Source organism: Roseovarius sp. MBR-6 (assembly GCF_040547525.1).
In the GTDB taxonomy this organism is placed as follows: Bacteria; Pseudomonadota; Alphaproteobacteria; order Rhodobacterales; family Rhodobacteraceae; genus Roseovarius.
This window is the reverse complement of record NZ_JBEPPW010000006.1, coordinates 108,792-165,583: the sequence shown is the minus strand read 5'-3', so window position 1 is coordinate 165,583 and position 56,792 is coordinate 108,792. Positions and strand designations below refer to the sequence as shown.

Genomic DNA, 56,792 nt, shown 5'->3' with positions numbered 1-56,792 from the left:
GCTCAATACCCGCTTTCAGAGGTCAGCACGAAATGCCCCGGCCCGACCTCTTCATAGACCGACGGCCCCGGCGCGTAGCCCACCGGATGAATCGGCGAAGGGATCGGCTTGAAATTCAGATCCTTCTCGGATTTGCGCTGGCGCGGATCGGCGATCGGCACGGCCTTCATCAGCGCCTGTGTATAGGGGTGGCGCGGGTCCTCGAAGACGGCGGCGCGCGGCCCGCGCTCGACGATGCGACCCAGATACATGACGCCGACATCGTGGCTCACGCGTTCGACCACGGCCATGTCATGACTGATGAACACGTAGCTGAGGCCAAGATCGGCCTGCAATTCCATCATCAGGTTCACGACCTGCGCCTGCACGCTCACGTCAAGCGCGCTTACCGCTTCGTCCGAGACAATGAGCTTGGGGTTCAAGGCCAGCGCGCGCGCGATGGCGACGCGCTGCCGCTGCCCGCCGCTGAGTTCGTGCGGAAAGCGGCGCAGGAACGAGCGCGGCAGTTCCACCCGGTCAAACAGCATCGCCACGCGATCCTCCATTTCCGACCGGCTGACAAGGCCGTAATTCTTCATCGGCTCGGCCACCTGCGCGGCCAGCTTCATCTGCGGATTGAGGCTGGCGAACGGGTCCTGAAAGATCATCTGCATGTCGGCGCGCGCACGGCGCAGCCCGCCCGCGTCGAGCGCCATGATGTCGGTGCCGTCCAGCACCACCGCGCCTGCCATCGGCTCGATCAGCCGCAGGATCGAGCGCCCGGCGGTGGATTTGCCGCAGCCCGATTCCCCCACAAGGCTGAGGGTGCGGCCCTTTTGCAGGTCAAAGGACACATCCTCGACCGCGTGGACATTGGCCAGCGTCCGGCGAAAGAACCCGCCCTTGACGGCAAAGCGCGTGGTCAGCCCCTTGACGGTCAGCAGCGTCTCGTCACTGCCCACGATGGGACGAATCTCGTGGCCGTCCGATCCCAGAAGGCGCATCGGCTCGGGGTATGCCTTGCCGCGCATCTCGCCCAGCTTGGGCACGGCGGCCAGAAGCGCCTTGGTATAGTCGTGCGTGGGGGCCTCGAAGATCTGTTCGACCGTGCCCTCCTCGACCTTGTTGCCGCGGAACATGACCACCACCCGGTCCGCCATTTGCGCCACCACGGCCATATCGTGCGTGATGAAGATCACCGCCGTGCCATGCTCGCGCTTGAGCCGGTCGATAAGGGCAAGGATCTCGGCCTGAATGGTCACGTCGAGCGCGGTCGTCGGCTCGTCGGCGATCAGAAGGCGCGGCTCGCAGGCCAGCGCCATGGCGATGACCACGCGCTGCCGCATCCCGCCCGAAAGCTCGTGCGGGTATTGATCAAGGCGGCGCTCGGGCTCGGGGATGCGCACCTCTTTCAGAAGCTCCAGCGCGCGGGCACGGGCCTGCGCCCTGTCCATCCCGCGATGGACGCGCAAACCTTCGGAAAGTTGCCGCCCCACCGTAAAGACCGGGTTGAGCGCGGTCATCGGCTCCTGAAAGATCATGCCGATCTCGTTGCCGCGGATCGTGCGCATCAGGCTCTGATCGGTTTTCGCAAGGTCGATCTCGCCGCCTTCCTTGCGGTCGAACAGCATCCGCCCGCCCGCGATCTCGCCGCCGCCATAGTCGATCAGCCGCATCAGCGAGAGCGAGGAGACCGATTTGCCCGACCCGCTCTCGCCGACGATGCAGACGGTTTCGCCGGGGTTGACCTCGAACGAGACATCCTCGACGCCCACGACCGGGCCGTCGCGGGTCTGGAACTCGACGCGCAGATTCTCGATACGGGCCAGCGGTCTGTCGAGCATGGGAGTCTCCCTGTCATATCGCTGAAACGCTAGGCAGAAGGTGCGCCGCTGTCAAACGCCGCGCGTCATTGGAAGATCGTTTTCGTTCCCTTGACGAGGACAGGCTTGCTTTTTGCCGCGATCCGGTCTGAGATGACCGGGCCGTCGGGGATGCGGCAGGGCCTGCTGCGGCCCGCCCGCCCCCCGTCAAAGCGCAAACGAGATGGCGCAAAGAGCCGTCCAACAGTGGAGAAAAACACGAGATGACCCTGAAACCATTGCTGCTGGGTGCCACCGCCCTTGCCGGTCTCGCCAGCATGGCGCAGGCCGAGCGCGGCGCGGACGGCCATGTGAACCTGATTTACTGGCAGGCCCCCTCGATCATGAACCCTTACCTGTCGGGGGGCACCAAGGAGGTTGAGGCCGCGAGCCTCGTGATCGAGCCGCTGGGCCGTTACAACACCAAGGGCGAGATGGTCCCCTATCTGGCCGAGGAAATCCCCACCGTCGAAAATGGCGGCGTGGCCGAGGATCTCACCTCGATCACCTGGAAGATCAAACCGGGGATCACCTGGTCGGACGGCACGCCCTTCACCGCAACGGACGTGAAATTCACCGCCGAATACTGCATGCACCCCGAGGGTGGTTGCGCGCAGCTTGGCAAATACGAAGGCGTGGAATCGGTCGAAGTGATCGACGATCTGACGGTCAAGGTGAATTTCTCGCAGCCCACGCCGGTGCCCTATGGCCCGTTCATGGGCGGACAGGCCCCGATCATCCAGGCGGCGCAATTCGCCGAGTGCCTGGGCGCGCGGGCGCAGGAATGCACCGATGCCAACTTCGCCCCCATCGGCACCGTCCCCTTCAAGGTGGACGAGTTCCGCCCCAATGACGTGATCTCGCTTTCGGCCAACCCCAATTACCGCGACCCGGCCAAGCCGCGTTTCGCCACCATGACCTTCAAGGGCGGCGGCGATGCCACGGCGGCAGGCCGCGCGGTGCTGGAAACCGGCGAATTCGACTATGCGTGGAACCTGCAACTTGCCCCCGACGTGATCGCCAACATGGAAGCGGCAGGCAAGGGCGTGGCCATGTCGGCCTTTGGCACACTGGTCGAGCGGATCGAGATGAACCTCACCGATCCCTCGCCCGACCTGCCCGAGGGCGAGCGCGCGACCGCCAAGCATCCGCACCCGTTCCTGACCGACATGCGCGTGCGCAAGGCGCTGTCGATGGCCATTGACCGCGAATTGCTCACGGAAATCGGCTATGGCAAGGCGGGCCGCCCGACCTGCAATCTCGTGCCTGCGCCGGAAATCTTTGCCTCGGACAATACCGAGTGTCTGACGCAGGACATCGAGGGTGCCAAGGCGCTTCTGGAAGAGGCGGGCTGGACCGTCGGTGCCGGTGGCATCCGCGAAAAGGATGGCAAGAAACTGTCGATCCTTTACCAGACCTCTACCAATGCCGTGCGCCAGGACTTTCAGGCGCTGATCAAGCAGTGGTGGCAGGAAATCGGCATCGAGACCGAGTTGCGCAACATCTCGGCTTCCGTGTTCTTCGGTAGCGATCCGGGCAGCCCGGACACCTTCCCCAAGTTCTATGCCGACGTGGAGATGTATGCCAACAACTTCGACGGCACCGATCCGCAAAGCTATCTGGCGGGCTATACCTGCAACAAGGCCCCGCGCCCCGAAACGCAGTGGCAGGGCGAGAATATCAACCGCTTCTGCGATCCGGCCTATGACGCGCTGGTCAAGGAACTGGGCCGCACCGCAGCCCTCGAAGAGCGGGCGGAGATTGCCAAGAAGCTCAACGACATGCTGACCAAGGACAGCTACACCATCGTGCCGCTGGTGGATCGTGGCCGGGTCTCGGCGCGCTCCAACACGCTGGGTGGGGTCGAGCTCAACACCTGGGACACCGAGTTGTGGAATGCGGCCGACTGGTATCGCATCAAGTAAGCCGCGACGAACAGGCCGGGGCCGGGCAAATGCCCGGCCCTTTCCGCCCTCTTTAGGACAGGCCGCCCATGCTCACCTATACCATCCGTCGGCTCGTGCTTGCGATCCCGACGCTCCTGTTCATCAGCCTCGTGATCTTTCTGCTGCTGGAACTGGCACCCGGCGATCCCATGGCGCAGGTGCCGCTGACCGTGCCGCCCGAGGTCAAGGAAAAGATGCGCCTCGCGCTTGGCCTCGGCGAGCCGACCCATATCCGCTTCGTGAAATGGATGTGGCAGTTCTTCGTGGTCGAGCCGATGATGCTCATCGACTGGCTCTTTGGCACCGCGCTGGCCGAGGGCCAACAGCGCGTGCTGAGCTGGCAATTCCGCTCGCCCGTCATGGACGTGATCGTGCAGCGGATGCCGCAGACGCTCTGGGTGGTGGCGATGTCCTATGTGGTGGGGATCCTGATTGCCCTGCCCATCGGAATCTATTCCGCCTACAGGCAATATTCGGTCTTTGACCAGACCGGCACATTCATCACCATGGTCGGCTATTCGGTGCCGCCGTTCTTCTCCGGCGTGCTGGTGATCGTGATCTTTTCGGTGCAACTGGGCTGGCTGCCCTCGATCTATGACACCACGCTGGTGGTGGTCGACTGGGCCACGTTCAAGAAGCAGTTGATGCAGATGGTCATGCCGGTGATGGTGCTGGCCTTGCAGACCACAGCGCAGATCAGCCGTTTCATGCGCGCCTCGATGCTCGACAACCTCAATCAGGACTATGTGCGCACCGCGCGCGCCAAGGGGCTGTCGGAATGGTCGGTGGTCATGGTCCATGTGCTGCGCAACTCGATGATCCCGGTGATCACCGTGATCGCGCTTGGCGTGCCGTCGATCTTTGGCGGGGCCATCATCACCGAGCAGATCTTCAAGGTGAACGGGCTGGGCCAGCTTCTGATCACAGCCATCGAGGCCAATGACCTGCCGATGGTGCAGACCGTCACCTTCATGATCGCTGTGCTGATCGTGCTCTTCAACATCGTGGCAGACGTGCTTTACGGCGTGTTCGACCCGAGGATCCGCTATGACTGATGCCCCCAAACCGATTGCCGCCCTCACCGATACCGGCCCCACCGCGCCGCCGCGCAGCCAGTGGCGCGACGTCTGGGACCAGTTCCGCAGCCATCGCGGCGCGCTCATCGGCAGTATCGTGCTTTTCACGATCATCGCAGGGGTGTTCCTCGGGCCGCTGGTCTGGCCCTATGACGCCACCTTCATCGACATTCGCGCGCGCAATCAGGGGCCAAGCTGGACGCATCCCTTCGGCACAGACCAGTTGGGCCGCGATACGCTGGCGCGGATGATGGCGGGCGGGCAGACCTCGATTGCGGTGGGGCTGACGGCCATGCTGCTGGCGCTGGTGCTCGGCTCGCTCGTGGGGGTGCTGGCGGGGTTTTTCAAACGCCTTGACGGGGTGCTGATGCGGCTCACGGACCTCTTTTTGTCGCTGCCACTCCTGCCGCTCTTGCTGGTGATGGTGCTCTTGTTCCGCGAGAGCCTCAACGGCGTGTTCGGGCCGGAGCGGGGGATTTTCATCCTGATCGTGGTGGCCATCGGCGTCACAAGCTGGATGCCCACGGCGCGGATCGTGCGCGGCGATGTTCTGGCGCTGAAAGAGCGCGAATTCATCCTTGCCGCGCGCTCCATCGGCACCACCAATTTCAACCTCATCACCCGGCATATCCTGCCCAATGTCATGTCGCCGATCATGGTCTCGGCCACATTGGGCATCGCCAACGCGATCATCACCGAGAGTGCGCTCAGCTTCCTCGGCCTTGGCTTTCCGCCCGATTTCCCGACATGGGGGCGGCTGCTCAACGATGCGGTGCAATACTTGCAGGATTACCCCGAGCGGGTATTCTGGCCCGGCCTTGGCATCTCGCTTACGGTGCTGTCGATCAACTACATGGGCGACGGGCTGCGCGATGCGCTCGACCCGAGAATACGGGGGCGGTGAAAGAGGTTGTCATCGGGCGGTTTGCGCGCATCATCGCTTCATCGGCTTGTTACGCGCGGGCGATACCCGGGCACCGCGAACCACAAACCAAGGGAGAGAGACATGAAAATCGCAATGACAGTCACCGCTCTCGCGGCACTTGCCGTGGCAGCACCGGTTCATGCCGAGTTCACGCTGAGCGACCGCTTTACCGACTATGACGGGGATCTGATCGCCGATATTCCCGAGGATCAGTCGCAATGGCTTGATCCCGCCACGCTCATCTTCGCCTATACGCCCGTCGAGGATCCGGCGGTCTATGCCGAGGTGTGGCAGGAATTTCTCGATCACATGGCCGAGGTGACCGGCAAGACCGTGCAATTCTTCCCGGTGCAGTCGAACGCGGCCCAGATCGAGGCGATGCGCGCGGGTCGGCTGCATGTGGCGGGGTTCAACACCGGCTCGAACCCGCTTGCCGTGGCCTGTGCGGGCTTTCGCCCGTTCACGATCATGGCCGCCGCCGATGGCTCTTTCGGCTACGAGATGGAGATCATCACCTATCCCGGTTCGGGCGTGACCAAGATCGAGGAGTTGAAGGGCAAACAGATGGCCTTTACCTCCGAGACATCGAATTCGGGCTTCAAGGCACCCTCTGCCCTTCTGCGGGCAGAATTCGGGCTGGAGGCCGGCCGCGATTTCGAGGCGGTTTTCTCGGGCAAGCACGACAATTCGATCCTCGGCGTCGCCAACAAGGATTACACCGCCGCCGCCATCGCCAATTCGGTCAAGGCGCGGATGATCCAGCGCGAGGTCGTCACCGAAGACCAGCTTGCGGTTCTCTATACCTCCGAGACCTTCCCCACCACCGGCTATGGCGTGGTCTACAACCTGCACCCCGACCTTCAGGAGAAGATCAAGGAGGCGTTCTTCGGCTTCGATTGGGAGGGCACCAAGCTTCAGGCCGAGTTCGAGAAATCCGGCGAGGCGCAGTTCATCCCGATCACCTTCAAGGACAACTGGTCAGTGATCCGCCAGATCGACGAGGCCAACGGCGTCGAATACAACTGCAACTGAGCCTTGCGGGCTGACGCGGGCGGCGATTGCCGCCCGTGATCTTTATCGAAAGGCTGTGCCATGCTGCATCTCAAGGGTCTGAGCAAGACCTACAAGACCGGCGACACCGCGCTGAGCGACGTGACGCTCGACGTGCCCAAGGGGCAGATCATGGGGCTGATCGGGCCTTCGGGCGCGGGCAAATCCACCCTGATCCGCTGCATCAACCGGCTGGTTGAGCCGACGGCGGGCGCGGTGATGCTGGGCGATGTGGACCTGGCAAAGCTTGGCAAGCGCGAGTTGCGCCGTCAGCGCCGCCGCATCGGCATGATCTTTCAGGAATATGCGTTGGTCGAGCGGCTGACGGTGATGGAGAACGTGCTGTCTGGCCGTTTGGGCTATGTGCCGTTCTGGCGCAGCTTCCTGCGGCGTTACCCGCCCGTCGACATCCAGAACGCCTATCGCCTGCTGGACCGGGTCGGGCTGATGGAACACGCCGACAAGCGCGCCGATGCGCTCTCGGGCGGGCAGCGGCAGCGGGTCGGCATCGCCCGCGCGCTGGCGCAGGAGCCCGAATTGCTGCTGGTGGACGAACCCACCGCGAGCCTTGATCCGAAAACCAGCCGCCAGATCATGCGCCTTTTGACCGAGATTTGCGCCGAGAGCGACCTGCCTGCCATCGTCAATATCCATGACGTGCCGCTGGCGCAGCAATTCATGCAGCGCATCGTCGGGCTACGCGCGGGCCGCGTGGTGTTTGACGGCCCGCCCGAGGCGCTGACCGAAGGCGCGCTGACCGAGATTTACGGGGCCGAGGACTGGAACGCCATGCGCGCGGGAGACCGCGAACAGGCCGAAGCCGAGGCCGAGGCGCTGGCCCGGATGGAGGCCATCGTCTGATGGCCACCTACCCGACACGCTGGCACCGCCCGCCGCAGATCGTCACCGACCGGCGCTGGCGCATCGCGCTGCAACTGGGCATCCTCGCCTATCTCGTGCTGGCCGTTGGCTCTGTCGATGTGGACTGGGCACGTGTGGCCGCAGGCATGGAGCGCGGGCAGCGCTTCATCCTCGGCTTTCTGCAACCGGATTTCACCAGCCGCTGGAAGGATATCGCCCAAGGGCTGGAGGAAAGCCTCACCATGACGCTGACCTCCACTGTGGTCGGTGTCGCCATCTCCGTTCCCATCGGCATCGGGGCGGCGCGCAACCTCGCGCCACGCTGGATCTACTATATCTGCCGCAGCATCATCGCCGTCAGCCGCGCGTTGCAGGAAATCATCATCGCCATTTTCCTTGTCGCCATGTTCGGTTTCGGCCCCTTCGCGGGGTTTCTCACGCTCAGCTTCGCCACGATCGGCTTTATCGCCAAGCTTCTGGCCGATGATATCGAGGAAATCGACGAGGCGCAGGCCGAAGCGATCCGCGCCACCGGGGCAAGCTGGGGGCAACTGGTCAACTACGCCGTGCAACCGCAGGTCATGCCGCGCCTCATCGGCCTGTCGCTCTACCGGCTCGACATCAATTTCCGCGAGTCGGCGGTCATCGGCATCGTCGGCGCGGGCGGCATCGGGGCCACGCTCAACACCGCCATCGACCGTTATGAGTATGACAGCGCCGGGGCGATCCTGCTGATCATCATCGGCATCGTGATGGTGGCGGAATACGGCTCCAGCTATCTGCGAAAGTTCCTGCAATGAGCGAGATCGGCCATTATTCCAAGGTCTGGGCGCATCGCACCCCGCGCGCGCGACTGCTGCGGTGGATGGGCTGGCTCGCGCTCGTCGCGCTGTTTGTGTGGTGCTGGCAGGTGATGACGGAAAACACCATCTGGGCCTTCGTGTCGGACGCGCCCAAGCAGGCCGCCGATATCGGCAACCGCATGTGGCCGCCGCGTCTGAGCTATCTGCCCGAACTGATGGTCCCCTTGTGGGACACGATCAACATCGCCACGCTCGGCACCTTGGGCGGCGTGATCATGGCGGTTCCGGTGGCCTTCATGGCGGCGCGCAATACCACGCCGTCACCGCATATCCTGCGGCCCATCGCGCTTTTCATCATCGTCGCCTCGCGCTCGATCAACTCGCTCATCTGGGCGCTTCTGCTGGTGGCGATCATCGGCCCCGGTCTGCTGGCCGGGATCGTGGCCATTGCGCTGCGCTCGATCGGCTTCATCGGCAAGCTGCTTTACGAGGCCATCGAGGAGACCGACGCGCGCCAGATCGAGGCGGTCACGGCCACCGGTGCCAGTGCGGCGCAGGTGGTGAATTACGGCATCGTGCCGCAGATCATGCCCGCCTTCTGGGGGATCACGGTGTTCCGCTGGGATATCAACATCCGCGAAAGCACCATCCTCGGGCTGGTGGGCGCGGGTGGCATCGGGCTGAAATTGCAGGCCTCGCTCAACGTGCTGGCCTGGCCGCAGGTGACGGTGATCCTGCTGCTCATTCTCGCCACGGTGGTGTTGAGCGAATGGGTCTCGGCGCGGATGCGCCACGCCATCATTTGAGGCGCACGCCGTGCCCCGGTGACGAATTTCACCCGTTCCCGATCTTACGGGGAAAGCCGCCTTGTTTGTCGCGCGGGCGCACTCTACATCGGGTCACATGAGACATCTTGTCCCCTTCCTCAAACAGCCACCGCGCGTGGCCGTGATCCGGCTCGCGGGCGTGATCGGAGCGGGGCCGCGCGCGGCCCTCAGCGACGAGGCGCTTGCCCCCGTGATCGAAAAGGCGTTTCGCCGCGGCAAGCCCAAGGCGGTGGCGCTGGTGATCAATTCGCCGGGCGGCTCGCCGGTGCAATCCTCGCTCATTGCCGCGCGCATCCGGCGGCTGGCGGAGGAAAAGAAGATCCCCGTGCATGCCTTTGTCGAGGATGTGGCGGCCTCTGGTGGCTATTGGCTCGCCGTGGCCGCAGACGATATCCGCGTCGATCCGTCCTCGATCCTCGGCTCCATAGGCGTGATCTCGGCGGGGTTCGGGGCCGATGTGTTCCTCAAGCGGCAGGGGCTGGAGCGGCGGGTCTACACCGCCGGCAAATCCAAGAGCACGCTTGATCCCTTTCTGCCGGAAAAACCCGAGGATGTGGCCCGCCTCAAGGCGCTGCTGGAGGATATTCACAGCGCCTTCATCGCCCATGTCAAGGACCGGCGCGGGCCGAAGCTCTCGGATGACCCGGCGCTTTTCACCGGCGAATTCTGGCTCGGCGGGCGCGCCATCGAACTGGGCCTTGCCGACGGATTCGGCCATCTGGAGCCGCGCATGAAGGAGGTCTATGGCGACAAGGTCCGCCTTGTGCGCTATGGCCGCAGGCGCGGTTTCCTGTCGCGTTTCGGCGCGCGGATCGTCGGCGAGGCGCTCGGCACGCTGGAAGAACGTGCGCATTACGCGCGCTTCGGCCTCTGACATGCTGGTCAAGATCGTTGCCCTGTTTCTTGTCGGAATGGCCGTGCTGGCCATGTTCGGGCGCTTGCGCTTTCCGGGACAAAAGCGGCTGGCAGAGGCCAAATGCAAACGCTGCGGGCGCTACCGGATCGGCAAGGGGCCCTGCAACTGCGAGAAAGGTCCCCGGACATGATGCCATGGCTGATGGTCGCGCTCGGCCTCGTGATCCTGCTTCTGGCGGGCGATGCGCTTGTGAAGGGCGCGGTCAATCTTGCCCTCCGGATCGGAATTCCCGCTCTGATCGTCAGCCTGACCATCGTCGCTTTCGGCACCTCCGCGCCTGAACTTCTCATCTCGGTCAATGCCGTGCTGGTGGACAAGCCGGGGCTGGCGCTTGGCAATGTGGTCGGCTCCAACACCGCGAATGTGCTTCTGGTGCTCGGAATACCGGCGATCCTTGCGGTGATGCACACAAGCCGCTGCCATTGTCGCCATTCCTATCTTCAGATGCTGGCGGCGACTGTGCTGTTCATCGCGCTGGCGCATCGCGGCGTGCTCGACTGGATCGCGGGGCTGATCCTGCTGGGCGGCCTGGCGCTGATGCTTGGCGATGCCGTCTACCGGTCGATGGTCCATCGACGTCAGGTCGCTGCCGCGAAACTTCTCGATGACGAGGAAGAGGTCGAAGGGGCCGACCCCGACATGCCCTGGTGGCAGATCGGTGTCTTTCTTGTGCTGGGGCTGATCGGCCTGCCGCTCGGGGCGGATATTCTGGTGGACAATGCCTCTATCCTCGCCCTGCGCTACGGGGTGAGCGAGGCGGTGATCGGGCTGACGCTGGTCGCGGTCGGCACCTCGCTGCCGGAACTGGCGACGACGGTGATGGCGGCGCTGCGCAAACAGGCCGATGTGGCGCTTGGCAATGTGATCGGGTCGAACATGTTCAACCTGCTGGCGATCATCGGGATCGCCGCCCTGGTCGGCGATATCCCGGTCGATGCCGAATTCCTGCGCTTCGATCTCTGGGTGATGCTGGCGGCTTCGCTTCTCCTGATCCCCTTCGTGTTCCTGCGTCAGGATATCGGGCGGCTCTGGGGCATTGCCTTGACGGCCAGCTATGCAACCTATGTCCTCATCGTGGTGACATGATCGGAGGCCGGGCGTGACACGGGCATTGGTGACAGGGGCGGGCAAGCGGCTGGGCCGCGCGATGGCGCTGGAACTGGCGCGACAGGGGCATGACGTGGCGGTGCATTACGCCACCTCCGCGGCAGATGCCGAGAGTGTCGCCGCCGAGATACGCGCCATGGGGCGTCAGGCGGTGACGCTCTGCGCCGATCTTCTGGAAGAAGGGCAAGTGATGCCGCTGGTCTCCCGCGCGGCGCAGGCGCTTGGCGGCCCCATCCTGACGCTGGTCAACAACGCCTCGATTTTCGAGTATGACAACATCACCACCGCCACCCGCCAAAGCTGGGACCGGCATATGGAAAGCAACCTGCGCGCGCCCTTCGTGCTGATGCAGGAAATGGCCCGCCTCGTGCCCGAGCCCGTGACCGATCTCAATGGCGAGCCGCGCGCGCGCGGCCTTGTCGTCAACATGATCGACCAGCGCGTGCGCAAGCTCACGCCCGAGTTCATGACCTACACCATCGCCAAGATGGGCCTTTGGGCGCTCACGCGCACCGGCGCGCAGGCGCTCGCCCCGCGCATCCGCGTCAACGCCATCGGCCCCGGCCCCACGATTCAGGGCCACCGCCAGAGCGCGGCGCACTTCGCCGGGCAGCGCCGCGCCACCATTCTGGGGCGCGGCAGCGACGCGGATGAGGTCTGCACGGCCCTCACTTACCTGCTCGACGCCCCCGGCGTGACCGGTCAGTTGCTTTGCGTGGACGGCGGTCAGCACCTTGGCTGGCAAACGCCGGATGTCCTCGGGGTCGAGTGAAAAGATGACCTGCGCCAAGAAGTTTTGCACCCTTCACCGTTCCGCCACGTAAGCGTTACAAAATCGCTAATGTTTTCAATCAACTGCGCTCTCTCTAAAAAGTTATCCTTTAATATCAATGCTTTGATTATTTGCCCAAAATATAGGCAGGTCAAGGAACCCAGCCGGTTTGAACGGAAATTTCCGGCTGACCCGAAACTGTCTCCAGACTTATCCACAGGAATCGTGGACAGCTTCCCCCTTGCCCTTTGCGGCGCGCCGTTGCAGCACGGGACAGGAATCACACCCGTTCGCATATGACAGACACCGATCCGCCCCCCGCCCGCACCGGGCATGAGGTAATCCGCGATTACCTGCGCACGCTCGACGGCTCGCCGGGCGTTTACCGGATGCTCGATGCGCAGTCGCGCGTGCTCTACGTGGGCAAGGCGCGCAACCTGCGCGCACGGGTCTCGAGCTACGCGCGGCCCACCGGGCATACCGGGCGCATCTCCCGGATGATCCGGGAAACCGCCTCGATGATGTTCCTGACCACATCGACCGAGACCGAGGCGCTGCTACTGGAGCAGAACCTCATCAAGCAGTTGAAGCCGCGCTACAACGTGCTGTTGCGCGACGACAAGAGCTTTCCCAACATCCTTGTCACCGCGCATGATTTCCCGATGATCAAGAAGCATCGCGGGGGAAAACGCGAGAAGGGCAGCTATTACGGCCCCTTCGCCAGCGCGGGCGCGGTCAACCGCACGCTGGCGCAGTTGTTGCGCGTGTTCCAGCTTCGCAATTGCACCGACGCGGTGTTCGAGAGCCGCACGCGCCCCTGTCTGCAATACCAGATCAAGCGCTGCACCGCGCCCTGCGTGGGCAAGATTTCCAAGGCCGATTATGCCGTTCAGGTGCGCGATGCCGAGCGGTATCTGTCGGGGCGCTCCACCGAGATTCAGGAGAAACTGGCCATCGAGATGGCGCAGGCAGCGCAGGCGATGGAATATGAGCGCGCCGCCGCCCTGCGCGACCGGATCAAGGCGCTGACACAGGTGCAGACCGCGCAGGGCATCAACCCGCGCAGCGTGGCCGAGGCCGATATCGTGGCGCTCCATCTCGATCAGGGGCAGGCCTGCGTTCAGGTATTTTTCATCCGCGCGGGGCAGAACTGGGGCAACCGCGATTTCTATCCGCGTGTTGGGGCGGATGTGGATGAGGCCGAGGCTTTGGAGGCATTTCTGGGCCAGTTCTACGACAGCAAGGAGCCGCCGCGCGCCGTGATCCTGTCGCACGCGATCGAGAATCCCGACCTGATGGAGGCGGCGCTGTCGCAGAAACTCGGGCGCAAGGTCACGCTAAGTGTGCCGCAGCGGGGCGAAAAGGCCGAGCTTGTCGAGGCGGCGCTGCGCAACGCCCGCGAGAGCCTTGCGCGCAAGATGGCCGAGAGCGCCACGCAGGGCAAACTGCTGCGCGGGCTGGCCGAGGCGTTCGATCTGCCGGGGCCGCCGGGCCGGATCGAGGTTTACGACAACAGCCATATTCAGGGCGCTTTTGCTGTCGGCGCGATGATCGTGGCGGGGCCGGAGGGCTTTCAGAAGAACAGTTACCGCAAGTTCAACATCCGGGGCGAGGATCTGACCCCCGGCGATGATTTCGGCATGATGAAAGAGGTGCTCACCCGCCGTTTCAAGCGCCTGCTGAAAGAAGACCCCGACCGCCGCGAAGGGCACTGGCCCGACCTGCTGCTGATCGACGGCGGCGCGGGACAGGTGAGCGCGGTGGCGGGCATCATGCGCGAGATGGGCGTCGCGGATATCCCCATGGTCGGCGTCGCCAAGGGCGTGGACCGGGACCATGGCAAGGAGGAATTCCACCGCGTGGGCAAGCACCCGATGGCGCTGCGCCACAATGACCCGGTGCTCTATTTCATCCAGCGCCTGCGCGACGAGGCGCACCGCTTTGCCATCGGTACGCATCGCGCCAAGCGCGCCAAATCCATCTCTGCCACCCCGCTTGACGAGGTGCCCGGCGTCGGTGCCGCCCGCAAGCGCGCGCTGCTCGCGCATTTCGGCAGCGCCAAGGCGGTGAGCCGCGCGAACCTCGCCGATCTGAAGGCGGTCGAGGGGGTATCGGACGCACTGGCCCAGAAGCTCTACGATTTCTTCCACGAAAAGGACTGAGGCGCGCGCTTAGTAGAGCGCGGCGGTCCAGCCGATCACCAGCGCCACGCTCAGCACCGCCAGCAGGGTCGAGATCAGGATCGCCGATGACACGCGACGCGGGGCCACGCCATAGCTTTGCGCGATGATGAACACATTGCCCGCCACCGGCAACGCCGCCGCCGCGATCACCACCGCCGCCGTGTAGGGCGGAACATCAAAAAGCCACAGCACCGAAATGGCCACCGCCGCCGGGTGCAGCACCAGCTTGCACAGCGACAGCCACCCGGCCACATAGGGCCGCTCGGCGGATTTGGCCGCGAGCGATGCGCCGATGGCAAACAGTGCGCCGGGCGTCGCCGCACCGCCCAGAATGGCCAGAAAGGCGTTCATCGTCTCGGGGATCGGCAGGCGCAGCGCCGACCACGCGAACCCCGCCGCAATCGCCACGATCATCGGGTTGCGCACAAGGCCCAACCCGATACTGCCAAGGATGCGCACCGACATGCGCCCGTCGCGCGCCCCGGTGATGAGGATCACCACCAGCGAGCCAAAGACCAGAAGATCGACCGCCAGCACCAGCACGACCGGGCCGATAGCCGCCTCGCCCATCAGCATGGCCAGCATCGGGATCCCGAGAAAGCCCACATTGCCGATCACCGCGCATTGCGCCTCGATCGCCGCCTCCTCGAGCGGCACCCGCCGCAGCCAGGCGACGAGCGTGGCCAGCAGATACACCACCGTCGTCGCCGCGAGATAGCCAAGCACCACCTGCCAGTCGAGCACATCGCCAAGCGAGAGATTGGCCGAGAATCGGAACAGCATCGCCGAAAGCGCGAAGTAGAACACGAATTTCGTCAGCCAGGCCGTGCCCTCCTGCGGGAAGAACCCGCTGCGCCCGGCCCCGTATCCGAGGCCGATGATCAGAAAGAACGGCAGGGTTTGCAGGAACACGCTGAGCATGGCGCTAGGTATCAGCTTGCCCGCCCGCGTCAATCGCCAGCGACCTGTTTGACAGCGGCGCGGATTTTGGCGAACACGGGCAAAAGACGTTTTCAGGAGCACGCATTGACCGCCACCGCCCCCGGATCACGCCTCGTGGCGGTGGTGGTCACCCATGACCGGCTGACGCAGTTGCGCGCAACGCTGACGCGCCTGCTCGCCTCCCCGCCCCGTGATCTCGCCGCGCTCGTCGTGGTGGATAATGCCTCGACCGACGGCACGGCGGGCTATCTCGCGGGGCTGATCGATCCCCGGCTCGACGTTCTGCGGCTCGACACCAATACCGGCGGCGCGGGTGGCTTTGCCGCCGGGATCGCGCGGGCGCGCGACCGCCACGATCCCGACTGGACGCTGGTGATGGATGACGATGCGCGCCCCGAGCCCGACGCGCTGGCCAGGTTTCACGCCATCGAGCACGGCGATTGGGACGCGCTCGCCGCCGCCGTGTTCCTCCCCGATGGCCGCATCGCACCGATGAACATCCCCTCGTGCAACCCGTTCGCGGATCGCCGCATGTTCTGGCGCACGCTGCTGCGCGGGCGGCGCGGCTTTCACCTGCCGCCGGACGCCTTTGCGCCGAACGCGCCCGCCAGCCGGATCGACGGGGCCTCCTTCGTGGGGCTCTTTCTCTCGCGCCGCGCCGTGGCGCTTGCGGGGCTGCCCGATCCGGGCCTGTTTCTCTATGGCGACGACACGCTCTATACGCTGACACTCTCGGCGCGGGGCGGGCGCATCGGCTTCGTGCCCGCGCTTCGGTTCGAGCATGATTGCCACAGTCTCGGCGGCGGGGGGCATATCCGCCCGCTCTGGCGGCTCTATTACTATCACCGCAATCTGCTTTTGGTCTATCGCGCGGCGGCGGGAGCGTTCTTCTGGCCTGCGCTTTTGCTGATCGTGCCGAAATGGCTCTGGTCTGCGGCGCGCCACCCGGAGGGCGGCAGGCGCGCTTTGCGGCTGATGGCGCGCGCGCTGCGCGATGGCCTTCTGCGGCGCACGGGTATGACGCATGCCACCGTGCGGCACTGGGCCAGCCCTACCCGTTCTGAAGAATGTCGCGGTGATAGCGCCCCATGAGCACCACCCCGAAGAACAGTGTCAGAAGCCCAGTCAGCGCCACGAAAAGGACGCTGGCATAGCTCGCCTGATAGCTGACATAGAACCCCTCGCGCATGATGCCGACGATGTGGATAAGCGGGTTCCACCACAGGATCGCCTGCGCCGTGGCCGGCATGTCCTCATAGAGGAAGAACACGCCCGAAACGAGAAAGAGCGGGCGCGTGGCAATCGACCAGACCTGCATCCACACCGGGAAAAGACCAAAGAGCGCGCAGTTGAGCACGCCGACACCGCCCCCCAGAAGGATCGCCAGCGCCATCGCCCGCAGGACCGGGACCACGTCGAAGCTCATCCGCGTCTCGGTGAAGAGCGACACCAGCCCCAGAACGATCGCCGCCACCAGAATGCCCGTCAGCGTGTTGAGCACGAAGCGCGCGGCCAGCGCGTCCACCCATGTCACCACCGGATAGTAGAGCAGCGCGCGCGAGAAATTCACCGATCGCGCCACATGGTTGGAAAGGTCCTGGTAAAGAATGAATGGCATGAAGCCCGTGGCGTAGAAGAGAAGAAAGCTGTTGCCGAGTGACGGCGACCGAATGATCAGCGAGAAACCGATCGCCAGAATGGCGATTGCGCCGAGCGGCTCCAGCAAGGCCCAGACATAGCCCCCCGGCGAACGGCCATAGCGCGTGGCCATCTCGCGCAGCATCAGCGCAGCTATCGCGCGCAGGCTGCGAAAGCTGCGGCGCGCGGCGGCGGGGCGCTGGATCGCGGGGGCGGTTCGCTCTGGCATGATTCTCGTGCTGGCCCTTTCGGGGCCCAGTATGTAGACAGGAAAGGGAAATGGAAACGGAACCGATGACGGCAGGATGAACACCCAGGCCCAGCAACCCAAGGAGCTTGTGGCGGTGCGCCCGCCCGCCGGTCCCGCGCGGCTGCGCCGCAGGCATCGCGGGCTTTTGTGGTCCTTCGTGCTTCTGGTGCTGCTGCCCTCGACGGCGATTTCCATCTACCTATGGATCGTGGCCGAGGATCGGTATGGCTCGGTCACCGGCTTTACCGTCCGGCAGGAAGAGACCGGCGGCGCCACCGAAATCCTCGGCGGGCTGACCGCGCTTACCGGCTCCAGCCTGTCTTCGGATGGCGATATCCTTTATGAATTCATCCTCAGCCAGACCATGGTGCGCGAGGTCGAGACACGGCTGGGGCTGCGCGCGCATTTCGCCGCCCAATGGCGGCGCGATCCGCTCTTCGCGCTCTGGCCCTCGGCCAGCATCGAGGATCTCGAATGGTTCTGGCGGCGCATCCTGCGGATTTCCTACGATCAGCGGTCCGGCCTTATCGAGGTGCAGGTGGTGGCCTACAGCGCCGACATGGCACAGGCCATCGCGCGCGAAATCCTGCGCCAGAGCCAGGAGATGATCAACCGCCTCAACGAACGCGCCCGCGCTGACGCCATGCGCTACGCCGAAACCGATCTGGAAGAGGCGGTGGCGCGGCTCAAGACCGCGCGCGAGGCGCTCACCAGTTTTCGTACCCGCACCCAGATCGTCGATCCCGCCGCCGATATCCAGGGCCGCATGGGGGTGATCAACAACCTTCAGCAGCAGCTTGCCCAGGCGCTGATTTCGTATGACATCCTCGACCAGAACACGACGGCGAACGACCCGCGCAAGCTCCAGACCGCGCGCGAGATCGAGGTCATCCGCGAGCGTATCGCGCGCGAGCGCGAGGGCTTCGCCACCGAAACCGCCGGGGTCAGCGGTGAGGATTACCCGCGCCTCATCGCCGAATACGAGGCGCTACAGGTGGATCGGGAGTTTGCCGAGGAAACCTATCGCGCAGCACTCGCAGCGCTCGACGTGGCCCGCGCCAAGGCCTCTCGCCAGAGCCGCTATCTGGCCACCTATATCGCGCCGACCCTCGCCGAGACGAGCGCATATCCCAACCGCCTCCTGATCGAGCTTCTGTCGGGGCTCTTTCTGGTGCTCTCATGGGCGGTGATGGTGCTGGTCTATTACGCGATCCGCGACCGCGACTGAGGGGGCCGCGCGTGATCCGGTTCGAGCGCCTCACCAAAAGTTTCCGGGTGCGCGACACCCGCAAGGTGGTGCTCGACAACCAGACGCTGCGCCTTCCCGAGGGGGTGTCGGTCGCGCTTCTGGGGCGCAACGGGGCCGGAAAATCGACGCTGCTGCAACTGGTGGCAGGCAGCCTGCGCCCGGATGCGGGGCGGGTGATCCGGGACGGTCTGGTGTCCTGGCCCGTGGGCTTTGGCGGCTCTTTCCACCGCGACCTGACGGGCGCGGAAAACACCCGCTTCATCGCCCGCATTTACGGCGTCGACGCCGAGGAACTGGTGGATTTCGTCGCCGATTTCGCCGATCTGGGCAAGCATTTCCACATGCCGGTGCGCAGCTATTCGGCCGGGATGCGCGCGCGGCTCACGTTCGGCGCCTCCATGGGCATCCGCTTTGACACCTATCTGGTGGACGAGGTCACCTCCGTGGGCGACGCCGCCTTTCGCGCCAAGAGCCGCCGGGTCTTTGTCGACCGGATGCGCCACGCGGGGGCCATCCTTGTCAGCCACGAAATGGGACAGGTCCGCGATTTCTGCACCGCCGGTCTGGTGCTCGAAGGCGGACAACTGCGCTATTTCGACGATCTGGAAGAGGCGATAGACGTCCATGGTGCGGTGATGAGATCAGGGTGAGTGAACAGACTTGTTTCACAACTTCGCCCCATGCTAATCGGAGTTTCAAGAATAGCTCTTAGTTAAAAGGACCAAGCTGGCGTGGGTGATATCGACACCGATTTGGCAGAACTTCGCGAGGCCGAAGCCAAATATCCGATACCCGCTTGGGATATCGAACGCCGAACAGCGCGTTTGTGGGGTCTGCGTCTGCTCGCACCCGGCGGCGTCGGGCTGGAACCCAAACCCGGACAGCCTGCATAAGGGAGTGTATCGCGCTGTGAATGACTTCGTTAAGCGCGGTGAATGGGAGATCGCAGGGGCCGGGCCCGGCATGCAATGGGCGATACGGCGCAGCACGTGAGCGCGCGCATCCAAATCGAGGGTTTTTTATGTCAAGCTCGTCCACGCCACCGAAATCCGACGAAGCGATCTGGCGCGAGCGTGCCGACGACGAGGTTGTTTTCTGGCGCAAGTGGATCCGTTCGGGGGGAATGCGCTGGAAAGAAGGGTTCCAGCGCAAGACAGACCCAAACGCGCCCTTGGCTCCTCTTGTCGCCGACTTGCTTCCGACACTCGACCTGAAAACCGGTCAAACGCTTGAAATTCTCGATATCGGCTCAGGCCCCCTGAGTTGGATTGGAACCTCACATCCCGATTTCACGGTCAACGTGACGGCAGTCGACCCGCTTGCCGATGAGTATAATGCCGCGCTCGACAGCAAGGGCGTGACAGGCGTGGGACGACCGATCAAGGGATATTTCGAAACCGCGCTATGGCAGCTTGGCGCGGGGCGTTTTGACGTGGTTTGGTGTGCCAACTCGCTCGATCACTCGATTGATCCGATCATTGGTCTTTATAACATCATCAACCTCTGCCGCACGGGTGGCGGGGTCATTCTCATGTTTCATCCCGATGAAGCGGAGCGAGAAGAGTATGTTGGCCTGCACCAGTGGAACCTCAATATTAACAACGAGCGTCTGACCCTAACCCGTAAGGGCCGTCAATTCGACCTGATGACGATGCTCGCGGGACAGCAGGATATCCGCCTGAGAACGCTAGGCAAGGTTGGGCAGGACAAATCACGCGTCGTGGTCACATTCCGAAAACATGCGGATTGCAACCTGTCGGAATTGTTGATCGCGTGACACATTCAATCCTGTTCGCGTGTCTTGCAACCCGTGGAGCGGACAAATAAAAAGTCAGGCAACGATGCGAAAGCGCCGCTTTCTCATCATCGGCCTGCCGCGCAGCGGCACAACCTATCTGATGACGCGGCTCAACGCCCATCCCGCGATCCATCGCAGCGGCGAGCAGTTCAACCACGATGGGACAGGTCCGCGATTTCTGCACCTCGGGCCACGTGCTTGACGGCAGGCCGCTCCAGTATTTCGCCGATCTGGAAGAGGCGATAGAGGCGCACCGCGCGATCATGGCGCGCGCCTGAGCAGACGCGGCTCAGGCGGGGCCGCGCACCTGCTCGAACCGCAGGCCGGACGCATCGTAACCTGTCATGAGCTCAAGCTGCGCGGGCGTTGCGCGCCAGTCGCCAAAGGCGATGTAATCCTCTGCGGACACGCGCGTCAGCGCGCCGATGCCGGGGATCGCATCATAGGGCTGCAATGCGTCGGCGGGCCCGAAGTAATGCACCGAGTCGATGCTGTCTGCCAAAAGACAGATGCCCACGCCAAACGTGCCAAAGCCAAAGACCAGATGCCGCGCGCCAAGGAGCGTCTGCACGTCCTCACCAAAACTGCCGCTCTGAAAGCGAAAGCCGATGCCAAGCGCCGCAAGCCGCGCCTCCAGCGCCGCGATGGCGGGGTTCTTGCGATCCTCGGCCACAAGAATGGCGCGTTCGATGCGCCCCTCGGCCACAAGGCGCTCAAGGACGGCGATGTAATAGGCGGCAGGCGGCTGGACATAAAACGAATGCGGCCGGGGCCGGAACACATCGCCCGAGCGAAAGTGAAACACCACCGTGCGGTCATCGAGCCGCGCGGCCTCGGGCAGCGGAAAAAGATCGAGCCGTCGGCGGATATGATCGCGAACGATCTGCGCGCGGGCCGCATCCGCCGCGTGCGCGAGCGCCTTGTCGAAGGCGGACAAACGAAAGAAATCCCCGACCAGAATCCGCGTTTCGGGCCGTGCCTGCCCCTTGGGCAAAAGGGTGATGCCGTCGATCACGATCGGGTCGGTGCCCGTGAGATTGGCAAAGTCGGGCAGGTAGACGCGGCGCACCCCGATCCGCCGCGCGAAGGCGACCGCGTTCGTGACCTGCAACAGGATATTGGCAAAGCGCCCGAATTCGCGGACCTGCACGGCGCTCACCGCGCCTTCGCCGGTGAACCAGTAGCGCGGCTTGTGGAAATCCGGCCTTGACCCGAAATAGAGCTCCTGCGGCCCAAGCCCCCGCGCGCGCAGCCAGTCGCGGAGCGCCGTCTCCATCGTGCTGGTGTAAACCTCGACCTCGGCAAGATGCAGGGGCCTGTGGTCGTCAAGCGACAGGCGCACATGGCGCGCCAGCACCTGCCCCCCCAGTTCCAGAACGAAGGGCCGCCCCTCGGGTCCGGTGCCGAAATAGCTCAGCCCCTGATGCAGCAGAAACCACGACTTGCCGTTCGCCGAGGCCTCGATCCGCAAGCTTCGGCTGCGGAACTGCCATGCCGCCGCGCGCCGGTTATGCACGATGATGGCCTGCAACGGATAGCGCATTCCCAAATCGATCCGCCACCAGGGCCGCGCCTCGTTATCCGTGTGAAAGGCATAATCGCGGGCGATATGGCCATTCGCCCCGGCATGGGCCTCATGCGGGCGGCTGTAGTCGCTCAGTGACGATTGCTCGCACCTCTTGCCGACGGCGATATTGACCCAATCGCGCGGCAGACCTGCCCGCGCCTCCGGCTTGCCGGCCTGGGGCCTCAACCGTCCAAGCCAGCCACGCGCCCTGTTCAAGAATTGCGGCATCCTGCCCCTGCCCCGGCCGTTCGGCACTCTGGCGGGCACCTTGGCCCAAGCATGGCCCAGGCGCAAGCGGGTGACGCACCTGCGCCCTTGGCTTGCAACAGGCCGGTAATTGCGCGACAACGCGGGCGCATCCGAAACCTTGTGGACAGCCCCTTGCCCGAAGCCCCTCAGAGGACAGCCCCCCCCGGCCCCGCCCCGCGCCGCTTTCTCATCATCGGGCTGCCGCGCAGCGGCACCACATATCTGATGACGCTGCTGAACGCCCATCCCGCGATCCATTGCAGCGGCGAGCAGTTCAACCCCTATGCCATCGTCGGCGTCAGGGACCGCGACGACGCCCCCGAGCATCTGCTTGAGCGAGACCGTTCTCCGCTTGTGTTCATGCAGCGGTTTTTCGAGACGGCCGCGCCACCGGGCGTCGAGCGGGTGGGGTTCAAATACATGCTTGGCCACAACGTGCGCATCCTCAAGCGGCTGGCCGAATACCCCGAGATTGACCTCATCCATGTCTGGCGCGACAACCGGCTGGCGCAGGTCTCCTCGCTCATCAAGGCCGAGCAATCGCTGATCTGGGCCCAGTCCCGACCCGATGCCCATATCCACGAAAAGATCAACGTCGGCCCGCGCAGGATCTGCCAGCGCTGGCATGAAATGGCGAGCATGGACACGCTTTTCGCGCACTGGCTCGACAGCCTGCCCAACCGTCGCCTGACGCTGGAATACCGCCAGCTTTTCGCGCCGGATTTCATCGAGCGGATTACCGGGTTTCTGGGCACAACACCCGATCCGGGGATGAAAAGCCCGCTGGTCAAGCAAAGCCCCGACGACATACTCGCCCGATTCAAGTATCCCGACCCGATCGCCCGCTACTTTCGCCAAATCGGCTTCGGCCACTGGCTCGACCCGGAGATCTGAACAATGCGCCGCGTGCTTTATGTCAACTGGGTGGATTACCTCGACCCCGAACGGCGCGGCGGCGGTGTCTCGGTCTATCAGCGCAACCTGATGGCCGAACTGGCCAAGGCACCGGAGACCGAAGCGGTCTTTCTGTCCTCGGGCATCTCCTACGATCTGCGCCCCGGCCCGCCCCGCTGGGAGCAGGTCCGCCACGGCCCGGACACGGACCGCGCGCGCCGCTTCGAGATCGTCAATTCCGGCGTCATGGCCCCCGCCCATCACAGTTACGGCGACCCCGCCCAGATCAGCCACCCCGCGACCGAGGCCACCTTCTTCGATTTCCTGCGCGTCACCGGCCCCTATGACGCGGTGCATTTCAACAATCTCGAAGGGCTGCCCGCACCGGTGCTGCGCCTCAAGGAGACGGCACCGGACACCCGCGTCCTCTTCATGCTGCACAACTACTACCCGATCTGCCCGCAGGTGAACCTGTGGTATCAGGAGCGCCGCAGTTGCGCCGATTTCGACGGTGGGCGGGCGTGTGTGCATTGCCTGCCGCACCGGCCCGACAGGCGCGTGATCCGGCTTGCCAATGCCGTGGCCTACCGGCTCAAATGCCTTGGCATCGCGCCGGGAGGACGGGGGTTTGATCCGCTGTTTCGCTGGGGAATGCGGCTTTTCCGGCGGACGGGCTGGCTTCGGCGCAGTCTGGCCGGGCCTGCCCTGCCGCCCGCCCCCGATGAGGCGGTGATCTTCTCGACGCGGCGGCGCGCGATGATCGACACGCTCAACCGGCACTGCGACGCCGTTCTGTGCGTCTCCGATGCGGTGCGAAAAATAGCCTTGTCCTATGGGATCAAACCCGAGCGCGCCCATGTCTGCCCCATCGGCACGCTCGAGTCAGAGGCCTTCACCCGCACCGCGCCACGCGGCTCCCTGCCCGGTGCCGATGGCACGCTGACGCTGGCCTATCTGGGCTACATGCGCCGCGACAAGGGGTTCTATTTCCTGCTTGATGCGCTCGAGGCATTGCCCGAACCGCTCGCCCGCCGCCTGCGCCTTGTCGTCGCCGCCCGCCGTGGTGAGGCGGAGGCGATGATCCGGCTGGCCGCGCTCGGCGACCGGCTCGCGGGGCTTACCCATCTGGACGGCTATTCCCATGACGGGCTTGATGCGCTGCTTGCAGGCGTGGATGTGGGGGTGGTGCCGGTGCTCTGGCACGACAACCTGCCGCAGGTCGCCATAGAAATGCACGCCCGCCACATCCCGCTGCTGACCTCGGACATGGGCGGCGCGCAGGAATTGGGCAATTGCCCCGAGATGGTCTTTGCCGCAGGTGACACAAGCGATTTTCATGCCCGGATAGCGGCGCTGCTTGCGGGGCGCGTCGACATGAATCGCTATTGGGAAAACGCCCGGCCGCCCGTCACCATGGCCGAGCATATGGCCGCGCTTGGCGGCCATTACGGCTGGCACTGACCGTCAGCCAAGCCGCGCCGCCACGAACGGCACCGCGTGCCAGGGCAGCGATACCCCCGGATCATGGATCACGCGGCGGCCCTCGCTGACAAGCGCGAGATAGCGGCGGTATTCCTCGGCATTGCCCCAGTGCTGGCCGCGCGCGACCTCTGCCTCGGCCTTGCGGCGGAACTCGGCGTTATACTTGAAATGCCCCAGGATCAGCTCGCGCCGCGCCAGCCGCACGTCGCCCACGAAATGCAGCCCGGCCGAGAGCCGCATGAACGGGTGATACCGCAGCAGCGCGATTTTCTGCGCCACGAACATCTCGGGTCGCGCATCGGGAATGAGCCGATGGCGCAGCGCCGAGGTCCAGGTCGGCTGATCCGAAAACGGCCCGCGCATCGGGGTCGAGCGCAGGAACGGCATGCGCTCGGCAAATCCCGCCTCCGCGAAGGGATCGCCCGAGGCGAAACCGGCGCCCTCCAGCGGCCCGTCGGGATACATGTCGAGCATGAAGAGCCGCGCCGCATCGGCCCCCTCGAACGCGGGCGTGGCCAGCAGGTCTTGCAGGCTTTGACGCCGTTCGGTCTGCCACACCAGAAGCTCGTCGGCATCGGCCACGAGCGACCATTTGCCTTGCCGGAACTCGGCCAGCATGGCCTGTTGCCAGGCCACGCCCCAGGCCGCGCGCCGGTAATCGGTATCGACCGAAAAGAGCGTCACGTCGCGCTGTTCGGCCAGATAGTCCAACGTGCCGTCATCCGATCCGTTATCGGCGATCACGAACCGCTCGACGCCCAGACCGCGATAATGCCGCAGGAAATGCGGCAAGAGAAACATCTCGTTGCGCATCACCGAGACCACCGCGACCTGGGCCTCGCGCGCCGCCTCTGCGCTCGCCTCCGAGGTGATGAGATCGAGCGCATTGCTCTGCGCCCCGAGACGCGCCGCATGGAAGCCAGGCCAGATCTTCTTCGGCCAGAGCGCCGGGCTTGCCAACCGCGCAAGTGCCGGGGCCTGATCCTCGGCACTGTCGAGATGCACCATCTGCACCGGCATGGCGCGGCTGGCCAGGAACCCGTTATGCCAGGACGACACCGGTTTCGCCCCGGCATGGCTGCGACGACGGACCGCCGTATAATACCCGTCCTCCGCCACCGCGATGCCGCTCAACGCCAGAAGATCGCCGATCAGCTTGTCCTCCATGAAGGACAGCCGTTCAAGCAACCGGCCTTCGGTGCTGTTCATCGCGGCAAGCACCTCTGCCATGGCGCGGCGGCTGAGCGCATAGCCCGAGCCGCCATCGGCATAGCTTGAGGGTTCGGGCGACTTGTCAAGCGCGCGCCGCGCCCGATGCGACGTGGATTTGCCCTGATGCCAGCGCCGGTCCATCTGACCGGGAATGAGCGAGAGCTTGCGCCCGTAATAATCGAACCGGCGATAGTTGAGCGCGCGAAAGAATTCCGGCGCGTTCAGAAAGCAATCGTCGTCGATCTTGAGCATGTGGCCGAAATCGGTCTGGTCGTGCACCCAGCGGATCGCGGCGAGGGTCTTTTGCGGCAGGCCCTCGTAATCGTCCGGCGCATCGAGTCGCAGCACATCGCCCTCCAGCCGGCCATCGCCGCCGCCGGTGACAAAGACATGGGCGATCCCCATCTCCCCGAGCAGGCGCAGCCACCCCGCGCGCAGCGCCGGGGCGCGGGTTTCAAGATAGGGCGCGCAGGTAAAGATCACCACGAGCGTATCATAGAGCGGATGCGCAGGCCCGAGCGCCGCGCAACCGGGCGGCAAGGGCGCGCCCGGTCCGAGCGCGTCCAGCAGCGGCTCCGAACCGGGTATCCGCGCCGCGCGCAACCGCGCCGCCCCCTGCCGCACCGACGGTGCCGCCGCCAGCGCCGCGCGCCTGGCCTCGGGCAGATCGTCCAGCCGCACCGCGAGCCAGTCCAGACCCTCGGCGCGCAAGGCACTGTCGCCCAGCCCAGCCACCAGAGACAGGCCCAGCCCCAGGCCCAGATACTGCGCCTGCGCCCCGGCAATCAGGTCGAGCCGCTCAAAGAGCGGACCCGCCTCACCTGTGTCGGGCGCGGCCAGCGCCGCCTCGATCATCTCCGCACAGGCGCGCTGCAATGCGGTGTGGCGGGGGGGCGCTGTCTCGGGATAAAGCTTGGGCAGCGCCGCGCGCAGGTCCGCCATCTCGGCCTCGGGAACAGCGCCCGCGCCCGGGCGGGCCCATGCGCGCACCTGCTCGCCCGGCACCGCACAGCCCATCTCGCGCGCCACGCGCGCCGCATCAGGGTTGCCCGCCGCCGCGAACAGCCGCAGCGCCGCGTCCAGCCCGCCGCGCCCCTGCTCCACCTGGCGGAACGCCGCCCGCGCCTCTGCCAGACGTGGCGGCAGATCGGCCACGCCCTGCGCCTCCACCGCCTCCCAGAACAGCCGCGACAGCCCGTAGGCGCGCAGGCAGAACGCCTCGAAATCCGCGGCCAGGTAACGGCTCATCAGCGCCCGCTGGCCCAGCAGGGCGACGGCGGCGCGGGTGAGCTCGCGGCAATGCGCCCGGCCCCAGGAATCGGCAAGGCGGCGCGTGACGAAATCGATATACCCGTAAATCAGCGCCTCGCGGCGGTCCGGGTCCACCCGCCGCGCGCGCAGCGCGTGACGCGCCACATGCGCAATGCAGGTGGTCGGCAGCCACGCCTCCCCGGACGGCACCAGCGACCAGAGCGCGTCATGGACCGCATCGCCCCGCCCCTCGGCCAACAGGACAGGCAGGAGTGCCGCGCGGCTCCACGGATCGGTCGGCAGCGGCCCTTCGGCCAGCCCTGCCGCGCGCGCCATGGCCATCGCGCCGTCGAAATCCGCGCCATCATGCGCCTCGGCGGCCAGCGCCGCCACCAGCCCGAGACACAGCGCGCGCCGCTCTTTGGCGGGCACCGCCAGACCGGGCAGCACGTCGCGCGCATCCGGGGCGGGGGTGGCGCTCATGGCCCCGGCGAAACGGGCAAGCGCGCGCGCCACCTCGCGCCCGGTCTCGGGTGTCGGCTCCGGGACGGGCGCAAGCCCGAGCGCTCCTGCCATCCCGAACCGGACGGCCAAGGCCCGCGCGCGCGCCTGCCCCTCGGACGACAGCAGCGGCGCAAACCCGCCATGGACAAGATGCTCCAGCACCAGAAGGCTGCGCGGCATGTCCTCCGGCTCAAGCCGGTGCGCCAGCGCCGCATCGAGCCGCGCCACCATCTGCGCGCGCGGTATCCGCAAGGCCCCGCGCGCCGGATCATCCGCGACGATATCGAGCGTCGCGCCCTCCGGCACATCTGCCCAGAGCCACCCCGGCAGCGGCACCAGCCCCCCCGGCACGCCCGCCGACGCGATCACGCGCAGCGGTGCCTCATCCGGTCCCGCCCGCAGACACCCAATTCCCGCCGGCACACGCAAGAGCCAGCCCTCGTCAAGCACCAGCCCCTTGCCCGACCAGCCCGAAACCACATCGAGCAGCGTGATTGACCCCTGCGATTCCACGAACGCGATCCGGTCGAGACCGCCGAACCGCTCCCCGGCCTCGACCCGCACGAGCGGCACACCGTCCAGCGAGAGCGCCGCATCCGTCGCCGTCAGCCGGATCACCACCTCTACCATGCGCGGCCCGAGCGGCGCGTCATGGGCGATCTCCGCGCGCCAGTGCCCGACTGCATCGCGATCATTCAACACGGCCCGCCGTTGATCGCGGCGCAACGACACGTGAAACGGGATCGAAACGCGGTCCACGCCGTAAAACGACAGGTTGGCGAACGGGTCTGCCGCCAGATCGACCCGGAATCGCAGCCAGCCCGTGCCATCAAGCGCAAAGGGCCGGAGCGCCTCGGGCACCACGGGGGGCGGTGCCGCAGGCGGGGGGGGCTCGTCGAGCGGCGCAAGCAGGGCGCGCGGGGCCGTGCGGGGATCGAGCAGCGACACCAGCCGCGCAGGCAAATCGGCATCGACACCGGCAGGCGCCGCGCCGCGCCGCCCATAGCCGCGCCGTATCCCGCCGATCAGCGCCGCGACCATCGCGCGCCGCCGCTCGGGTTGCCAGTGTCGCCAGAGCGCGCGCAGAAACAGCCGCCGCTCCCAACCCTCGGGCAGCCGCGCGCGCGCGGCGGCGGGCAGGGCCGCGATGCAGGCGTCGTGATCGGCAAGGAAATCCGCCGCCTGTCCGTCCGCCGTCTCCGCCTCGAAAATCGCACCGGGCAGGCTGACCACCCGCACCGCCATCAGGCTGGCTCCGAGGCAAAGTGCCATGCCCCCGGCATCGGCAAGGCGCAGATCGTGCGACCGGATCAACGCCGCCCGGATCATGTGCGCCGCCAGCGGTGCGCGCCGCGCCAGCGCCGCATCGGGGACAAAGCGCCCGCCCTCCGGGGCCGTCTCGCCGATCACGCCCAGATCACCGCCCGCCTCCAGAAGCGCGCGCGCCTGCGCGTTCAGGACATGCGGATCGGGCCGCGCGCCCGCGTCGAGAACGATCACCAGTGCGCCACGAGCGGCCCCGGGCCCCTCCGCCGCCGGAACCGCCCGGATATGCGGTGCCGCGTCCAGCGCGACAAGCGCGGCGGCATCCTCCGGGCGCGGGCACAGGATCACCCCCTCCTGACCCAGCACCGCCCCCCCGGCCAGCGCGGCAAGCGTGTCCGAGAGCGGCCCCACCGCAGCCCCATCCCAGCGGATCACGACCGAAAGCGGGGGGCGGCCCGCCATTTCCTCGCGCCAGGAGACACAGGCCCCGTCCCGCGCGATCCCTGCCCGGTCGAGAAACGCCGCCGCCGCGCGCGCAAACCGTGCGCGCCGCTCGGGCGAGGCAAGCACACGCGCGCGCTCGGCGATCAGACGGTGGGAAAGCGTGGCCAGCGCCTCCTCTGCGCCGTCGTGCGGACCCTTTGCCATGATCGCGCCCGCGCGCTCCAGCACGGGAAACTGCTCGAACACCCGCTCGTCATCGCGGCCCGTGATCTGCCCCGCCCGCCCCTGCGTTTGCAGATAGAGCGGTTCGGGCAGGTGGATCAGGTGATCGGTGCGCGCGGCGGCCCGCAGGAAAAACCCGTGATCCTCGAACCACGTCCCCTCGTCGTATCGCAGCCCGTCGATGAGCGAGCGGCGATAGAGCTTGTTCCACGCCGAGGGGAAATGCGCGACCACATCCGGCCAGCCCGCAAAGTCATGACGCCGCAGCCCGACATGCGCGCCGAGGTCCGGTGCGCTGTGAATCCCCGAATGGGCCGCGCCGGTGCCGTCGGCAAAGACGTAGCGCAAGGCGCAGGCCACCCAGTCGCCCCCCGTCTCCTCCAGCGCCCCGAGCATCCGCCCGAGAAAATCCGGCATCACCCGGTCATCGCCATCGACGAAGGCGATGAACTCTCCGCGCGCCTCGGCGAGACCCGCGTTGCGTGCCACCGACAGCCCGGCATGGGACTGGCCCAGCAGGCGAAACCGCGCATCGCCCGCCATCGCCTCACGCGCCCGCGCAGCACTCGCGTCGCCGGAGCCGTCATCGACCACGATCACCTCGAAATCGTCAAAGGTCTGGGACCTGAGGCTCCTGAGGCAGGCACCGATATGGGCCGCCACGTCGTGAACCGGCACGATTACCGAAATCTGGGGGGCGCGGGCCATGGGAGCCTTTGTCTGAACGGTCTGCACTTGACGCTTGTCCCGCAGCAATGCCGACAAGTAAACCCCCGCGCCATGTTGCGATCTGGTATCGGTTCGGGCGTTACGCTATCGACGAGGCAGGAGGCGCGGCAATGCTGATCGGAATAGAGCGGAAATTCGTCTTCGTGGCCAATACCAAGACCGCCTCGACCTCGATCGAGACGGCGTTGGCACCCGTGTCCGAGATCGCTTTCAAGGGCACGCCCGAGCGCAAGCACGTCTCCTTGCACGCGGCCATAGAGGCGCATCCCGAGATTTTCGCGCAGTCCGGCCAGTGGCCGCGCTTTTTCTTCAAGTTCGGGGTGATGCGCGACCCGCTCGACTGGATCGGCTCGTGGTTCCGTTATCGCAAGTCCAACAAGGTCGACAGCCCCCTGCCCCCCGAGATGAGCTTTGCCGAGTTCTGGGAGCAGCAGGACTGGAATTTTCGCCGTGCGGACGGGCAACCCAACCTGCAACGCGACAAGTTCTGCGGCCCGCAGGGCAAGGTTCTGGCCGATGTGATCATCCCCTATGACCGCCTGTCGCCCATGTTCGGCCAGATTTGCGACGCTCTTGACGTGCGCCGCCCGCTGCCGCGCGAGAACGTGTCCAAAGAGCGTAGCACCGGGCCCATCCCGCCCGACCTGCTGGACGACTTGCGCGCCTTCTATGCCGAGGATTACGCGCTCTGGCAGCGGCTCGATAAGATCAATGCCGGGGGCATGGCATGGCTCCGGTCTCGCGCACCGGGCACCCCGCGCGATCCGTAGGCACCGCATTCAGAAGATGAAGTCACTGGCATCGAGATCGCTCGTCACGAGATTGCGCAAGACGATCACGCCACCCCCTCCGGTATCGATCACCAGATCACTGCCGATCTCGGTCGCGGCCGCCATCACGTCGGCCAGCGATCCGAGCGCACCGACAGCGCGCAGGTCGATCCGCTCCAGCGGGTCGAACGGATCAAAGTCGGTGATCGTATCGCGGCCATGGCCGTCCGCGAAAACAAAGGTATCGGACCCCGCCCCGCCGGCGATCTGATCGTCGCCCGCGCCCCCCACAAGCCTGTCCTGCCCGGGACCGCCCCAGAGCGTATCGCGCCCCTCTCCGCCGTCGAGCCTGTCATCGCCTCCGCCCCCGCCAAGCGTGTCGTTGCCCGCGCCGCCCATCAGCGTGTCGTTGCCCGCAGCGCCCCAGAGCGTGTCATTGCCGTCCGAGCTCCAAAGCTCATCCGCGTCCGGCCCGCCGAACATCAGGTCGTGCCCCGGCCCGCCACCCAGCATGTCGTTGCCATCGCCGCCAAGCAGCGTGTCATTGCCCTCCGCGCCGAAGAGCCGGTCACGCCCCGGCCCGCCGATCAGGCTGTCATTGCCAGGGCCACCGCCAAGGTCGTCATTGCCGCCGCCGCCATCGAGCGTGTCATCGCCGTCGCCGCCAAAGAGCGTATCGTTGTCTGCGCCGCCCGACAGGCTGTCATGCCCCGGCCCCCCGCCCAGAGAATCGCGCCCGTTCCCGCCCCGCAGCGTGTCATTGCCACCCAGACCGAAGATCGTGTCATCCCCCTCGAGACCGTCGATCACGTCCGCCCCGGCGGTCCCGCCGAGAGCATCCGCGTCCGGCGTGCCGGTGATCGGCAGGGTGAAGCTGCTGGTGAGGATCGGCAGCCGGTCGGGCCAGTCGAAGACCGGGCCAAAGAGCCGTGCAGCGTCGAGCAGGACCGGCGTTGTCGCGGTGATCTCCACCACCGTGTCGCGGAACCTGAGCCGGGCAAAACCCGCGCCCGCCTCGATCCCGAGTTGCCCCGCATTGCGCAGGAACGGCAGCGCCGAGAGGTCGAGCCGGTCCGTGCCGGGCGCAAAATCGGTGATCCGCACAAGGCCGGACCCCGCCGAGACGACAAACACATCCGCCCCCGCACCGCCGCGCATCGCGGTCTCGCCCGGTCCGCTCACAAGGATGTCGTTGCCCGCGCCGCCCGAGAGCGTGTCCGCGCCGAAGCCGCGCGCCATCAAGAGATCGTCACCCGCCGTTCCGGTCAGCAGCGCCGCCGCGTTGCCGCCGGTTTCCGCCACCACGCCAAGCGTGGAGAGATCGAGGGCGAACTGACTGATCCCGCCGCGCGGGTCGCCCGCCACGAAGAGTTGAAGTTGCGTGCCAAGGATGGCGGCGCTCAGTTGGCCCACATTCTCAAGCCCGAGCCCAAGGGCGTGCTCCACCGTCTCCACATGCAAAAGCCGCCCGTCGGGCAGAAGGCGAAACAGGCTCAGCCCGTCATCCGCGCCCCCCGCCGCAACGAAGACATGATCGCCCACCTGCGCCACGCTCACCCCCTGCGCCCCGCCGAAGCGCGTGGCGAGCGTGTCCAGCACGTGATCCACCAGCACCATCGTGCCGTCGGCCTCGATCCGCACCACGCTGAGCGATTGCGAGCCCGCCGCCGCGATGATCGCGAAGGTGGTGCCATGGGCGCTCACCACGTCGAGCGCGGTGACATCGGCGACCGCCAGACCGCCACCGCCATCCAGCGCACCGCGCGCCGAGAGCGCGCCGGTCGCGGCATCGACGGCAAAGCTGTAAAGCGCGCCCGCGCCCTGATCGAGCGCCAGAAGCTGCATGTCGCCCCCCCCACCCACCAGCGACAGAAGCGCCGGACCGGCAAGCAGGGCCGCGCCATCGGGCCCCTGCGGCATGGCGGACGAGGCGGGCGCGGCCAGCCCCGCCCGGAACACCAGAAGCTGCCCGCTGACGCCATCGGCCGCGAACAGCGTTTCCAAACCGCCGATCCGGGCCGACACCAGCGCCGACACCTCACTGCCCGCCTGCGGCAGGCGGCCCAGCGAGATCGTCGCACCAAAGCCGCCCGTCCCCGTCAACTCCTGCGCGAGAATCGCCCTCGCTCCCCCATCCGGCGCTGTGCCGAAGGCCAGCGCCATGCGCCCCGCGCCCGCGACCGCGACCGGGGCGGCAAGCCCGGTTTGACCGGTGGCGACCGCGCCGGAAAAATGAACGGTATCGACAAGCTGCGCGACACCATCCTCCGCCAGACGAAAGGACAAAAGGCCGCCAAGCGGCCCGGTCCCCGCCACCAGATGCGCCCCGGACGGCAACCACGCCACGCCCAGATCGCGCAAATCCTGATCGAGCAGCGGATCGCCAAGACCGAGATGCGCGACAAACTCCAGACCCATGACCCCCTCCACCCCACACCGGTCCCGGGTATCGCGGGCAAGAGCGGAGACAGCCGCGCAAAAAGCGGGCAGAACCGCGCCTTTTGCAGACGTCTTTAGGCAATTTTCATATTTTCACGCCAGTGTGATCCCGAGACTGGCCAAAAGCGACGCACGCCGCTACTTTCCCACGCGGGGGACTGAACCTCAGACCCGCCGAGGTTCGGGCCCGTGGCCTATTGCACGAGGACCGGACCACCACGGATCGAAGAGGGACGATATGCGGATACTTGTTGTCGGGGCCGGCTTCAGCGGGGCCGTGATCGCGCGCGAACTGGCCGAGGCGGGCCACAAGGTCACCGTGCTCGAATCGCGGACGCATGTGGCCGGAAACTGCCATACCGAACGCTGCGCCGAGACGGGCATTCTCGTCCATGTCTACGGCCCTCACATCTTTCACACCGACGACGCCGAGGTCTGGTCCTATGTGAACCGCTACGCGCGGTTTCAACCCTATGCGCACCGGGTCAAGGCCACGGTTGGCGGTCAGGTCTTTGGCCTGCCGCTCAGTCTGCACACGATCAACCAGTTTTTCGGCCGCGCCTTTCGCCCCGAGGAGGCGCGCCGCTTCATTCTTGACGATCAGGCGCAGCCATCCCGGCACGAGCCGCGCAATTTCGAGGAACAGGCGCTCGCCATGATGGGTCCCGCGCTTTATGGCGCATTCTTTCGCGGCTATACCGAAAAGCAATGGGGCCTGTCGCCCGATCAACTGCCCGCGTCCATCCTCAAGCGGCTGCCGATGCGCTTCAGCTACGAGGACAGCTATTTCGCTCACCGCTTTCAGGGGCTGCCCGAGGCGGGTTATACCGCGCTTGTCGCGGGCATTCTCGACCATCCCGGCATCGACGTGCATCTCGGTTGCCCCTACACGCCCGAGCAGGGGCGGCGCGCCGATCACCTGTTCTGGTCGGGGCCGCTTGACGGATATTTCGGCAACCGGCTGGGCGACCTGGGCTATCGCACGCTCGATTTCGAACGGTTCACCGCGCAAGGCGACTGGCAGGGCTGCGCGGTAATGAATTACCCCGACCGGGAAACACCCTATACCCGCATCACCGAGCACAAGCATTTCAGCCCCTGGGAACGCCACGAGATGACCGTGTGCTACCGCGAATATCCCCGCGCCTGTGCCCCCGGCGACATCCCCTATTACCCGATCCGCCTGACACAGGAAAAACTCCTGCTGGCGCAATACGAGCGTCTCGCCGCCGAAGAGTGCGGGGTGAGCTTTGTCGGACGTCTCGGCACCTATCGCTATATCGACATGGATGTGACCATCCGCGAGGCGCTTGACGCCGCGCGCGGCTTTCTTGCAAGCCACGCGCGCAGATCGGCAACAGTCGCGGCGCTCTGAGCACGCAACCGCGACGACACGGATTCCCCCAGGGGCGGAATGTGCTATCGCTGTGTCAGGATCGGCTGTAGCCCGCGATGCGGGCTTAGCAGGCTGAAGCCACAGGACCAGGGCACAGGGCAGAGAAGCAAAAACATATGAAACGGGCACTGATCACCGGCATCACCGGGCAGGACGGCAGCTATCTGGCGGAATTCCTGCTGAAAAAGGGCTACGAGGTTCATGGCATCAAGCGGCGGGCCTCGCTTTTCAACACCCAGCGGATCGACCATATCTATCAGGATCCGCATTCGAACCATCAGCGGCTCAAGCTGCATTACGGCGATCTGACCGACAGCTCCAACCTGACCCGCATCCTCTCGGAGGTGCGCCCGGACGAGGTCTATAACCTCGGCGCACAAAGCCATGTCGCCGTCAGTTTCGAGGCGCCGGAATACACCGCCGATGTCGACGCCATGGGCACGCTGCGCCTTCTGGAGGCGATCCGCTTTCTGGGGCTGGAGCAGGTCACCCGGTTCTATCAGGCCTCCACCTCCGAGCTTTACGGTCAGGTCGCGGAGACCCCGCAGCGCGAGACCACGCCGTTTCATCCGCGCTCACCCTATGGCGTCGCCAAACTGTATGCCTACTGGATCACGATCAATTACCGCGAAGCCTACGGCATCTATGCCTGCAACGGCATTCTCTTCAACCACGAGAGCCCGCGCCGGGGCGAGACCTTCGTGACGCGCAAGATCACACGCGGGCTGGCCAATATCGCGCAGGGGCTGGAGGACTGCCTTTACATGGGCAATATCGATGCGCTGCGGGATTGGGGGCACGCGAGGGATTACGTGCGGATGCAGTGGATGATGTTGCAGCAGGACGCGCCCGAGGATTTCGTGATTGCGACCGGTGTGCAGTATGCGGTGCGCGACTTCATCCATTGGACAGCCCAAGAGCTTGGCATCACGCTCGAATTTACCGGTGAGGGTGTCAACGAGATCGGCACCGTGACCGAGGTGCGCGGCGACAAGGCCCCCGGCGTGGGGCCCGGCGATGTGGTCGTGCGCATCGACCCGCGCTATTTCCGCCCCGCCGAGGTGGAGACGCTTCTGGGCGATCCGTCCAAGGCCCGGGAAAGACTTGGCTGGGTGCCCGAGATCACCGCGCAGGAAATGTGCGCCGAGATGGTCGCCGAAGACCTGCGCACCGCGCAGCGGCACGCGCTGCTCAAGGCGCATGGCATGGACATGCCGGTAAGCTTCGAGAACGGGTGAGCGATATGCGCGTCTACGTGGCAGGACACAGGGGCATGGTGGGCGGCGCGATTCTGCGGCGGCTGGCGGCGCGGGTGGCGGCGGGCGAGGCGATCACGCTCATCACCGCGACCCATGCCGAGCTTGACCTGACCGATCAGGCCGCCGTGCGCGCCTTCATGGCCGATCAGCGCCCCGATGTGGTGATCCTCGCCGCCGCGAAGGTGGGCGGCATTCTCGCCAACAACACCTATCCGGCCGATTTCATCTATGAAAATCTGATGATCGAGTGCAACGTGATCCATCAGGCATTTGCCGCCGGGGTGACGCGCCTCTTGCAGCTTGGATCAAGCTGCATCTACCCGCGCGAGGCCCGGCAGCCGATGGCCGAGGACGCGCTTCTGACCGGCCCGCTGGAACCCACGAACGAGCCCTATGCCATCGCCAAGATCGCGGGCATCAAGCTTTGCGAGAGTTACAACCGACAGCATGGCACCGATTACCGCTCGGTCATGCCCACCAACCTTTACGGCCCCGGTGACAATTTCCACCCCGAGAACAGCCATGTCCTGCCCGCCCTCATCCGCCGCTTTCACGAGGCGCGCGCGCAAGGGCGCGACGAGGTGGTGATCTGGGGGTCGGGCAAGCCACGCCGCGAATTCCTGCATGTCGATGACATGGCCGAGGCGTCGCTTTTCGTCCTGGACCTCGACAAGCCCACCTACGACGCCAACACAGCGCCGATGCTGAGCCATATCAACGTCGGCACCGGGCAGGATGTCACCATTCTGGAGCTGGCACAGATGGTGGCGCGGGCGACGGGCTATGAGGGCCGGATCGCTACCGACCCGACGAAACCCGACGGCACCCTGCGCAAGCTGATGGATGTGCGCCGTCTGGAGGATATGGGCTGGCGCGCCGCCATCGCGCTGGAGGACGGAATCGCGGGCACCTATCAATGGTTTCTGGAACATCAGGACGGCTTTCGCGGATGACGCGGGGCAAGGGAGGTTTGACCATGGCCGAGGATATCCATCCGCTCCTGCTCTGTGGCGGCTCCGGCACCCGGCTCTGGCCGCTGTCGCGCAAGAGCTATCCCAAGCAATTCACCCGGCTCACGGGGGAGGAAAGCCTCTTTCAGGCCTCGGCGCGCCGCCTGTCGGGCGCGGGATACGCGGCCCCCACGATCATCACCGGGTCTGATTACCGCTTTGTCGTGACCGAACAACTGGCCGGGGTGGACATCGCCGCCGCCGCCACGCTGATCGAGCCCGAGGCGCGCAACACCGCGCCCGCGATCCTGGCCGGAGCGCTGGACGTGCAGGCGCGCGCGCCCGGCGCGCTGATGCTGGTCGCGCCCTCGGATCACGTGATCCCCGATCCCGAGAGATTCCGCGCCGCCGTACAGGCCGCCATCCCGGCTGCCCGGGCAGGGCGTATCGTGACCTTCGGCATCCGGCCCGACCGGGCCGAGACCGGCTATGGCTGGCTCGCGCTCAGCACGTCCCCGGAGGCCGATTTCGCACCCGTTCCGCAGCCGCTCAGGGGATTTGTCGAAAAACCGGACGCAGCGACGGCAGCGGCGTTGCTGGCGGACGGGATGCATCTGTGGAACGCGGGGATTTTCCTCTTCTCGACCGACACGATCCTGTCGGCCTTCGAGACGCACCAGCCCGCGATGCTGGCCGCCGTGACCCGCGCCCATGCGACGGCAGAGCGCGACCTGCATTTCCTGCGCCTCGACCCCGAAGCCTGGGCCGCGTGCGAAAGCGAGTCCATCGACTACGCGGTGATGGAAAAGGCCGGCAACCTGAGCGTCGCGCCCTATGGCGGGGCCTGGTCCGATCTGGGCGGCTGGGATGCCGTCTGGAGAGAGAGCGCGCCGGACGGCGCGGGCATCGTCACCTCCGGCCCCGCGACCGCCATCGACTGCGCGGACACGCTCTTGCGCGCCGAGGACAGGCAACAGGCGCTGGTCGGCATCGGACTCACGGACATCATCGCCGTGGCCATGCCCGACGCGGTGCTCGTGGCGCATCGGAGCCGCGCGCAGGACGTGAAAAAGGCAGTGGAGGCGCTGAAGAAACAAGGTGCCAGACAGGCCGAGACCCTGCCCCGCGACTATCGCCCCTGGGGCTGGTTCGAGAGCCTCGCCACCGGCGGGCGCTTTCAGGTCAAGCGCATCCATGTGCATCCCGGTGCCGCGCTCAGCCTGCAAAGCCATCACCACCGCTCGGAACACTGGATCGTCGTGGAGGGAACGGCGAAAGTGACCATAGATGACAAGGTCCAGCTCATCAGCGAGAATCAGTCGGTCTATATCCCGCTCGGCGCGGTGCACCGCATGGAAAACCCCGGCAAGGTGCCGATGGTCCTCATCGAGGTGCAGACCGGCACCTATCTCGGCGAGGATGACATCATCCGATACGAAGACATCTACGCACGCGGTCAGGGGGCGAAGGGGTGAGCGGCGTCAGGGACCGCTTGTCTTGACGTCCGTCAGCCCGGCGCTTGCCCGCCGATCCGCGTGACCGATGCGCACAGGGCACGCGCGGCGGCAAGGGCGCGCGCCGTGGTCTCGGTCATTTGCGGCAGGATCATCCATTCCAGCGCCCAGGCCGCGCCCGAGCGTTCCTGTTCATGAACCAGCGCGTGATGCATCCCGGCAAGCTGCCCGGCGTTGTAGCGTGCGAGCGTCACCAGAAGTTCGGCCAGAACCGGGTTCTGCTTGTGCGGCATGGCCGAAGAGGTGCCACCGCCCGCCAGCGCAATCTCGTCCAGCCCCTGTTGCGCCATCAGGCAGATATCCTGCCCCATCTTGCCAAGCGTGCCGGTCACGAGCGACAGGAACCCCGCGAAGTCTGCCAGATCGTCGCGCGTCGTGTGCCAGGCGCGGGCAGGATTGCCAAGGCCAAGCTCCTGTGCCATCGCGGCGGCGATCGCCGCACCATGGGGGGCAAGGTCCGCGCGGGTGCCCACCGGGCCGCCCAGTTGCAGACGCTCCACGCGCGGACGCAGATGGACGAGCCGTTCGACATGCCGGTCAAGCGGGTCACGCCATGTGGCCAGCCGGTCGGCCACGTTGACAGGCAGCGCCGCCTGCATCCGGGTGCGGCCCATGAGGGGATTTGCGCCGAAGCGCTGCGCGAGGTCATCAAGCGCGTCCATCAGGCCGTCCAGCCGCGCAAGGAGGAGCACGTTCACCTCGCGCAGCGTGAGGCTGAGCGCGGTGTCGAGCACATCCTGCGAGGTGGCACCACGATGGATCGCACCCGGCTCGGCGGGAATGGCGGCGCGGAGCGCGGCCACCAGCGCCGGAACCGGCAGGCCGTCGCGCGCGGTGCCCTCGCGCAAGCCGTCGAGATCGGGCACAAAGGACATGATGGCGCGCGCCGTCTCTTCGGCATGGCGCGCCGGGATCACGCCGGTCACGCCAAGAGCACGGGTAAAGGCCGCCTCGAATGCCAGCATATGCGCAATCTGGCGCTCGGGGGCCCACAGCGCGTGCGCCTCGGCATCGCCGAAATGGACGCGAAACCAGGGGTTTGTGAACACATCCGTCACGAAAGTCTCCGGCGCAGCGCGCTTACGGCCCCCGCCACCGCCCCGGGGGCCTCTATGCAGGGCAAGTGGCCGCAGCCCGCCAGCACCTCAACGGTGGCACCGGGAATCAAGGCCGCCAGCGCCGCCACCAGATCGGGCGGGGTGGCGAGGTCCTCGGCCCCGGCGAGGCACCGGGTGGGCACGGCCAGCCGCGCGCTCTCTTCGGTGAAGTTGGTGTCGCGGATCGCGGCGCAGACCGCGGCATAGCCCGCAACGGGCGTGCGCGTCAGCATGTTGCGATAGCCTGCCAGCGCGGCGGTCTTTGTGGTGCGAAAGCCCATGCTGAACCACCGTTCCAGAATGGCCTCGGACATGGCGGCGATGCCATCGCGCCGGACCGTGTCGATGCGCGCATTCCAGCCCGCGGAATCGCCGATCCGCGCGCCGGTGCAGCACAGCACCAGCCCCGCCGCCAGATCGGGGCGCGCGGCGGCAAGCGCCTGCGCGATCATGCCGCCCACAGAGACGCCGCAGATCACGGCATGGCCCAGACGCAGGTGATCCATCAGCGCGGCGACATCCCCTGCCAGCAGGGCCATGGTGATCTCGCCCTCGTCGCTCAGCCCGTGACCGCGCTTGTCGAGGCAGAGGACCGGCACATCCGCGCCAAGCCCCGCGATCACCCCGTCCCAGATGCGGAAATCGGTGCCGAGCGAGTTGAGAAAGACCACCGGCACGCCCGCGCCGGGACGATAGCGATAATGCAGCGTGACACCGTTGAGCGTGGCAAAGGGCATCAGGCCGCTACCTGCCGCAGACCGAGGATACGCCGCGCCTCTTGCCATGTGGCGACGGGGCGTTCGTATGTCTCGCACAGCCCGACCGTGCGTTTGACCAGCGCCGCGTTGGAGGGGGCCAGCGTATCACGATCAAGGCGGATGTTGTCCTCAAGCCCGGTGCGCGCATGCCCGCCCGCCGCAATCGCCCAGTCGTTGACGACGCTTTGGTTCGGCCCGACGCCCGCCGCGCACCACGGCACGTCGCCGAACAGCCGCTTGACCGTGGTCACGTAGAAATCGAACACCTCGCGGTCGGCGGGCATGGCGTTTTTCACGCCCATCACGAATTGCACATAGGGCACGTCCTTGATCTGCCCGCGTTTGTGCATGAGCGCCGCATGAAAGATGTGCGACAGATCAAACGCCTCGATCTCGGGTTTGACGTCATATCGGATCATCTCGTCGGCGAGCCAGTTCACAAGGTCCGGCGGGTTCTCGTAAACCCGCGTCGGAAAGTTGTTTGACCCAACCGATAGTGACGCCATGTCGGGGCGCAGGGGCAGCATGCCGCCGCGCGCCTGCCCCGCGCCAGAGCGCCCGCCGGTGGAAAGCTGCACGATCATGCCGGGGCAGTGCTTTTCCAGCCCCTCTTTCAGCCGCGCAAAGCGGTCGGGGTCCGAGGTGGGGCGGCCTTCGTCGTCGCGCACATGACAATGGGCGATGCTGGCCCCGGCCTCGAACGCCGCATGGGTGCTCTCAACCTGCTCGGGAATCGTGACCGGCACGGCGGGATTATCGGCCTTGGTGGGCACCGAGCCGGTGATCGCCACGCAGATGATGCAGGGGTTGGTCATGGCAGGGGCCTCACAGGTCGAAGAATACGGTTTCATCATCGCCCTGAAGGCGAATGTCGAAATGATAGCGGTTGCCGTCCGCGCGCGCGACCAGAGTTTGCCGCCGATGCGCCTGCTCGATGAAGCCCAGCACCGGGTCGGCGGCATTGGCAGCCTCCTCATCCCCGAAATACATCCGGGTGTTGAGGCCCACATTGATGCCCCGCGCTACCAGCCAGAGGTTGAGATGCGGGGCCATGAGGCGGCCACCCCGGCCCATGACGGCACCCGGTTTGACCGTTTTGACCTCGAACACCCCGGTATCGAAATCCGGGATCACCCGGCCCCAGCCGCGAAAGCCCTCTTCAACCTTTTCGGCATCGGGCCCGGTGCCGGGATAGACACCCGCCGCGTTGGCCTGCCAGACCTCGATCAGCACATCCTTGACCGGCGCGCCGGTGCCATCGGTGACCGTGCCGGTGACGGTGATGCGGGTGCCCGTGGCGTTGGGGCCGGTGATGTCACGGCCAAGTTCGCGGGCGTAGATGTCGAACCCCGCATCGCCCGGCGCAAGGCCGATATGGACATAAGGTCCGGCAGTCTGCGAGGCGGATTCCTTGAGGTAATGCAATGACTGGACCATGATCAGTTCCCCTCGGGCCGGTTTTCGAAATAGGTCGAGCGATGCCCGCGCAGCACGATGTCGAACTTGTAGGCGATGGAATCGAGCGGCACGGTGGCGTTCAAATCAAGCGCCGCGACAAGCTGATCAATCGCGCGCGGGTCGGGGATGGTCTTGACGATGGGGCATTTGGCAATCAGCGGATCGCCCTCGAAATACATCTGGGTGATCAGGCGCTGCGCAAAGGCGGTGCCGAACACCGAGACATGGATATGGGCGGGCCGCCAGTTGTTGACCCAGTTGCGCCACGGGTATGCCCCCGGCTTGACCGTGCGAAAGGCATAGCGCCCTTCGGCATCGGTCAAAGTTCGCCCGCAGCCGCCGAAATTGGGGTCGATCGGCGCAAGGTAGCTGTCCTTCTTGTGCCGATAGCGCCCACCGGCATTGGCCTGCCAAATCTCGACCAGTGTGTTGGGGACAGGGCGCGCGTTTTCGTCCAGAACCCGGCCATGCACGATAATGCGCTCGCCGATGGGATCGCCGGATTGAGCGTAGTTGCGAATGAGGTCGTTATCCAGCGGGTCGATGTCGGTGTGGCCGAACGTTGGCCCGGTCAATTCGCTTGCTGAGGATTGCAACGACAGAAGCGCGTTGCGCGGCGAGCGGGCGACGCTGGTCTTGTAATCGGGCGCATAGGCGGGCGGATGCCATTCGCGGTCGCGCTGATAAAGCTCTGCGGTGGTCATGTCTTGTCCCTTTCCATCTCGGCATAGGTCTCCTTGGCCAGCCTGATCGCGTGATTGGCGCGCGGCACACCGGCATAGATGGCCACATGCTGGAACACCTCGATCACATCGCCGGGCGTGGCCCCGGTGCGGGCGGTGGCGCGGATATGCATGGGTATCTCGTCGAAATTCCCCGTGGCCGCCAGCAGCGCCAGCGTAATCATCGAGCGTTCGCGCCGCGTGATCGCGTCCGAGGCCCAGACCGTGCCCCATGCCCCTTCGGTGATGAGGGTCTGAAAGGCTGCGTCAAACTCCGTCTTCGCCGCCTCGGCCCGGTCGACATGGGCCTCGCCCAAAACCTCGCGGCGCACGCGCACGCCTTTGTCAAACCTGTCTGTCATCGTTTCGGTATCCCCTTCTGGCGCATCAGGCGTTTCTGCGCGGCGATGCGGAACGGGGCATTGGGCGCGCCATAGCCCGCATAACCGCCGCGCCGCTCCACGATCTCGAAGAACATGCCACCCGCATAGGGGCGCGAGTAAAGCTGGAAGAACGCGCCTTGCGCATCCTCGTCATAGAGGATGTTGCCCTCTCTGAGACGCGCCAGCATGTCGGGGGCCAGATCGAAGCGGGCCGCAAGATCGGCATAATAGTTCTCGGACATGGGCAGCGGCTTGAACCCGCGCGCCATGAGCGCCGCGGACGTGGCGAAGATGTCATCGCTCGCCAGTGCGATATGCTGGACCGAGGCCCCGAAACTGTCAGCGAGGAAATTGCCTGCCATCGTGCGATGGGTCTCGGCCCCGTTCAGCGTGATGCGAAACGCGCCATTCGGGGCCTCAAGCGCCTGAGAGCGCACAAGGCCATCGGGATCGACCACATCGACCATCGGTGATTTCTGCATCTCGAACAGCGTGGTGTAAAAGAGCGACCACGACAGCATTTCATCATAGCTCATGGTCTGCGCCAGATGGTCGATGCGGGTGAGGCCCGCGCCTTCGGCCTTTGGCACCTCGGGCGTGAATTCGACCGACCAGACATCGCTGAGACCGCTTTTGTCGTCGATGAAATGCAGCACGCTGCCACTGAGGCCCCGAATGGCGGGAATGTCCAGTTCGCCCGGCCCGATCGGCTGGGAAAAGGGCTGCGCGCCAAGGGCGGTGGCGCGGGCAACGGTGGCGCTTGCATCTTGCACCGCAACGCCCACGTCGCACACCGTGGTGCCGTGCATCGCATAGGCGCTGCTGGCATAGCCGGTGGACTCGCGGTTCACGACGACGCGGATCTCGCCTTGGGTCCAGAGCGACAGATCCTTGGCGATATGGCGGCCAGCGGGGGTGAAGCCCAGGGTTTGCAAAAGCGTTTCAAGGGCTGTCGCCTCATCCCCTCGGGTGGCGAATTCGACGAAAGACACGCCTGCCGTGCGCGCACGGGCGGGCATTTGGGGCAGGTCAGGCGTGGCGCTTGGTTCGGTGCGGCGCACGTCATCCATCAGCGCGACGAGCGAGCGATAGCCGTCCTTGGCCACCGCCTTTGGTTGCCCGCCCCGGAACTGATCGTTGAAAATTTCAAGCGAGACCGGCCCGCCGTAGCCCGTCGCCATCACCGCGCGCATGAAGCCGGTCACGTCAAGATCGCCCTCGCCGGGCATGTTGCGGAAATGGCGCGACCAATAGAGCAAGTCCATGTCGATGCGCGGTGCATCGGCCAGTTGCACGAAAAAGATCCTGTCGCCGGGAATACGGCGAATGGTGTCGGGGTCGATCTTGCGCGCCAGCGTGTGAAAGCTGTCGAGGATCAGGCCGACATTCGGGTGATCGGCGCGGCGCACCACCTCCCACGCGTCGCGGTGGTCATTGACGTGATGCCCCCAGGCCAGCGCCTCGAACCCCACGCGCAGGCCACGGCGCGCGGCACGTTCCCCAAGGTCGTGAAAATCCGCCGCCGCCCGGTCGATCCCGCCAAGCGCCTGCGGATGGCAGGAGGAACAAACCAGCACCAGATCGGTGCCCAGTTCCTGCATCAGATCAAACTTGCGTTCGGCCCGGTCAAACGCCTTGGCGCGCTGCGGGTCGGGCAGGCCCTCGAAATCGCGGAAGGGCTGAAACAGCATGACCTTCAGCCCCATGTCGCGGATCAGATCGCCCACCTCGCGCGGGCTTCCGTCATGGGCGATGAAATCCTGCTCGAAAATCTCGATCCCGTCATATCCGGCGGCGGCAATCGCCTCGAGCTTCTCGGGCAGGTTGCCGGAAATCGACACGGTGGCGATGGCGGTTTTCATTGCCCCTCCTCCTGAATGGCGGCGCGTAGTGCGGCGTGATCGAGGGGAATGCCGGTGAAGATGTCCCAGGCATCGACGCCCTGGCCGAAAAACAGCTCATAGCCGGAGATCACCGTCAGGCCCGCCGCTTTCGCGTCTTGCAGGAATTGCGTCTCGACCGGGGTATAGACCGCATCGAAGGCCCATTTCGCGCCCGCCATCGCCTGCGCCGGCAAGGCGGTGCCGCCGATCCCGACCATGCCAAGCGGTGTGCAATTGATGATCCCGTCCGCGCCTTTCGCGGCGGCGATTGCGTCGGTGGCTGTCTCGATCCGGGTCTCCGAGCCAAGCGCGCGCAGCGCCTCGGCCAGTGCCTCGGCCTTGGCCGCGTCAAGATCGACACAGCGGATCGCCTCGGCCCGCAGTCCGATCAGCCCGAAGGCCACCGCCTTGCCCACCCCGCCCGTGCCAATGAGGCAGACGGTGCCGGGGCCAGCCTCGCCGCGCACGGCGCGATAGGCGGCCATGAAACCGGTGTAATCGGTGTTGAACCCTTTGGGGCCATCCGCGTCAAAGACCACGGTATTGACCGCCCCGATGGCGCGCACCAGCGGATCGGTGACCGTGACCTTTGCGGTCACAAGTTCCTTGTAAGGGTAGGTCACGTTGATGCCACGAAAGCCGCCCGAACGGGCCTGCTCGAATACCTCGTCAAAGGTGAGGTGCATGTCGCGCGGAATCAGCCGGTCATAGGTCACATCGCGCCCGGTCAGCCTCCCCGCCGTGCGATGCAGGCGCGGCGATTTCGAGCGGGTGATGTTATCGCCGATCAGGCCAAGTTTGATGGCATGGGTCGCGGTCATGATGTGGCCTTTTTGAACAGACGGGTTTTCAGGGCGGTCCAGAGCGGGGTCTGGCTGACGAAGATCAGGATCACCGAGAGGAAGAGGGTGAGGGAAAGGGGGCTGGTCACGATGCCTTCGAAAAAGCGGCCCAGATCCTCGCGCTCCGAGATGATCGCGCGGCGCCAGTTGTCATCCAGCAGCCGCGACAGGATCACGCCAAGGATGACCGGCCCCAACGGATAGCCATAATGGCGCATGAAATACCCAAATACGCCAAAGCCCAGCATCCAATAGACGTCTGAAACCCGGTTGTTGACGGCATAAGCGCCCACAATCGACAAAAGCAGGATCAGCGGGATGATGACGGACCGCGGCATTTCCACGATCCTGGTAAAGATACGAATACCGGTCAGGCCAAAGATCAGCATGAAGACATTGGCCGTCATGAGCGCGCCGACGATGAACCAGAACATATCGGGCTGATCAATCATCAGCATCGGCCCCGGGTTCAGCCCGTGAATGAAGAGCGCGCCGATCATGATGGCGGTCACCGCGTCGCCGGGAATACCCAGCGTCATCATCGGGATGAAGGCCCCGCCGACAGCGGCGTTGTTCGCGGTCTCAGGCGCGACAAGCCCTTCCATCGCGCCTTTGCCAAAGGGCACCTTGGGGTTCTTGGTCACGCGCTTGGCGTGGTCATAGGCCATCAGCGCCGCGATATCGCCCCCCGTTCCGGGCAGCGCGCCGATCACCACCCCGATGGTCGAGGTTTGCAGCGACAGCGGCAGGTATTTGCGGATTGTGCCGAAAGAGGGCACGATCTTGTCGATCTTCTGGCGCACCGCCGTCATGTTGACGTTCTGAAGCTGCAACAGCGCCTCGGACACGCCGAACATGCCGATCATGACGGCGATGAAGGAAATGCCGCCCTCCATCAGTTGCAGATCGAACGTGAAGCGTTCGGTAAAGGTCAGCGGGTCACGCCCGACCGCGCCGATGGCGATGCCCAGGGCACCGGCAAAGATGCCCTTGACCAGCGACCCGGACGACAGCGAGCCGACCAGCAGGATGCCCAGAACCGCCAGCAGCATGTAATCGCGCGGCTGGAATTTCAGCGCGAAATCCGACACGAAGGGTGCTGCCAGCGCCAGCACCAGAATGCCGATCAGCCCGCCGAAGAAGGACATCACCGTGGTCACGCCAATCGCTTGCCCCGCCTCGCCGCGCTGCGCCATCGGGTAGCCGTCCATCGCCGTGGCAATGGCCGAGGGCGCGCCGGGGATGTTGAGCAGGATCGCGGTGCGCGACCCGCCATAGACCCCGCCCATATAGATGCCGACCATCAGCGAAATCGCCGGATAGACATCCCATGAAAAGGTGAACGAAATCAGGATCGACACCGCCATGGTGACCGACAGGCCGGGAATTGCCCCGATATAGATGCCCGCAAAGGTGCCGACACCGACCAGCACCAGCAATTCGGGCTGGGTAAAGATCGTCAGGATGGCAAGAATCGTGTCCATCACGCGGCCCCCCCGGAGAGCAGGGTGCGGAAGAACTGGATGAATTCGGCCTCGGGCAGGATGCCTGACGGCAACAGCACGGTGAACACCACGCGGAACACGATCCAGATCAGGATCAACGCGCCGAGTGCCACGACAAGCGTATAGCCCCAGCCGCGCCGCGCCAGCACCTTGATCGCGATTGTCAGGAACAGTGCCGCCGTAGGCACAAACCCAAGCGGTTGCAGAAGCAGGCCAAACACGATCAGAAAGCCGATGAAGAGCATCACCATCCCCGGCAGGATGTCGCGCGCCAGTGTTTCGGTCGTGACCTTTGGCAGGCGCGCGGTGCGCACTGTCACCACTAGCGCCGCGATCACCATGACGAAGGTCGTGGCCATCGGCACAGCACCGGGAGCCGAGAGCGCCTCGAACCCGGAAATGCCATAGGCGCTGTAAAGCAGGAACAGGCTTGCGAGGCTCAGAAAGAGGGCAAAGCCCAACTCGCCGGGTCTGCGCCGCTCCACATATCCGCCCGGTGTCGCATCGGACGTGCCGTCGTGGTGGTCGCTGTCGCCTCTGAATTCGGGGTCCATCGGGCTCTCCTCCCTTGGGGTAATCCGGGCTCCTCTCCCGGAACGCAAAGCGCCGCCCGACCTTTTAAGTGGCGCGGGCGGCGCCGTGTTCGTCAGGCCCGAAGGCCAGCAGGTCGCACGTGAAAGCTTAGTTGCCCGGGCGGGCAATCCCGAACTCTTCCGGCGACGCTTTGGTCAGACCGGCATCGTGCAAGAGCCACGCGGTGCCTTGCTGCCATTTGGTCAGGAACGCGTCGGCCTCTTCGCCGCTGATTGCCATCATGGTGAACCCACGGCTGTCCATCAGCTTGACGAAATCGGGGTGCTCGGCCCCTTTGGCATAGGCGGCGCTCAACTCTGCGATCACGTCATCGGGCGTGCCTTTGGGGACGAAAACACCAAAGAACGGCCCCCAGGGCAGGTAGGTGGCGTAGCCTTCGTTGAACGAGGTGACGGCGGGCACCTCCGGTAGCTTGTCGCTGGGTTGGGTGTCAAACAGCGCCAGCGGCTTCATCGTGCCCGCGCGGATCCCTTCGATGGCAGCTCCCAGAACGGCGGGCATGACGTCGATCGCCCCCCCCTGAAGCGCGGTCAGCGCCGGGCCGTCGCCGTCATAGGGCACCGAGATCACGTCAAGATTGCCTTCGACCGTGTTCATCATCGCGGTCACGACCGACGGCACGCCACCGGGGCCGGTCGAGCCAAGGCGCAATTCACCGGGATTTGCCGCGATATGGGCCATCATGCCGGCATAGTCGTCAAACGGGACATCGTTATTGGCCACCAGAATGGGCGTGCCGCGCGCCAGAATGTTGATCGGCACGAATTCCGAGTAATCCTTGTCGCCCAGACCCATGATCTTGTAGAGCATCGGGTTTTCCGCACCCATGAGCAGGGTGTAGCCATCTGCGGCCGCGCCTGCCACGTGGTTCAGCGCAATGGCCCCGACCGCGCCGGTCATGTTCTGCATGACGACCGTGCCGCCAAGCGCCTCCTCGGCATGGGGCGTGACCGAGCGCATGACCGTATCGGTCGAGCCGCCCGCCCCCCATTGGATGATGCCCTGAATTTCCTTGGTAGGGTAATTCTGCGCGGTGGCGATGGTGGCGCTCAGGCCAAGCGCCGCAAGCGTGCCGAGAAACTTAAAAGACATTCCGTCCTCCCTGATTGTGGTCTGTCCGACGATTCGCTCCTCGCCCCGCCGGTCTCCCCCAGTTATTAACCCAGAGGTTAATTTGTCAAATTAAAAATGGACCCGTGGGTTAATTTTATGCTACGCAACTTGCGCAGCACCCATGGAACAAGAGGCAAGGCGATGGACGGAGGGGCGGAAACACCGAAAAAGGAACGCAAGACCTCGTGGAAAAAGGACCCTGAGACGGTCAGGGCGGACATCCTCGGCGTCGCCACCGACGAGTTTGCCGCCCATGGCCTTGCCGGGGCCAATATCAACGAGATCGCCCGCCGGACCTCGACCTCCAAGCGCATGATCTATTATTATTTCGGCGACAAGGAGGGGCTGTATTGTGCCGTGCTCGAAGGCGTCTACGCCTCGTTGCGCAACGCGGAGGACCTGCTCGATTTTGCCGGGCTGGACCCGGTCGAGGCGCTGCGGCAACTGGTCGAGGCAACCTTCGAGGCGCATGTCACCTCACCGCATTTCATCCGGCTGGTGATGATCGAGAACATCCACAACGCCGCTTACTTGCGCAAATCCGAAATCGTGCCCAAGCTCAACCGCTCGATCATCGAAAAGCTGACCGATGTGTGCGAACGGGGCAAGGCCATGGGCCTGTTCCGGTCAGGTGTCGATCCGCTGGAACTGCATTGGCTCATCAGCTCTTTCAGCTTTTACAACGTGTCGAACCGCGCCACCTTTTCCACCTCTTTCGGCGAGACGCTCTACACGCCCGCGCATCAGGCGCTGCTCAAGGCGCGCGCCACCGACATGGTGCTGGCGGCCGCCGTGATCGGCCATGAGCCCGCATCATGGAATACCGCCGGCGCATGATGGCACCGGAACGCGCGGGCCAGAGACCCGCAAACGCAAAGGTCCCCGCCACTGGCGGGGACCCTGCCGGTTCTGACCGGTCCGCGTGGCGGGCCGGAATCTAGTCCTCGGCGGCCTCTTCGGCCTCAAGCCGCGCGCGGTCCTCGGCGCCCTTGGCGCTCGGATCGCGGTCGACGAGTTCGATGATCGCCATCGGTGCCATGTCACCATAGCGGAACCCGGCCTTGAGCACGCGCACATAGCCGCCCTGACGTTCGGCATAGCGGGGGCCGAGCACCTCGAACAGCTTGGCCACATGCTTGTCCTGCTTGAGCTGCGCCGCCGCCTGACGACGCGCGTGCAGATCACCGCGCTTGCCGAGCGTGATGAGTTTTTCCACCACGCGGCGCAATTCCTTGGCCTTGGGCAGGGTGGTCTTGATCTGCTCATGTTCGATGAGCGAGCCCGACATGTTCGCCCACATCGCCTTGCGGTGTTCGTGGGTGCGGTTTAGTCGGCGGTATCCTCTGGCGTGACGCATTGTCTATCTCCTGGGCGTTTTGCTTTGTCCGGCGGTCTGATGCGTGTCAGCCGCTCTCCTTGGGGCGGGATTGCCCGGTTGGCAGGGAACCGATTTCTTGAAAAGAAATCGGAACGGAAACTTTTCAAGTTTCCGTCCCCTTGTCTCAAAAGGCGTCTTCGAACTTCTTGGCGAGGTCCTCGATATCGTCGGGCGGCCAGTCCTCGACATCCATGCCGAGGTGAAGGCCCATGCCCGAGAGCACTTCCTTGATCTCGTTGAGCGACTTGCGGCCGAAGTTCGGCGTGCGCAGCATCTCTGCCTCGGTTTTCTGGATGAGATCGCCGATATAGACGATATTGTCGTTCTTGAGGCAGTTGGCCGAGCGGACCGACAGTTCCAACTCGTCCACCTTCTTGAGCAGAAGCGGGTTGAACTCGAGTCCGTCCTCGTCATCCTGACGGAGCGAGGATTCCGGCTCGTCGAAGTTGACGAAGATGCCAAGCTGATCCTGAAGGATGCGCGCGGCATAGGCCACCGCGTCCTCTGGCGTCAGGGAGCCGTCGGTGTCGACCTTCATGGTCAGCTTGTCATAATCGAGCACCTGGCCTTCGCGGGTGGGCTGCACGTCATAGCTGACGCGCGTCACCGGCGAATAGATCGCATCGATCGGGATAAGGCCGATGGGCGCGTCCTCGGGCTTGTTCTTGTCTGCCGGAACATAGCCCTTGCCGGTGTTGACCGTCAGTTCCACGTAGAGATCGGCACCCTCGTCGAGATGACAGATGATGTGATCGCGGTTCAGGATCTCGATGCCCGCGCTGTCCGAGATATCGCCGGCGGTGACGGCACCCGGACCCTTGGCGTTGATCGTCAGCCGCTTCGGCCCGTCCACTTCCATGCGGATCGCCACGCCCTTGAGGTTGAGGACGATGTCGGTGACATCCTCGCGCACACCCGCAACCGAAGAAAACTCGTGCAGCACGTTGTCGATCTGAACCGCCGTGATGGCCGCGCCCTGAAGCGACGAGAGCAGAACGCGCCGCAACGCGTTGCCCAGCGTGAGGCCAAAGCCGCGCTCGAGCGGCTCGGCCACGACCACCGCCTGACGCAGCGGATCGTTGCCCGGCTTGATCACGAGCTGTGCCGGCTTGATCAGGTCTGCCCAGTTTTTATGGATCATGCGTCCCTCCATTCCAGTCCCCGCCCCATGTCCGAAAGGCGGCGACGCCCGAGGATTTCTAAATAACGTGCAGGACCGCGCCCGTGGCGCGGCCCTGTTGGCAATCGTTGCGCTCAGACCCGGCGGCGTTTCGGCGGGCGACAGCCGTTATGGGCAATCGGCGTCACGTCACGGATCGAGGTGATGTTGAAACCGACGGCGGCCAGCGCGCGCAGCGCCGATTCGCGGCCCGAACCGGGGCCCTGCACCTCGACCTCGAGCGTTTTCATGCCGTGTTCCTGCGCCTTGCGGCCCGCGTCCTCTGCGGCCATCTGGGCCGCATAGGGGGTCGATTTGCGCGATCCCTTGAAGCCCATCGTGCCCGCAGAGGACCAGGCAATCGCGTTGCCCTGAACGTCGGAGATGAGGATCTTGGTGTTGTTGAAGGACGAATTCACATGAGCAACGCCCGTGGCGATGTTCTTGGAAACCTTCTTCTTGGTGCGTTTGGTCTCGCGTGCCATATCTGCTGCCCTCCCTTATTTCTTCTTGCCGGCAATGGCTTTTGCCGGGCCCTTGCGGGTGCGGGCGTTGGTATGGGTGCGCTGGCCGCGAACCGGCAGGTTGCGGCGATGGCGAAGGCCACGGTAGCAGCCGAGGTCCATCAGCCGCTTGATGTTCATCTGCGTCTCGCGGCGCAGGTCCCCTTCGACCGCGTAATTGGCGTCGATATGCTCGCGCAGCGCCAGGGCCTCGGCATCCGAAAGCTCGTTGACGCGGCGGGACAGGTCGATATTCACGGCCTCGCAGATGGCCTTGGCCGAAGCATGGCCGATTCCGGTGATATAGGTGAGGGCGATGGGAACCCGTTTGCTGGTCGGGATGTTAACGCCGGCGATACGTGCCAAGTGTCTTTTCCTTTTCGTTGCGGTTCCGTTGTGCCAGAACCTTTTTTCACAACGTAAGCCCGAGGCTTGCGCATCGGGCCGCGGCTGATCTCGGGTGGTCGACTCGATGAGGGCGCGCCCCTCAGGGAATCAAGAGCGGAAGTCAGAAACTGCCTGTTATGGAGAATCGGAAGGGGCGTCAAGTCCCCGCCCGGTCATTTGTCAAGCACTGCCGCGATCGCAGCCTTCACATCGTCGATTTCGCCCAGACCATCGACAGCGGCCAATTGCCCCTTGGCGTGGTAATAGCCGATGAGAGGCGAGGTTTTCTTGTAGTATTCGGTCAACCGGTGGCGCACGGCCGCTTCGTTGTCATCGGCGCGCACCGGCTGCCCTGCGGCGGCTGCCTCCTCGGCCCGGTTCACGATGCGGCGGATCAGCGTTTCGTCATCCACCTGCAACTCGATCACGGCATCGAGCACCTCGCCCTGCTCATCGAGAAGCGCGCCAAGCGCATCGGCCTGCGCGAGCGTGCGCGGGAAGCCGTCGAAGATGAACCCGCCTGCCTTGTCGCCCTGCAGTTTCTCGCGGATGAGGCCGATCACGATCTCATCCGTCACCAGATCGCCGCGCGCCATCACGTCGGCCACGATCCGGCCCATCTCGGTGCCGCTGTCCTTCGCCGCGCGCAGCATGTCGCCTGTCGAGAGCTGGATCATGCCGCGCGTCTCGACCAGATGTTGCGCCTGCGTGCCCTTGCCCGCGCCGGGCGGTCCGAGAAGAATAAGGTTCATCGCCGTGCCGGTCCTCTGCGATTGGTGCGTTTGCGACCCTTCCCGCTGAGCTGAGACTTTTCGATCAGCCCCTCATACTGATGGGCCAGAAGATGCGATTGCACCTGCTGGATCGTGTCCATCGTCACCGACACCACGATCAGCACCGAGGTGCCGCCGAAATAGAACGGAATCGCAAACTGGTTGCGCAGCACCTCGGGCAGAAGGCAGACGGCGGTCAGATAGACCGACCCCAGAACGAGGAGGCGGTTGAGCACATATTCGAGGAATTCCTCGGTCCGCTTGCCGGGCCGGATACCCGGCACGAAACCGTTCTGGTTCTTGAGATTCTCGGCCACGTCATCGGGCTTGAACGAGACGTTGAAGGTGTAGAAATAGGTGAAGAATACGATCATCGCCGAGAAGAACAGCAGGTAAAGCGGCTGTCCGGGGCCGAAATAGGCCATGATCGTGGACATCACCGGATTGGTCGAGTTGCCCGAAAACGTGCCGATCGTCGCAGGCAGGAGCAAGAGCGACGACGCGAAAATCGCCGGGATCACGCCCGCCGGATTGACCTTGACCGGCAGATGCGACGAGCCGCCGTCATAGACCTTCATGCCCACCTGACGGCGCGGATACTGGATGTGGATCTTGCGCAAGGATCGTTCCATGAACACGACGAACGCGATGACCGCCACGACCATGACGATCACGCCCACGATCACCGCCGGGCTGATCGCGCCGGAGCGCCCGGAGGCGAAGAACTGCGCCAATGCGGCGGGCACCTCGGCTATGATGCCGACGAAGATGATGAGCGAGATGCCGTTGCCGACGCCCCGTGCGGTGATCTGCTCGCCCAGCCACATCAGGAACATCGTGCCGCCGATCAGCGTGATCATGCAGGACGCGATGAAGAACATGCCCGGATTGGTCACCATCTCGCCCGACTGGAGCGAGACCGCCAGACCATAGCTTTGCAATGTGGCAAGGCCCACCGTGCCATAGCGGGTGTATTGGTTGATCTTCTTGCGGCCCTGTTCGCCCTCTTTCTTCAATTGCTGAAGCGCGGGCACCATGGCCGTCAGAAGCTGCACGATGATCGAGGCCGAGATATAGGGCATGATCCCGAGCGCAAAGATGCCCATGCGGCCAAGCGCACCGCCGGTGAACATGCTCATCATCCCGCCGATGGTGGCCTGCGCGCCCTCCATGAACTCTCGCAGCGCCGCGCCGTCGATGCCCGGCACGGGAATGAACGTGCCAAGGCGGTAAACGATCAGCAGCCCCAGCGTGAACAGGATGCGGTTGCGGAGATCGGTCGCCTTGCCAAGCGCGGACCAGCTTGTATTGGCCGCCATTTGCTCTGCTGCAGATACCATGCGAGGGTCTCTTTCATGTGCGAACGCCGCCGGAACCGGTTTTCGGCTCGGGCGGCGTCATCGGAAAACCTGAGGCCTATGTAAGCGGGCCACGGCCCGCTCACAACCTCTTATTCGGCGGCCTGCGCCGCCGTGACCGAAAGCGAACCACCCGCCTTGGCCACCGCCTCGACGGCGGATTTGGAGGCACCGGTCACCGAGATGTCGAGCTTGCCCGTGACATCGCCCTTGGCCAGAACCCTGATCCCGTCGAGCCTGCGCCGCACGAGACCGGAGGTCACGAGCACCTCTTCGGTGATCGGCTGGGCGGCGTCGATCTTGCCCGCATCGACGAATTTCTGGATGAGGCCGAGATTGACCACGGCATAGGATTTGCGGTTCGGCTTGGTAAATCCGCGCTTGGGCAGACGCTGATAGAGCGGCATCTGGCCACCCTCGTAGCCCTTGATCGCCACGCCCGAGCGGGATTTCTGGCCCTTGATGCCACGGCCACCGGTCTTGCCCATGCCCGAGCCGGGACCACGCCCGATACGCTTGCGGCGCTTGGTCGCGCCCTCGTTGTCACGAAGTTCGTGCAGTTTCATTGTCGCTTCTCCTTGCCGGATGCGGCCCCCAGCGACGGATGGGCCGACCACGGCGTGTTTGAGTCAGGATGCGGCCCTCTGGCCACCGGCGGTGTCTAGACCCCGCCGCGCCAAAGATCAAGGGCCGGCGTCCCGGCGCGGTCAGGGGATGAAGCGCGCGGCCACGGTGACGATCAGGGAGGGCAGTTCGGCAACCTTGTAGCCGCCGGGCTTGTTCGACATCGCCCACACGATCAAGGCACCCGCGATCACCACGGTGACGGCACCGACACGCGGCGCTCGCGCATCCGACACGGCCGAAAGCATCGCCGGGATCGACAGTACCCCCAATACCGTGCCGATTGCCATGGCCAGATCCGCATCCATCACCCACCCCCTGATAACCAAAACAGTGCCGAAGCTTAGCCCGGATCGGTCGCGTAGATCAAACTTTCCTTGCAGGGCGCGACGCGCAGGATATTCGTGGTTCCCGGCACGTTGAAGGGCACACCCGCCGTGACGACGATCTGATCGGTTTCCTCGGCATAGCCCTGCGCGCGCGCGGCCCGCGCGGCGTTGATCACGGCCAGCTTGAAGCGGGTAAGTTCCGGTGTCATCACGCAGTTCACCCCCCATGTCAGCGCCAGCCGACGCGCCGTGGCGCGCAGGCTGGTAAGGGCGATGATCGGCACATGCGGCCGCTCGCGGGCGGTCAGAAGGGCAGTCGTGCCCGATTCGGTATAGCAGCAGATCGCCTTGATATCGGTGGTCTCGGCGATCTCGCGCGCGGCCACAACGATGCCGTCGGCGATACTCTGGCGATTCACCTTGCGGCTGGCCTCGATCACCTCGCGGTAGGTCGGATCGTCCTCGACCTCGCGGGCGACATTGTCCATCGTCGTCACCGCCTCGACCGGATAGTGACCGGCCGCCGACTCCGCCGAAAGCATGATCGCATCCGCCCCCTCGTAGATCGCGGTGGCGACATCCGAGACCTCGGCGCGCGTGGGCATCGGCGACTCGATCATCGATTCGAGCATCTGCGTCGCCACGATCACCGGTTTTGCCGCCGCGCGGCACTTGCGCACCAGCCGCTTCTGGATCGGTGGCACGTTCTGGACGGGCAGTTCCACGCCCAGATCTCCGCGCGCCACCATGATCCCGTCGCTGACCGCCAGAATATCGTCAAAGCATTTCACCGCCGCCGGTTTCTCGATCTTCGACATGATCGCGGCGCGCCCCTTCACCAAAATCCGCGCCTCGTTCACATCCTCGGGGCGCTGCACGAAGCTGAGGGCGAGCCAGTCCACCCCCAATTCGCAGGCAAATTCCAGATCGTCGCGGTCCTTTTCGGAGAGCGCCGCCAGCGGCAGCACCACATCGGGCACGTTGACGCCTTTGCGGTTGGAGATGGTGCCGCCCACCACGACTTCGCAATCGGCGAAATCGGGGCCGCAATCGCGCACCCGCAGGCGGATCTTGCCATCGTTGACCAGAAGCTGCGCGCCCGGCTCCAGGGCGGCGAAAATCTCCGGATGGGGCAGGCAGACGCGATCCGCGTCCCCCTCCGCCTCGTCAAGGTCGAGCCGGAAGGCTGCGCCCTCGATCAACTCCTCCTCGCCGCGCGCAAAGGCGCCCACCCGCAGTTTCGGCCCCTGAAGATCGGCGAGAATGGCAATCGGGCTGTCCATCTCCTCTTCGATCTGCCGGATGATGGCATGGCGCGCGGCGATGTCGTCCTGACTGCCGTGGCTCATGTTGAGGCGGAACACATCCGCCCCCGCCTCATGCAGGGCGCGGATCGTCTCGTAATCCGAGGAGGCCGGGCCAAGCGTGGCCACGATCTTGACTTTGCGGTGCCGTCTCATCTCATCTCCTTCGCGGGCGGGCCGGACTGTTATCGCTAACGTGATGCTTGTCCGGCTTATGACCCAATTCCCTTTTCCCGGCAACTGTCCTAGACCGGTGCGACAATAGAAGCCAACCCGGACCATGTATCAGC

53 protein-coding genes (1 of these 53 only partly in view) are annotated in these 56,792 nt (G+C 65.2%); 27 read left to right on the top strand and 26 right to left on the bottom strand.

Annotation, left to right across the window (positions count from 1 at the left end):
* Positions 1-2: 2 nt before the first annotated feature.
* Entirely contained in the window at positions 3-1,823 is a 1,821-nt protein-coding gene (locus ABIE57_RS10225) for an ABC transporter ATP-binding protein (RefSeq protein WP_354538914.1), read from the bottom strand.
* 242 nt (positions 1,824-2,065) lie between these two features.
* On the opposite strand from ABIE57_RS10225, the gene ABIE57_RS10220 reads away from it, so the two are divergent.
* From ABIE57_RS10220 to uvrC, 12 genes are all read left to right on the top strand, one after another.
* Positions 2,066-3,766 carry a peptide ABC transporter substrate-binding protein gene (locus tag ABIE57_RS10220; RefSeq protein WP_354538913.1) on the top strand — a complete coding sequence of 567 codons (1,701 nt, stop codon included), beginning with the start codon at positions 2,066-2,068 and terminating at the stop codon, positions 3,764-3,766.
* Positions 3,767-3,834: 68 nt separating this feature from the next.
* On the top strand, positions 3,835-4,842 hold the full coding sequence (locus tag ABIE57_RS10215) for an ABC transporter permease (protein WP_354538912.1): 1,008 nt from the start codon (positions 3,835-3,837) through the stop codon (positions 4,840-4,842).
* Positions 4,835-5,767 carry an ABC transporter permease gene (locus ABIE57_RS10210; RefSeq protein ID WP_354538911.1) on the top strand — a complete coding sequence of 311 codons (933 nt, stop codon included), beginning with the start codon at positions 4,835-4,837 and terminating at the stop codon, positions 5,765-5,767. The genes ABIE57_RS10215 and ABIE57_RS10210 overlap by 8 nt, the downstream gene beginning before the upstream one ends.
* Before the next feature lie 102 nt (positions 5,768-5,869).
* Positions 5,870-6,820, top strand: a complete 951-nt coding sequence (gene phnD, locus ABIE57_RS10205; RefSeq protein ID WP_354538910.1) for a phosphate/phosphite/phosphonate ABC transporter substrate-binding protein — start codon at positions 5,870-5,872, stop codon at positions 6,818-6,820.
* 60 nt (positions 6,821-6,880) lie between these two features.
* Positions 6,881-7,699, top strand: coding sequence for a phosphonate ABC transporter ATP-binding protein (phnC, locus tag ABIE57_RS10200; protein ID WP_354538909.1), 819 nt, complete (start codon positions 6,881-6,883; stop codon positions 7,697-7,699).
* On the top strand, positions 7,699-8,499 hold the full coding sequence (gene phnE / locus ABIE57_RS10195) for a phosphonate ABC transporter, permease protein PhnE (RefSeq protein ID WP_354538908.1): 801 nt from the start codon (positions 7,699-7,701) through the stop codon (positions 8,497-8,499). Before phnC ends, phnE (ABIE57_RS10195) begins: the two co-directional genes overlap by 1 nt.
* Entirely contained in the window at positions 8,496-9,308 is an 813-nt protein-coding gene (gene phnE, locus ABIE57_RS10190; RefSeq protein ID WP_354538907.1) for a phosphonate ABC transporter, permease protein PhnE, read from the top strand. The genes phnE (ABIE57_RS10195) and phnE (ABIE57_RS10190) overlap by 4 nt, the downstream gene beginning before the upstream one ends.
* Positions 9,309-9,405: 97 nt before the next feature.
* On the top strand, positions 9,406-10,203 hold the full coding sequence (locus ABIE57_RS10185) for a S49 family peptidase (RefSeq protein ID WP_354538906.1): 798 nt from the start codon (positions 9,406-9,408) through the stop codon (positions 10,201-10,203).
* 1 nt (position 10,204) lies between these two features.
* Entirely contained in the window at positions 10,205-10,375 is a 171-nt protein-coding gene (locus ABIE57_RS10180; protein WP_354538905.1) for a hypothetical protein, read from the top strand.
* Complete coding sequence (locus ABIE57_RS10175) at positions 10,372-11,331, top strand: calcium/sodium antiporter (RefSeq protein WP_354538904.1); 960 nt, start codon at positions 10,372-10,374, stop codon at positions 11,329-11,331. The genes ABIE57_RS10180 and ABIE57_RS10175 overlap by 4 nt, the downstream gene beginning before the upstream one ends.
* Before the next feature lie 13 nt (positions 11,332-11,344).
* On the top strand, positions 11,345-12,124 hold the full coding sequence (locus ABIE57_RS10170; RefSeq protein ID WP_354538903.1) for an SDR family oxidoreductase: 780 nt from the start codon (positions 11,345-11,347) through the stop codon (positions 12,122-12,124).
* A 296-nt stretch (positions 12,125-12,420) separates the two neighbouring features.
* Positions 12,421-14,286 carry an excinuclease ABC subunit UvrC gene (gene uvrC / locus ABIE57_RS10165; protein ID WP_354538902.1) on the top strand — a complete coding sequence of 622 codons (1,866 nt, stop codon included), beginning with the start codon at positions 12,421-12,423 and terminating at the stop codon, positions 14,284-14,286.
* Between the two features lie 9 nt (positions 14,287-14,295).
* On the opposite strand, the gene ABIE57_RS10160 is transcribed toward uvrC, so the two are convergent.
* Entirely contained in the window at positions 14,296-15,228 is a 933-nt protein-coding gene (locus ABIE57_RS10160; protein ID WP_354538901.1) for an AEC family transporter, read from the bottom strand.
* A 105-nt stretch (positions 15,229-15,333) separates the two neighbouring features.
* Here ABIE57_RS10160 and ABIE57_RS10155 point away from each other — a divergent pair, with 105 nt between their 5' ends.
* Positions 15,334-16,341 (top strand): glycosyltransferase, encoded by a 1,008-nt coding sequence (locus ABIE57_RS10155; protein WP_354538900.1) that lies wholly within the window; start codon positions 15,334-15,336, stop codon positions 16,339-16,341.
* On the opposite strand, the gene ABIE57_RS10150 is transcribed toward ABIE57_RS10155, so the two are convergent.
* Complete coding sequence (locus ABIE57_RS10150) at positions 16,301-17,116, bottom strand: ABC transporter permease (RefSeq protein WP_354538899.1); 816 nt, start codon at positions 17,114-17,116, stop codon at positions 16,301-16,303. The genes ABIE57_RS10155 and ABIE57_RS10150 overlap by 41 nt on opposite strands.
* A gap of 76 nt (positions 17,117-17,192) precedes the next feature.
* Between ABIE57_RS10150 and ABIE57_RS10145 the strand changes: the two genes are divergently transcribed.
* The 5 genes from ABIE57_RS10145 (at position 17,193) to ABIE57_RS10125 (ending at position 20,386) form a co-directional block, all read left to right on the top strand.
* Positions 17,193-18,365: a KpsE/RkpR family capsule polysaccharide export protein gene (locus ABIE57_RS10145; RefSeq protein ID WP_354538898.1), complete on the top strand. Its 1,173-nt coding sequence runs from the start codon at positions 17,193-17,195 to the stop codon at positions 18,363-18,365.
* An 11-nt stretch (positions 18,366-18,376) separates the two neighbouring features.
* Positions 18,377-19,036, top strand: coding sequence for an ABC transporter ATP-binding protein (locus tag ABIE57_RS10140; RefSeq protein WP_354538897.1), 660 nt, complete (start codon positions 18,377-18,379; stop codon positions 19,034-19,036).
* Positions 19,037-19,117: 81 nt separating this feature from the next.
* A complete protein-coding gene (locus tag ABIE57_RS10135; protein ID WP_354538896.1) occupies positions 19,118-19,279 on the top strand; it encodes a hypothetical protein in 162 nt (53 codons plus the stop codon).
* A gap of 128 nt (positions 19,280-19,407) precedes the next feature.
* A complete protein-coding gene (locus ABIE57_RS10130) occupies positions 19,408-20,163 on the top strand; it encodes a class I SAM-dependent methyltransferase (protein ID WP_354538895.1) in 756 nt (251 codons plus the stop codon).
* A 64-nt stretch (positions 20,164-20,227) separates the two neighbouring features.
* The gene (locus ABIE57_RS10125) at positions 20,228-20,386 is read left to right on the top strand and encodes a sulfotransferase (RefSeq protein WP_354538894.1); all 159 of its coding nucleotides are present in this window, start codon (positions 20,228-20,230) and stop codon (positions 20,384-20,386) included.
* An 87-nt stretch (positions 20,387-20,473) separates the two neighbouring features.
* On the opposite strand, the gene ABIE57_RS10120 is transcribed toward ABIE57_RS10125, so the two are convergent.
* Complete coding sequence (locus ABIE57_RS10120) at positions 20,474-21,937, bottom strand: discoidin domain-containing protein (RefSeq protein WP_354538893.1); 1,464 nt, start codon at positions 21,935-21,937, stop codon at positions 20,474-20,476.
* A gap of 195 nt (positions 21,938-22,132) precedes the next feature.
* Here ABIE57_RS10120 and ABIE57_RS10115 point away from each other — a divergent pair, with 195 nt between their 5' ends.
* Positions 22,133-22,894, top strand: coding sequence for a sulfotransferase (locus ABIE57_RS10115; protein WP_354538892.1), 762 nt, complete (start codon positions 22,133-22,135; stop codon positions 22,892-22,894).
* Positions 22,895-22,897: 3 nt separating this feature from the next.
* Positions 22,898-24,355: a glycosyltransferase gene (locus ABIE57_RS10110; RefSeq protein WP_354538891.1), complete on the top strand. Its 1,458-nt coding sequence runs from the start codon at positions 22,898-22,900 to the stop codon at positions 24,353-24,355.
* 3 nt (positions 24,356-24,358) lie between these two features.
* Here the strand turns inward: ABIE57_RS10110 and ABIE57_RS10105 are convergent, their stop codons facing one another.
* Entirely contained in the window at positions 24,359-29,983 is a 5,625-nt protein-coding gene (locus tag ABIE57_RS10105) for a glycosyltransferase (RefSeq protein WP_354538890.1), read from the bottom strand.
* A 131-nt stretch (positions 29,984-30,114) separates the two neighbouring features.
* Here ABIE57_RS10105 and ABIE57_RS10100 point away from each other — a divergent pair, with 131 nt between their 5' ends.
* Positions 30,115-30,774: a hypothetical protein gene (locus tag ABIE57_RS10100; protein WP_354538889.1), complete on the top strand. Its 660-nt coding sequence runs from the start codon at positions 30,115-30,117 to the stop codon at positions 30,772-30,774.
* Between the two features lie 9 nt (positions 30,775-30,783).
* Here ABIE57_RS10100 and ABIE57_RS10095 read toward each other — a convergent pair whose 3' ends face one another.
* Positions 30,784-33,192 (bottom strand): calcium-binding protein, encoded by a 2,409-nt coding sequence (locus tag ABIE57_RS10095; RefSeq protein WP_354538888.1) that lies wholly within the window; start codon positions 33,190-33,192, stop codon positions 30,784-30,786.
* Positions 33,193-33,451: 259 nt separating this feature from the next.
* Here ABIE57_RS10095 and glf point away from each other — a divergent pair, with 259 nt between their 5' ends.
* From glf to ABIE57_RS10075, 4 genes are all read left to right on the top strand, one after another.
* The gene (gene glf / locus ABIE57_RS10090; protein WP_354538887.1) at positions 33,452-34,588 is read left to right on the top strand and encodes a UDP-galactopyranose mutase; all 1,137 of its coding nucleotides are present in this window, start codon (positions 33,452-33,454) and stop codon (positions 34,586-34,588) included.
* Positions 34,589-34,725: 137 nt separating this feature from the next.
* A complete protein-coding gene (gene gmd / locus ABIE57_RS10085) occupies positions 34,726-35,847 on the top strand; it encodes a GDP-mannose 4,6-dehydratase (RefSeq protein WP_354538886.1) in 1,122 nt (373 codons plus the stop codon).
* Between the two features lie 5 nt (positions 35,848-35,852).
* Positions 35,853-36,821 (top strand): GDP-L-fucose synthase, encoded by a 969-nt coding sequence (fcl, locus tag ABIE57_RS10080; protein ID WP_354538977.1) that lies wholly within the window; start codon positions 35,853-35,855, stop codon positions 36,819-36,821.
* Between the two features lie 23 nt (positions 36,822-36,844).
* The gene (locus tag ABIE57_RS10075) at positions 36,845-38,293 is read left to right on the top strand and encodes a mannose-1-phosphate guanylyltransferase/mannose-6-phosphate isomerase (RefSeq protein WP_354538885.1); all 1,449 of its coding nucleotides are present in this window, start codon (positions 36,845-36,847) and stop codon (positions 38,291-38,293) included.
* Between the two features lie 32 nt (positions 38,294-38,325).
* On the opposite strand, the gene ABIE57_RS10070 is transcribed toward ABIE57_RS10075, so the two are convergent.
* The 11 genes from ABIE57_RS10070 to ABIE57_RS10020 all read right to left on the bottom strand — a co-directional run bounded on the left by ABIE57_RS10070 (position 38,326) and on the right by ABIE57_RS10020 (position 48,666).
* On the bottom strand, positions 38,326-39,390 hold the full coding sequence (locus tag ABIE57_RS10070; RefSeq protein ID WP_354538884.1) for a 3-carboxy-cis,cis-muconate cycloisomerase: 1,065 nt from the start codon (positions 39,388-39,390) through the stop codon (positions 38,326-38,328).
* Complete coding sequence (gene pcaD / locus ABIE57_RS10065; RefSeq protein ID WP_354538883.1) at positions 39,387-40,166, bottom strand: 3-oxoadipate enol-lactonase; 780 nt, start codon at positions 40,164-40,166, stop codon at positions 39,387-39,389. Before pcaD ends, ABIE57_RS10070 begins: the two co-directional genes overlap by 4 nt.
* The gene (locus ABIE57_RS10060; RefSeq protein WP_354538882.1) at positions 40,166-41,002 is read right to left on the bottom strand and encodes a 3-oxoadipate:acetyl-CoA acetyltransferase; all 837 of its coding nucleotides are present in this window, start codon (positions 41,000-41,002) and stop codon (positions 40,166-40,168) included. Before ABIE57_RS10060 ends, pcaD begins: the two co-directional genes overlap by 1 nt.
* A gap of 10 nt (positions 41,003-41,012) precedes the next feature.
* Positions 41,013-41,624: a protocatechuate 3,4-dioxygenase subunit alpha gene (pcaG, locus tag ABIE57_RS10055; protein WP_354538881.1), complete on the bottom strand. Its 612-nt coding sequence runs from the start codon at positions 41,622-41,624 to the stop codon at positions 41,013-41,015.
* Positions 41,625-41,626: 2 nt separating this feature from the next.
* Positions 41,627-42,349, bottom strand: coding sequence for a protocatechuate 3,4-dioxygenase subunit beta (pcaH, locus tag ABIE57_RS10050; protein WP_354538880.1), 723 nt, complete (start codon positions 42,347-42,349; stop codon positions 41,627-41,629).
* Positions 42,346-42,729: a 4-carboxymuconolactone decarboxylase gene (gene pcaC / locus ABIE57_RS10045; RefSeq protein ID WP_354538879.1), complete on the bottom strand. Its 384-nt coding sequence runs from the start codon at positions 42,727-42,729 to the stop codon at positions 42,346-42,348. Before pcaC ends, pcaH begins: the two co-directional genes overlap by 4 nt.
* Positions 42,726-44,612, bottom strand: coding sequence for a bifunctional sugar phosphate isomerase/epimerase/4-hydroxyphenylpyruvate dioxygenase family protein (locus ABIE57_RS10040; protein ID WP_354538878.1), 1,887 nt, complete (start codon positions 44,610-44,612; stop codon positions 42,726-42,728). The genes pcaC and ABIE57_RS10040 overlap by 4 nt, the downstream gene beginning before the upstream one ends.
* Entirely contained in the window at positions 44,609-45,454 is an 846-nt protein-coding gene (locus tag ABIE57_RS10035) for a shikimate dehydrogenase family protein (RefSeq protein WP_354538877.1), read from the bottom strand. Before ABIE57_RS10035 ends, ABIE57_RS10040 begins: the two co-directional genes overlap by 4 nt.
* On the bottom strand, positions 45,451-46,959 hold the full coding sequence (locus tag ABIE57_RS10030; RefSeq protein WP_354538876.1) for a tripartite tricarboxylate transporter permease: 1,509 nt from the start codon (positions 46,957-46,959) through the stop codon (positions 45,451-45,453). The genes ABIE57_RS10035 and ABIE57_RS10030 overlap by 4 nt, the downstream gene beginning before the upstream one ends.
* A complete protein-coding gene (locus ABIE57_RS10025; protein ID WP_354538875.1) occupies positions 46,959-47,534 on the bottom strand; it encodes a tripartite tricarboxylate transporter TctB family protein in 576 nt (191 codons plus the stop codon). Before ABIE57_RS10025 ends, ABIE57_RS10030 begins: the two co-directional genes overlap by 1 nt.
* A gap of 127 nt (positions 47,535-47,661) precedes the next feature.
* Positions 47,662-48,666: a Bug family tripartite tricarboxylate transporter substrate binding protein gene (locus tag ABIE57_RS10020; RefSeq protein WP_354538874.1), complete on the bottom strand. Its 1,005-nt coding sequence runs from the start codon at positions 48,664-48,666 to the stop codon at positions 47,662-47,664.
* A 117-nt stretch (positions 48,667-48,783) separates the two neighbouring features.
* Between ABIE57_RS10020 and ABIE57_RS10015 the strand changes: the two genes are divergently transcribed.
* A complete protein-coding gene (locus tag ABIE57_RS10015) occupies positions 48,784-49,524 on the top strand; it encodes a TetR/AcrR family transcriptional regulator (protein ID WP_354538873.1) in 741 nt (246 codons plus the stop codon).
* Positions 49,525-49,624: 100 nt separating this feature from the next.
* Here the strand turns inward: ABIE57_RS10015 and rplQ are convergent, their stop codons facing one another.
* From rplQ to pyk, 9 genes are all read right to left on the bottom strand, one after another.
* Positions 49,625-50,044, bottom strand: coding sequence for a 50S ribosomal protein L17 (gene rplQ, locus ABIE57_RS10010; protein WP_354538872.1), 420 nt, complete (start codon positions 50,042-50,044; stop codon positions 49,625-49,627).
* 145 nt (positions 50,045-50,189) lie between these two features.
* Positions 50,190-51,206 (bottom strand): DNA-directed RNA polymerase subunit alpha, encoded by a 1,017-nt coding sequence (locus ABIE57_RS10005; RefSeq protein WP_354538871.1) that lies wholly within the window; start codon positions 51,204-51,206, stop codon positions 50,190-50,192.
* 113 nt (positions 51,207-51,319) lie between these two features.
* Positions 51,320-51,709 (bottom strand): 30S ribosomal protein S11, encoded by a 390-nt coding sequence (gene rpsK / locus ABIE57_RS10000; protein ID WP_354538870.1) that lies wholly within the window; start codon positions 51,707-51,709, stop codon positions 51,320-51,322.
* A gap of 15 nt (positions 51,710-51,724) precedes the next feature.
* Entirely contained in the window at positions 51,725-52,093 is a 369-nt protein-coding gene (gene rpsM / locus ABIE57_RS09995; protein WP_354538869.1) for a 30S ribosomal protein S13, read from the bottom strand.
* 194 nt (positions 52,094-52,287) lie between these two features.
* Positions 52,288-52,866 carry an adenylate kinase gene (locus ABIE57_RS09990; protein ID WP_354538868.1) on the bottom strand — a complete coding sequence of 193 codons (579 nt, stop codon included), beginning with the start codon at positions 52,864-52,866 and terminating at the stop codon, positions 52,288-52,290.
* The gene (gene secY / locus ABIE57_RS09985) at positions 52,863-54,227 is read right to left on the bottom strand and encodes a preprotein translocase subunit SecY (RefSeq protein WP_354538867.1); all 1,365 of its coding nucleotides are present in this window, start codon (positions 54,225-54,227) and stop codon (positions 52,863-52,865) included. Before secY ends, ABIE57_RS09990 begins: the two co-directional genes overlap by 4 nt.
* Before the next feature lie 110 nt (positions 54,228-54,337).
* On the bottom strand, positions 54,338-54,811 hold the full coding sequence (gene rplO / locus ABIE57_RS09980; protein ID WP_354538866.1) for a 50S ribosomal protein L15: 474 nt from the start codon (positions 54,809-54,811) through the stop codon (positions 54,338-54,340).
* A 141-nt stretch (positions 54,812-54,952) separates the two neighbouring features.
* Positions 54,953-55,177: a hypothetical protein gene (locus tag ABIE57_RS09975; protein WP_354538865.1), complete on the bottom strand. Its 225-nt coding sequence runs from the start codon at positions 55,175-55,177 to the stop codon at positions 54,953-54,955.
* A 35-nt stretch (positions 55,178-55,212) separates the two neighbouring features.
* Positions 55,213-56,658: a pyruvate kinase gene (gene pyk, locus ABIE57_RS09970; protein ID WP_354538864.1), complete on the bottom strand. Its 1,446-nt coding sequence runs from the start codon at positions 56,656-56,658 to the stop codon at positions 55,213-55,215.
* Positions 56,659-56,782: 124 nt separating this feature from the next.
* Here pyk and ABIE57_RS09965 point away from each other — a divergent pair, with 124 nt between their 5' ends.
* Positions 56,783-56,792 carry the 5' portion of an N-formylglutamate amidohydrolase gene (locus tag ABIE57_RS09965; RefSeq protein WP_354538863.1) on the top strand. 722 nt of this gene lie beyond the right edge of the window, so only the first 10 of its 732 coding nucleotides appear in the window; its start codon is at positions 56,783-56,785; its stop codon lies beyond the right edge, outside the window.

Coding starts and splice junctions, on each gene's coding strand:
- ABIE57_RS10025 (WP_354538875.1), bottom strand. CDS start 47,534: ATGGACCCCGAATTCAGAGGCGACAGCGACCACCACGACGGCACGTCC.
- ABIE57_RS10035 (WP_354538877.1), bottom strand. CDS start 45,454: ATGACCGCGACCCATGCCATCAAACTTGGCCTGATCGGCGATAACATC.
- ABIE57_RS10220 (WP_354538913.1), top strand. CDS start 2,066: ATGACCCTGAAACCATTGCTGCTGGGTGCCACCGCCCTTGCCGGTCTC.
- ABIE57_RS10075 (WP_354538885.1), top strand. CDS start 36,845: ATGGCCGAGGATATCCATCCGCTCCTGCTCTGTGGCGGCTCCGGCACC.
- ABIE57_RS10040 (WP_354538878.1), bottom strand. CDS start 44,612: ATGAAAACCGCCATCGCCACCGTGTCGATTTCCGGCAACCTGCCCGAG.
- pcaH (WP_354538880.1), bottom strand. CDS start 42,349: ATGACCACCGCAGAGCTTTATCAGCGCGACCGCGAATGGCATCCGCCC.
- ABIE57_RS09990 (WP_354538868.1), bottom strand. CDS start 52,866: ATGAACCTTATTCTTCTCGGACCGCCCGGCGCGGGCAAGGGCACGCAG.
- glf (WP_354538887.1), top strand. CDS start 33,452: ATGCGGATACTTGTTGTCGGGGCCGGCTTCAGCGGGGCCGTGATCGCG.
- phnE (WP_354538907.1), top strand. CDS start 8,496: ATGAGCGAGATCGGCCATTATTCCAAGGTCTGGGCGCATCGCACCCCG.
- fcl (WP_354538977.1), top strand. CDS start 35,853: ATGCGCGTCTACGTGGCAGGACACAGGGGCATGGTGGGCGGCGCGATT.
- ABIE57_RS10005 (WP_354538871.1), bottom strand. CDS start 51,206: ATGATCCATAAAAACTGGGCAGACCTGATCAAGCCGGCACAGCTCGTG.
- ABIE57_RS10210 (WP_354538911.1), top strand. CDS start 4,835: ATGACTGATGCCCCCAAACCGATTGCCGCCCTCACCGATACCGGCCCC.
- phnE (WP_354538908.1), top strand. CDS start 7,699: ATGGCCACCTACCCGACACGCTGGCACCGCCCGCCGCAGATCGTCACC.
- gmd (WP_354538886.1), top strand. CDS start 34,726: ATGAAACGGGCACTGATCACCGGCATCACCGGGCAGGACGGCAGCTAT.
- ABIE57_RS10225 (WP_354538914.1), bottom strand. CDS start 1,823: ATGCTCGACAGACCGCTGGCCCGTATCGAGAATCTGCGCGTCGAGTTC.
- secY (WP_354538867.1), bottom strand. CDS start 54,227: ATGGTATCTGCAGCAGAGCAAATGGCGGCCAATACAAGCTGGTCCGCG.
- pcaG (WP_354538881.1), bottom strand. CDS start 41,624: ATGGTCCAGTCATTGCATTACCTCAAGGAATCCGCCTCGCAGACTGCC.
- ABIE57_RS10125 (WP_354538894.1), top strand. CDS start 20,228: ATGCGAAAGCGCCGCTTTCTCATCATCGGCCTGCCGCGCAGCGGCACA.
- ABIE57_RS10015 (WP_354538873.1), top strand. CDS start 48,784: ATGCTACGCAACTTGCGCAGCACCCATGGAACAAGAGGCAAGGCGATG.
- rpsK (WP_354538870.1), bottom strand. CDS start 51,709: ATGGCACGCGAGACCAAACGCACCAAGAAGAAGGTTTCCAAGAACATC.
- pcaD (WP_354538883.1), bottom strand. CDS start 40,166: ATGCCCTTTGCCACGCTCAACGGTGTCACGCTGCATTATCGCTATCGT.
- ABIE57_RS10105 (WP_354538890.1), bottom strand. CDS start 29,983: ATGGCCCGCGCCCCCCAGATTTCGGTAATCGTGCCGGTTCACGACGTG.
- ABIE57_RS10095 (WP_354538888.1), bottom strand. CDS start 33,192: ATGGGTCTGGAGTTTGTCGCGCATCTCGGTCTTGGCGATCCGCTGCTC.
- ABIE57_RS10020 (WP_354538874.1), bottom strand. CDS start 48,666: ATGTCTTTTAAGTTTCTCGGCACGCTTGCGGCGCTTGGCCTGAGCGCC.
- phnC (WP_354538909.1), top strand. CDS start 6,881: ATGCTGCATCTCAAGGGTCTGAGCAAGACCTACAAGACCGGCGACACC.
- ABIE57_RS10110 (WP_354538891.1), top strand. CDS start 22,898: ATGCGCCGCGTGCTTTATGTCAACTGGGTGGATTACCTCGACCCCGAA.
- uvrC (WP_354538902.1), top strand. CDS start 12,421: ATGACAGACACCGATCCGCCCCCCGCCCGCACCGGGCATGAGGTAATC.
- ABIE57_RS10100 (WP_354538889.1), top strand. CDS start 30,115: ATGCTGATCGGAATAGAGCGGAAATTCGTCTTCGTGGCCAATACCAAG.
- ABIE57_RS10130 (WP_354538895.1), top strand. CDS start 19,408: ATGTCAAGCTCGTCCACGCCACCGAAATCCGACGAAGCGATCTGGCGC.
- ABIE57_RS10060 (WP_354538882.1), bottom strand. CDS start 41,002: ATGACCAACCCCTGCATCATCTGCGTGGCGATCACCGGCTCGGTGCCC.
- rplO (WP_354538866.1), bottom strand. CDS start 54,811: ATGAAACTGCACGAACTTCGTGACAACGAGGGCGCGACCAAGCGCCGC.
- ABIE57_RS10145 (WP_354538898.1), top strand. CDS start 17,193: ATGAACACCCAGGCCCAGCAACCCAAGGAGCTTGTGGCGGTGCGCCCG.
- phnD (WP_354538910.1), top strand. CDS start 5,870: ATGAAAATCGCAATGACAGTCACCGCTCTCGCGGCACTTGCCGTGGCA.
- rplQ (WP_354538872.1), bottom strand. CDS start 50,044: ATGCGTCACGCCAGAGGATACCGCCGACTAAACCGCACCCACGAACAC.
- ABIE57_RS10215 (WP_354538912.1), top strand. CDS start 3,835: ATGCTCACCTATACCATCCGTCGGCTCGTGCTTGCGATCCCGACGCTC.
- pcaC (WP_354538879.1), bottom strand. CDS start 42,729: ATGACAGACAGGTTTGACAAAGGCGTGCGCGTGCGCCGCGAGGTTTTG.
- ABIE57_RS10030 (WP_354538876.1), bottom strand. CDS start 46,959: ATGGACACGATTCTTGCCATCCTGACGATCTTTACCCAGCCCGAATTG.
- ABIE57_RS10175 (WP_354538904.1), top strand. CDS start 10,372: ATGATGCCATGGCTGATGGTCGCGCTCGGCCTCGTGATCCTGCTTCTG.
- ABIE57_RS10150 (WP_354538899.1), bottom strand. CDS start 17,116: ATGCCAGAGCGAACCGCCCCCGCGATCCAGCGCCCCGCCGCCGCGCGC.
- ABIE57_RS10160 (WP_354538901.1), bottom strand. CDS start 15,228: ATGCTCAGCGTGTTCCTGCAAACCCTGCCGTTCTTTCTGATCATCGGC.
- ABIE57_RS09975 (WP_354538865.1), bottom strand. CDS start 55,177: ATGGATGCGGATCTGGCCATGGCAATCGGCACGGTATTGGGGGTACTG.
- ABIE57_RS10185 (WP_354538906.1), top strand. CDS start 9,406: ATGAGACATCTTGTCCCCTTCCTCAAACAGCCACCGCGCGTGGCCGTG.
- ABIE57_RS10180 (WP_354538905.1), top strand. CDS start 10,205: ATGCTGGTCAAGATCGTTGCCCTGTTTCTTGTCGGAATGGCCGTGCTG.
- pyk (WP_354538864.1), bottom strand. CDS start 56,658: ATGAGACGGCACCGCAAAGTCAAGATCGTGGCCACGCTTGGCCCGGCC.